The organism is Streptomyces sp. NPDC015032 (genome assembly GCF_043080425.1).
In the GTDB taxonomy this organism is placed as follows: Bacteria; Actinomycetota; Actinomycetes; order Streptomycetales; family Streptomycetaceae; genus Streptomyces.
On sequence record NZ_JBIBVN010000025.1, the window covers coordinates 56,172 to 113,509 of the forward strand.

Sequence of the window (57,338 nt, forward strand, 5' to 3'; positions counted from 1 at the left end):
GTGCGCTGGTCGGAGCGGCGGCCGCCGGGCCGCTGTCCGCACCGCCGGAGGTGCCGGGGCTCGGTGAGGGGCTCGGTTTCGGTGAGCCGCCGTTCGCCTTCGAGGTGTCACCGCCGCCCGAGTCCGCTCCTCCCGTCGAACCGGCGTCAGGAGCCTTGCTCTTGTCGGCCGCGGCGGCGGAGCGGACCGCGTCCGGCGTGATCGCCTCCCGGGCCGCCGACTTCACGGCCGGTCGCAGCAGTGCGTACCAGAGCCCGACCAGCGCGATCAGCAGAACAGCCGCGGTGATGAGTGCCCGGGGAAGCCAGCGCGGCAGGATCGGCTCCTGCTGGTACGAACCGTCCAGGACCACCGGCGCGACCGGAGGCTGACCCTCCGCCACATCCGGTGTGGCGACCACCTGGAAGGGATGGGTGACCGGCGTACCGCGCCACACACGCTTCGCCGGCCGGATCCGCAGCTTCCCGAACTCGGCCCGGCCGGGTTCGATCCGCAATGTGTCCGCCGCGAACGCGACCCGGGCCCGCTCCGTCCCCGACCGGGCCCCCAGTCGCACGGTCGTCGGGCTGTTTCCCCGGTTGTCGACGGCGAGTTGGTGCCTGCCGCGCCAGGCGCCGTGCGAGCTGCGCGGTACCAGCTCGGCGGTCGTCTCGGTGAAGGGGAGTACGGTCACCCGCCCTTCGGGCACCACCGTGCCGCCCTCCTCGCTGGTGGGCACCACCCGTATTCCGAAAGGAGTCTCCCCCGCGAGTACGGTCGAGTCGCGGGGCGGTCGCAGTACCAGGGAGACGGTCCGGGAGTCGCCCGGATACAGGGACAGAGTCGCCGGCTCCACCGCCGACCAGGCGGCACACGCACCGACCACCTCGAAGCGGTACTCCTCGACGGTGCTGCCGGAGTTGAGGATCCGCAGGGGGAGGCTCGTCTCCTCGCCCGGTGCGGCAGTGACGGACGAATCGTCGAGGCTTGCCGTGAGACTCATACGGCGCACCGTAGGGGCGGTGCGCAACGCCGGCATCGGCAGTGAAGGAACACATCCGGGCAGATTCTGTGCCCGGATCGGCTTTTTTGTTTCCCCGTAGGTATACGCGGGAATCGTTTGACCGCCTCAGGACGAAAGAGGCACACGAAAGCAGCCGTGATGGTTGTGTTCAGTGTGATGCCATCGGCTGTTGCCCAGGGGGAGCTTGCCATGGAGCGCACCACTGTCGCATTACGGGCCCAGGATCCGATCTCGCAGGCGGGCGTGGCCAGTCAGCTACGAGCCCGGCCCGAGGTCAGCGTGACGGAGTGGGGGGAGGGCGACGCCTCACCTCAGATCGTGGTCGTCGTCGTGGACGCGGTCGACGAGGAGGTGCTGACGATGCTGCGCCACATTCAACGCACCAGCACCTCACGCACCGTCCTCGTCACCACGGACATCGACGAGCAGAAACTGGTGAGCGCCGCGGAGTGCGGTGTCGCCGGTGTGGTCAGGCGCTCCGAGTCGACCCCGGAACACCTGGTCCAGGTCATCGGGACGGTGGCACGGGGCGAAGGCCATCTCCCGTCCGACCTGCTGGGAAGGCTGCTGGAGGAGGTCGGTCGCCTCCAGGGACAGGTGCTCGGCCCACGCGGACTGCACTTCACCGGTCTCGCGGCGCGCGAGGTGGATGTGCTGCGCCTGGTTGCGGAGGGGTACGACACCGCGGACATCGCGACGAAGCTGGCATATTCCGAGCGCACGATCAAGAACGTGCTGCATTCGGTGATGACCCGGCTGCAGCTGCGGAACCGCTCGCACGCGGTGGCGTACGCGATGCGGCAAGGGCTGATCTGAGCGGTCCGGCACGCGTGCGTCCGGTGGGTGCGGTACCTGCCCGAAAGGGCATTGGCGGCTTCCCGGAGGTGTGACTCCCGCACCGCTGCGGTCCGTTCGTGCGTACGGGACCGTGGGGCCCGGTACGCCGATCGGCCGAGGGTGGGGGAGGACTTCCGTGCGCTGGTTCCAGCCGCTCCAGCGGGCTTCGTGGTCGCGGACGGGCCGGTCGGCCGGGCTGCGGTCGGTCGGGTTGCGGTCGGCCAGGCCCCGGTTGCTCCAGCCCTGGTCGCTTCGGCTTCGGTTGCTCCGGCCCTGGCCGTTCCGGCTCTGGTCGTTCTGGCCCTGGTCGCCCCGGCGGCCCAGGTCGCTCCGGCCCCGGTCCTCGGCCTCGCGCAGGACTTTCGCCGTGCTCCGTGTCCCGGCGTTGGCCCTGCTCCTCGTGGTCACCGGCATCGCGCCAGGCTCGGCCGTGACCTCACGGGCGCCGACGGTGGAAGTACCCGAGCCCTGGGTCACCCCCGCCGAGTTCGCCGACGCGGTCGACCCCGGCGGCTCCACGGGCGTGGCCAAGCAGGTGCGTACACCCGCGATTCCGCCGAAGCCGGATGTGGTGCTGCTGGTGGACGGTACCGCCAGCATGGCCGACCCGATCAAGAGCGTGCAGGACAACCTGCCCAAGATCACCGACAGGATCCTCGCCGAGCAGCCCGACTCCCGGTTCGCCGTGGCCACGTTCGGGGATCAGGAGGGCGACCCCAACGCCGGTTTCAGCGTGCTCCAGGGGCTGACGGACGATCTCGACGCGGTACAGAAAGGCGTCGACAAACTCGACACCGCGCTGGGCGGCAAGAGCCGCGGCCCGTCCGAGGACTGGATCAACGGGCTGTGGCAGATCGCGAACGGGTCCGGTGGCCAGACCGTTTTCCGTGACGGGGCGAGTCCGGTCGTCGTGCTGGTCGGCGATGCCTCCAGCCACGCCCCGAGCAACGGTCACACCATCGACGACACGATCTTCGATCTTCAGGACCGGAGCGTCCGGGTGATCGGTGTCGATGTGGCGAGCACGATCGGCGACGGACTGAACGGCAACGGCGACGCCGGTGATCCCGAATACGTCGAGGATCCGCTCACCACCCCCGGCCAGGCCACCCGCATCATCAACGCCACCAACGGCCGCCTGCTGGAGGGGATCGACGGCGACAAGGTCGCGGAGGCGATCGCCGAAGGCTTCAACAACCTTCCCACCACGGTCGGTTACCGGCTCGACAACTGCGACCCGTCCCTGACGGTTTCCCTGGATCCCCCCACGCGCGGCGTGACCAGCGGAGACACCGCATCGTTCGCGGAGAACATCGATGTCGCCGCGGACGCGCCGCAGGGCACCACTCTGACCTGCACGGTCCAATTTCTGCTGGGCACCCAGGCCCCCGGTGCGGAAACGATCGGGCCGGCCGCGGCCGCCGATCCGGACTTCCAGGAGCAGATCAGCATCGAGGTGAACGACGTCGACGCGCCCGTCGTCACCGTGGACGATCTGACCGTCCGGGCCAAGGACAAGAAGGGCGCGCGCGTGACGTACTCCGCCACCGCCCAAGACACCACCGACGGCACCCTCCCCGTGACCTGCACCCCGCCCTCCGGCTCGCTCTTCCCGCTCGGCAGCACCACGGTGACCTGCTCGGCGACCGACTCGGCGGGCAACACGGGAACGGACACCGCGCAGATCGAGGTCCTGGAGGCCCCGGTGCCGCCCTCGGTGGACGTGTCGATGAAGGTCGATGTCAGCCCGGACCGTACCTACACCGGCCGCCCGGCCCGTGCCCGCTTCACCGTCACCAACGCGGGCCCGGACCCGGCGACGGGCGTGGTCATCGGCTCCACCTGGCCGACACCGTCCCGGGCGAAGGACCGCAGCCTGCCCGCCCTGCCCCGCTGCACCGCGGCGAAACCGTGCACCATCCCGGCCGGTGGCCGTATCGAGGTGACGCAGACCGCGACGTACCGCGCCGCGATCACCGGGGACGTACGGGCGAGTGTGCGCGGCACGCTGCCCGACCGCCGGAAGGCCAACAACCAGGACACCGACCGGCTGCGCGTCCTGAAGCCCTCGCTGACCGTCACCCCGCAGGTCGCCAAACCGGGCCAGCCGGTACTGGCCCGGGGCAAGGACTACCCGCCGGGCGCGATCGTACGTTTCACGTGGAACACCGGGCTCACCCCCGGGGGAGCGGTCGCCACGGTGGGCCGCGACGGCACCTTCGAAGTGCAGGTCCTGGTCCTGCGGAAGGACAAACTCGGCCCGCGCGAGCTGCGGGTGGACTCGCGCGACCTCAGCCGGCTGCAGAAACCGGTCCTGGTGGTCCAGCGGAATCTCCAGCCACCGGACTTCGCGGGCCGCGCGTGAGCGCCGACGACTGTACGGGAGTGATCGGGTGATCCACGAGGTCGACGACGTACTGCGCGCCCTGATCAGGGCGGAGGTGCTCGAAGGCGGTCAGATCGCGGTGGTCTTCGACGCCCCGACCCGGGAGTGGGCGGCGAAGGTCAACGCACCCATGGTCAACCTCTATCTCTACGACATCCGCGAGGACATGCGCAGGCGCGAGCGGGGTCTGCACAACGAGTACGACGGGCGCGGCACGGTCGTCGCGCGCCGCCGCCCGCCCCGGTTCTTCAAGCTGTCGTACCTGATCACGGCATGGACGAAGCGCCCGGAGGACGAGCACCGGCTGCTCTCGTCGCTGCTCGGCTGCCTGCTGCGTTACGAGGCGCTGCCTCCGGAGCGGCTGACGGGCACACTGGCCGAGATCGGGGCGGCCGTACCGATGTCGATCGCGCTGCCGCCGCCGGAGGACCGCTCGTTCGCCGATGTGTGGAGCGCGCTGGGCGGTGAGCTGAAACCCTCGCTGGACCTAGTGATCAGCGTGCCGGTGACGGCATCCCCGAGCTATGTGGTCGGCCCGCCGGTCCGGGACGAGGGCCTGCAGGCCCGCTTCGGGGACGTACCGGAGGAGGCCGAGCCGTTGTCGGAACCGATACCGGGGCGCGGCGGGCTTCCGGTGTACGGAGGCCGGCCGGGCAGGCCCGGCGGTCCTGGCGGGGGCGTCCCCCGTACCCCCGACACGGAACGGCGGCGCGGCCTGTCCCTCCGCATCGCGGAGACCCGGAAGGCCCGTACGGGGACGGGGGAGGCTCGTACGGAGACGGGGAAGGCTCGTACGGAGACGGGGAAGGCTCGTACGGAGACGGGGAAGGCTCGTACGGAGGACAGCGCCGAATGACCACCGCGGGTGAAACGACCACCGTGGACGATCCGAACCTGCGCCATCTCCTCGCCCGCGCGGTGGCGGTGGAGCAGCGCATCCGGCGGGCGGTCGAGGCCCGGCAGCTCACCGATCCGGACCCGGACGACGCCTTCCGCGGCCTCTACCTCACGGACGAGAACATCGCCCGCCTGCTGGACGAGAACGAGGCCCGTGCCTTCCCGTACCCCGTACCGGGCTCCAGTGAGGCGCCGACGGAACGGTCCAGACTGACCTCCCTGGCAGGCGAGTTCGGCCTCACCGACCTCGATGTCGAGGTCCTCCTCATCACGCTCGTACCGGATCTCGACGACCGCTTCGAGGCGTTCTACGGCTACCTGAACGACGACGTCACCCGCCGTCGCCCGTCCATCGGCCTGGCCCTGGGACTCTGCGGCCTGTCCCCCGCCGACGAGGCGGCGCGCGGCCGGCTGTCGGCCCTCGCCCCGCTCCGCGAGAGCCGCCTCCTCCTGGTCGAGGACCTGGACCGCCCGTTCCTGAGCCGTGCGCTCCGCGTCCCCGACCGGGTCACGGCGCACCTCCTGGGCGACGACACCCCCGCCCCGCGTCTGGCGGATCTCCTCGCCCCCTGGCACGCCGTACCGGGCGTCGGCGATCCGGCCCCGCTGGCCGCCGCCCTCGCCCGGGGTGTCCCGCTCGTCTACCTCCGAGAGGACCAGGGCGGCGCGGGCACGGCCCTCGCGGCCTCCGCGCTGACCCACGCGGGCCACCGGGTCCTGGGCCTGGACCTGGCACGACTGGCCGAGGACCCGTCCCCCGCCGAGGCCGTCCGCTCCCTGGTCCGCGAGGCCCGGCTGACCGGCGCCGGTCTGGTCTGCGCCCCGCTCGACGCCGTCTCCCGCGAACAACCGGGACTCCTCCGGCTGCTCGCCGGAACACCGGTCCCCACGATCCTGGTGGGCCGGGCTCCCTGGGACGCAGCCTGGTCCGCCGCCCCGCCCCTGCTCCTGCATGCCCCGCGCGTGGAACCCTCGACCAGGGCGGCCCTCTGGACCGACGCGTACGACGCCCCCGTTCCCGCGACCATCGACGTGGACCGCCTGCTCTCGCCGTTCCTCCTCACCCCGGAACAGATCACCCGGGCCGCCCGGGGCGCCGCCCAGACCACCCACCTGGACGGCGGCGCCCTCACCCCCGACCACGTCCGCCAGGGCGCTCGCGCCCAGAATGCGGCGGGCCTGGATCGCCTCGCCCGCCGCATCGAACCCACCGTCACCTGGAACGATCTGGTCCTCCCCCCGGACACTCACGCCCAGCTCCGCGAACTGACCGCCCGCGCGCGCCATCGCGACCGGGTCCTGGGGGAGTGGGGCATGCGCCCCGGTGGCGGCAGGGGCCGTGGTGTGTCGGCCCTCTTCGCCGGTGACTCCGGCACCGGCAAGACGATGTCCGCCGAGGTCATCGCCGCAGACCTGGGCCTGGACCTCTACACGGTCGATCTGGCGACGGTGATCGACAAGTACGTGGGCGAGACGGAGAAGAACCTGGAACGGATCTTCTCCGAGGCAGCGGGCGTGAACGGCGTCCTCCTCTTCGACGAGGCGGACGCGATCTTCGGCAAGCGCTCGGACGTGAAGGATGCCCACGACCGCTACGCGAACGTCGAGAGCGCGTACCTCCTCCAGCGCATGGAGTCCTTCGACGGCCTGGCCATTCTCGCCACCAACCTCCGGGCCAACCTGGACGACGCCTTCACCCGCCGCCTGGACCTGGTCATCGACTTCCCGGTCCCGGACCCCGAACAGCGCCTCCTGCTGTGGGAACGCTGCCTGGGCCCCGTACTCCCCCGGGGCAAGGACCTGGACATCGCCTTCTGCGCGGAGAACTTCGAGCTGGCGGGCGGCAACATCCGCTCGATCGCGGTGACGGCCGCGTACCTGGCGGCGGACACGGGCGAGCCGGTCACGATGCCGACGCTGATCCACGCGATCCAGCGCGAATACCAGAAACTGGGCCGGCTGACGCTGGCGTCGGAGTTCGGGCCGTATCTGGGACTGCTGGCCTGAGGTGCGACACCTCGCACATCCTGATGCTCAGACCTTGATGATCCGTACCCGGTCCCCGCACAGCAGCCCCAGATCCTCGGGGTCCGCCTGCGCAACGGCGAGGTGGGGCTCGCCACCGCCGTGGACGAACTGCTCTGCCGCCACCCGCCGGTCCTGACCTTCCGCCACACCCTGCCACCCGGCCCACTCCACCTTGCGGCCCCACCGCGCCGGCTGGTGTCGAACTTCATCGACGGCCTGAAGTCACTCCCGGTGCACGTGGTGTCCTACGCCTGACAACCGTCCGAGCGTCAGGTGGCAGATGACAGAACTGACGGGACCCGGGCTGCCGCCAACTCCGGGTCGAACCTCAGGGGGGCGCGACGGTCTCCCCGGTACTCGCCGAAGATTTCCGCACGTGCATTCACCAAGCCCCAGGTGGCTATGACGTATTCGAGGTAGTCGTCGAGGTAGGTCACCCGTGATTCTTCGTACGAAGCCCAGTAATCATTGAGCAACATCATTTTCCAGTACTCGTTGGAGGGCTGAACGACAAAGGCCATGGCATAGAAACCATCGACGAGATCGAAGGGGCGCAGCATTCTCTCGAACTCGATCTCGGGATAATTGTGACCGTCGAAGTCGAACTGCGCCTCGCCCTCGTCCTCTTCCTCGTCGAGTTCGAGGGAAGGCAGAGAATATTCTTCGTCGAAGAGCATGTCCTCAAGTGGGAGGATTTGGATGGATCCCGCCGTAGTGTAGAGGTTGTGGCGGCTGACGGCCTTGGCGAATTCCTCGGCCACTGCGATACGAGTCTGCTCGTCGAGGTCCGGGCGGAAACGCCAACGCAATTTTGCATGTGAAAGTGATCGGTACAGCCGTCGGAGCGAGTCCGGCAAATCGGCTCCCAGTCGTTCCTCGACTTCTGTCAAGGATTCCTCCGGGAGTGGCGAACCGATTTCGAAGCAGGTCAATTCCAGTCGAGGATCTCTGCGGATCCTTTCGGCCAATCCTTGCAGTTCGACGCGAAACTCTGATTTAACGAACATGGTACTTTTCGGCCTCCTGTCGAATTTTGTTCTCCGCGCTGCCGCTCTCGCTCTCCCCATTTTCTACGAACTTACCGTTCTCGAAGATCACCTGATAGTGCCACTCGTACGTCAACGGCACATGATCCTCTGCGTTAAGAATCGCCTTCTTTCGTTCGATATCAGGATCGCCTGCCCGCTCCCATTTGGTGATGATGTCCTGTTTGTTGGGGCGCGTTCCGAACGTGAGTGTGACGGTGTATCTCACCCCTTTATTCTCGTCATTGACCAGCTTCTTCACCTTCTTTTCACTCCCCTTGGCGAACAGTCCGTTTCCGCTGTAGGACTGGGGTGCGAGATTCGACCAGGTGTCCCCCGGGCCGTGTACGAGGTGATTGAGAAGATGCCCCATCACGTAGAAGCGGCGACTGCTGCTCCGCTTTTCATATCGGGTTACCAGGATGTCCCAAGCCGGGCCGCTGAGACTCTCGTGGGGCGGGCTTCCTTCAGGGCCTTTTTCTGTGAGTATTGTTGCAGTCATCGATGTGGCGAATCCGCCAGAATTAAGTGCTCCGTAGATCGGTGGAGCTGATTCCGGGAGTTCCTGGCTGTCTCCTATGATTTTTATTGTTGCTGTGGCGAGCCGGCCCAGAAGTGCAGCTATCTGTGGCTTCTTCTTGGCGTCGCTCATATTGGACGCTTCTATGGTCTCGATCTTTTCCAGTATTCCGGCTGCCGTGGCCTTGGCATCCTTTCGTTCGCTGTCGCTATCGGGAATGTTGATCGTGTCCAGGTATTTCTGATATTCCTTCTCGTTGCTCCGGATCACCAGAATTGCGCTACGTCCCTCGCCTCGGAACGTCAATGTGTGAGACTCGCCGTTCGGTGCCTTCAATCCCTTCTTTAGATGCCACCATTCCGCCTTGCCTTTCGGGTCTTCGTCCTGTTCGGATTTGGGCTGTCCCGGAGTGTTGTTCTTGAGCTTCCCCTTGCCTTTGAGCTCTGCCCAGAGCTTTTTTCCCGCCCTGACTATGAAGGACACGATCTTGTCTATGGCTCGGTTCACAGGGCGGGCCACGGCGTGGAAGACGGACTTCACCTTGTTGGCGAGGGAGCCGATGCCCAGGAGAGAGGCGAGGAAGCCGATCAGGAGGGGGATGCTGGCTGCCAGGGCTGTTTCGACCATTTTTGGGACGCCTGCCGAACCCCCGTTGGCTATGGCGACGACCGCGTCCAGGACCGCGTTGACGAACTCCACTATCTGGGCGCCCTGGTTCACGATGAACGTGACGATGTCGATGATTCCCTTGACCGCGCGGACGAACGCGGAGGCGGGGTTGAGGAGGGAGATGATCCAGGTGATGCCCGCGATGATGACGGTGGGGATCAGGTAACTGGTGAGTTTTTCGAGGATGGTGGCCTTGAGGTCGCCGGCCTCGGATTCGATTTCCTTGACGGCGCCTGCGGGGCCCTCGGTGGCGAGTTTCTTTGCTATGGGGACGGAGGACTCGACCGCGCTCATGGCCTGGTCGGGGATGCCCTTGCGGGTGATGCGGGCGCGGATGTTGGCCCACGTCAGGCCGAGAAGGGAGGCGATGAGCTGGATGATGCCCTTGAGGTCGAACTTTTGCGGTAATTCGAGGCCGGCCTTGACCGCGGTGCCCAGGAGCCAGGAGACGACGCCAGTCTTGAGGTGTTCAGCGACGTTGGTGATGAAGAGGTTGAGGCCCGCGCCGACGGCTCGTACAAGGTTGCCGAGGAAGCCGATGGGGTCCTTGATGATCTTCATGATCGCCGAGGCGGCCTTGGCGAGGATGCCGAGGAGGAGGTTCGTCAGCTCCTTGATCGTCTTGAGGGCGCCGACAATCGCGTCCTTCGCCTTCTGGACCAGGCCCTTGTTGGCCTCCTGGAGCTTCTTGATCTCCTCGTCGACCTTGTTCAGCGCGGCGGTGTATTTGTTGGCGAGGTCCTGGACGAGTTGTTCGGACTTCTCGTTGACACTTGCTTCTAGGTCGTCGAATTTCCCCGCGAAGTCCTTCGCCGCGTCTTCGCCGAACTGGCGGAGGTCGGCGGGGAGTTTGTCGACCTCCGCCTTCAGTTCGGTGCGGCCCTTGGCGATGCGGGCCTTTGCCTTGCCGAGTTCGGTGCCGATGAGGTCGGCGACCGAAGAGATGACGGTCTGCATCTTCGCCACGTAGAGCTTGCGGGCTTCCTGGAAGAGGTCGTTGGCCTCCTTCGGCATGCCCATGATCTTGTCCTTGGCCCATTTCGCCGGGCCGAACATGCCTGAGTAGCGCTTGTCCTTGTAGGCCTTCATCCGGCGTTTGTGGTCGGCGGTGAACGCGTCCCGGGCCGCCTTCTCACCCGTCGTGAACGCGGTGTCGACCTTCTTGTCCAGTCCGGACAGGGTCTCCTCGACGTCCTTCTTCGTGCCGTCGTAGACCTTCTGCAGCTTCGCGGTGACCTCGGCCCGCCGTTTCTCGTCCTTCGACTTCGTCTCGCCCTTGCCGCCGTCGACCTGCTTGCCGGCCGAGGCACGGGTCGCGGTCAGGGCGTTCATGGCCTGGGCACCGGAGGCCGCCGCACCCGCCTTCGCGGTCGAGAGTTGTTGGGCTTCGGCCGTCCTGCCCTTGGCCGGGGCCTTCGCGGAGTCGGCCTCGGCCGTCTTCTTCGTGGACAGGGCCTGGTCGAACTCCGGCTCGTTGCCCTTGGCGAGCTGGTCCTCGGTGACCTCGGCGTCCGCCAGGGCCTTGTCGTTCTCCGCGCGGCACTGGGAGAAGTCGGTGACCGAGGCCGGCTGCTTCGCGGGGATCGCGTCGGTCGCGGACGGGGCGCCGGGGTTGGGCGGGGGCTGGTCGGGGGACAGGGGCGTGACGGGTTTGTCCTTGGCCGCCGAGGTGTCCGGCGGGGCCTTCGTCGCCGTGTCGATGTCCTTGGCGGAGGAGTCCTTGCCGTCCTTGACCTTGCCGTCGACCTCGTCCTTGATCTTGTCGGCCTTGCCGGACGTGGAGAACTTGTCGGCCTGGTCGAGGTTCTTGGGGGCCTGCGCGTCGATCGCCTTGTTCACCGCGTCGATGAACGCCTGCTTGTTGAACTCGCCCGGCTTGGCCGCGTTCATCTTCTCCGCGTTTGCCGCCTTGCCCTGGGCCTCCTTGTCGTCAGGAGGCGCGACCGCCGCGTCCTGCGCCGACTTCGACTCGGAGGCGGCGGGGGAATGGTGGGACAGGCGGATTTTCTTGGCCGCGACGTCCGCCTTGACCTTGCGGAAGCCCGGGGCCTGAGCGGGGGACGGCTTCACCGGGGCCGTGTAGCGCTGGGCGACCAGGCGGGAGACGGCCCTGTTGCCCGCCGCGCGTTGCAGGCGTTGCAGGTTGCGGGGGGTGGGGGCTGGGCGGTCGCCCGGCGGGCGCTCCGGTGCGGTCGTCGTACGGGAGACGTCCGTACGCGGGCCACCTGTACGAGAGGAAGCGTCGCCGGTACGGCCAGAGGCGGGGCCCTTCTCCGGAACCGCCCTCATCCGCCCTCCCGGCCGCAGATGTCCCTGTCGGCGTCCCAGGGTGTGTGCGGGGCCCGCGCGATACGCAGGGCAGGAGCACCGCGATCGGGGCAGCGCCCGGCGGTACGTACAGCGCGAGAGCGTTGCCTGATCGGGCAGCGGCCGGTGCACGGGCGGGCGGCCGAGTGTCCGTTCCCGGTGATCGCCGCTCTCGCAAGAATTGCGGGCGTTCCCCGGCCAAGGAGAGACTCACATGCCGTCGTATCTGTCCCCGGGCGTCTACGTCGAAGAGATCGAGTCCGGATCCCGGCCGATCGAAGGGGTGGGCACCTCGGTCGCCGCCTTCGTCGGCTTCGCGCAGAAGGGCCCGTTCGACGAGCCGACGCTGATCACCAACTGGAGCCAGTTCGCCGGTACGTTCGGTGACTTCGTCGACGGCACGTATCTCGCCTCCGCCGTCTACGGATTCTTCGCCAATGGCGGCGGCGTCTGTTACGTGGTGCGCATTGGTGACGGTACGGAGCCCCCGGCCGAGGACGGGAGCGGCCGGGCCGACGGCGGGCAGCTGCCCGCCGGTTCGGAGACGCAGCTCGGGCCGTATGCCGTGCGGCCGCGCCCCGGCGTGGCCGGTGAGATCGCCGTCGAGGTGTCGGAGGTGGAGGGAGACGATCCGCCCTCCGACGTCTTCCAGCTGATTGTGAGGCGGGACGGGCAGGTCGCGGAGACCTACCCGGGTGTCACGACCAAGCGGAGCAAGGAGAACGTCGCCACCCGGGTCAACGCCACGTCGGAGCTCATCGAGATACGGGAGTCCGGGCGCGGTGCCGCGCCTGCCAGACCGGAGCCGCAGAGCGTCACCCTGGCGCCCGCGGCTCCTGCGTCCCCCGGAGCCGGGGCGCTGAACCCCGAGGTGTACGTCGGCGATCCCGACCGCCGGACCGGGCTCGGCGGACTCGAAGCCGTCGAAGAGGTCACCACGATCGCCGTGCCGGACCTGATGAGTGCGTACGAGCGCGGGCTGCTGGACCTGGAGTCGGTCATCGCCGTGCAGCAGGGGCTGATCAGCCACTGCGAGCTGATGGGCGACCGCGTCGCCATCCTCGATCCGCCGCCCGGGCTCAGCCCGCAGCAGATCCGCGCCTGGCGCACCGGCCGCGCCAACTTCGACTCCAAGTACGCCACGCTCTACTACCCCTGGATCAAGGTCGCCGACCCGTCCTCGGGACGCGCGCAGCTGGTCCCGCCGAGCGGCCACATCGCCGGGGTCTGGGCGCGCAACGACGAGTCGCGCGGCGTGCACAAGGCCCCCGCCAACGAGGTTGTACGAGGGGCGGTCGCCCTCCAGACGCAGCTGACCAAGGGCGAACACGATCTGCTCAACCCGATCGGGCTGAACTGCATCCGGTCCTTCCCCGGACGCGGCATCCGGGTCTGGGGCGCGCGCACCCTGGCCTCGGACCCGGCCTGGCGCTACCTGAACGTCCGGCGCCTCTTCAACTACCTGGAGGAGTCGATTCTCGCCGGGACGCAGTGGGTCGTCTTCGAACCGAACGACGACGCCCTGTGGGCCCGTATCCGGCGCACGGTCTCGGCGTTCCTGGTCAACGAGTGGCGCAAGGGGGCGCTCTTCGGGCTCACCCCGGAAGAGGCGTTCTACGTCAAGTGCGACCGTGAGACCAACCCGCCGGAAAGCATCGACGCGGGTCAGGTCATCTGCGAGATCGGGGTGGCCCCGGTCAGGCCGGCCGAGTTCGTCGTCTTCCGCCTCTCCCAGCTGACCGGGGGCACGGGCGGCGTCGACGAGTAGCGCGCCGGGAGCCGGGCCGAGCAGTACGCGGACGTCCTGAGGTCCTCCAAGCGGCAAAAGCGGCAAAAGCAGTAAAGGAGCCTGTTGTGCCACTTCCCGATCTCGACAGCACCGTCGGGGCCTCCTTCGGCCTCGAATTCGACAGCGTCGTCATCAAGCAGATCACCGAGGTCAGCGGTCTGAAGATGGAGCAGGACGTCATCGAGCTGAAGCAGAACACCGCCGACGGCCGCTACGCCATCAAGAAGCTTCCGGGCCGGCCGAAGGCCGGGGAGGTGACCGTGACCCGGGGCCTCACCGAGGACAACAGTTTCGAACGATGGATCAAGGACTCCCGGTTCGGCCGGATGACCGCGGCCCGCCGCAACGGCGCCGTCATCGTGTACGACCACGAGGGCATCGCCATCAAGCGCTACAAACTCATCAACGCCTGGCCGAAGTCGCTGGAGATCGGCACCCTCAAGGCCGGTGACACCTCGGTCCTGACGGAGAAGCTCGCGATCACCTACGAGAGCATGGAACTCGACTGATGCGACGTACGGCTCCGGCACAGGCCCCTGAACGGCCGGACGCGCATCTCCCGGCGGGCGCGAGCGGGCGGTCCGGCCAACGGGAGCCGCTGCGCACTGAGTTCACCTTCGAGCTGCCCCGCGGGTACGTCGACGATGCGGGTGTCGTGCACCATACGGGCGTCATGCGGCTCGCGACCGCGCGCGACGAACTCGTACCGCTGCGGGACGACCGGGTGCGGGAGAACTCCGCGTACCTCTCGGTCGTGCTCATCGCCCGGGTCGTCACCCGGATCGGCACGATCGATGACATCCACCCCGGCATCATCGAGGACCTCTTCGCCTCCGACCTGGCTTTCCTCCAGGACTTCTACCGGCGGATCAACGCCGAGGGACACACGCGCGCCGCCGTCACCTGTCCGTCCTGCCAGGAGGAGTTCGCGGTGAATCTCGCCGGTGGCCGCCTGGGGGAATCGTGACGTACGCGGCCGACCTGCTCTACGAGGAGGTCGCGTACCTCGCCTATCACTTCCACTGGCCGCTCGATGAGCTGCTGGACCTGGAGCACCCGGAACGACTGAGGTTTGTCGCGCAGATCGCTCGCCTCAACGGGCAGTAGCGAACAGCGCAGGGAGGGCGGGAGAATCCATGGGCCTGATGTCCTGGCTGCGTGGTGGCGGGCGCGCGGAGACGAGTGCGAGTACGGGTGCGGAGGCGGGCAGTGCGGGCGCCGTGCCGCCGGCGCCGCCGCGCGAACGGGTCGATCTGGCCGAACTGCCGCCGATCCAGCGGACCCTGGGCGCTCAGGATCTGGTCATCGACCCCTCCGGATTCCAGGGATCGCTTTCCACCCGTCAGGATGCTTCGCTCGGGACACCCCTCGGGCATCTGGTCAGCCCGGACGCGCCCACCGGGCTGGTGCATGGGGTCACCGCCCCGGCCTCCCCGGCCACCGTGGACCGTCCGCCATCGGTGCAGCGGTCCGTGGAGCGTTCGGTGGAGCTGCCGGTCGGGGCCAGGGCCGGGACCGGGGCCGTTCCCCTGTCCGTTCCCCGGTCCGTCCCTCTGCCCGCGCCCGTGCCCGTGCAGCGCGTTGTTCCGGGTGATGCGCCCGCGATGACGTCGGCCGGGGAATCCGCCGTGGCAGAGTTGCCGGTGCGCCAACTGGTGGGTGAGCAGCCTCTTGTGGCGGCATCCGAATCGGCTGCGCCCGCGACCGCGCACCCGCAGCCACCGCTGTCTCCGTCTCCGTTCCCCTCCCCTTCCCCCTCCCCTTCCCCCTCCCCGGCTCCGACTCCGCCCGTTCAGCGATCGGTGATGACGCCCACCCCCGGCTCGGCCCGGCGCACGCCCGGTCTTGGCGCGCCCATATCCGCACTGCCGCCAACGGCGCAGCGACAGACCGCCGTTGAGGGTCCGGCTGCGGAGCCCGGGGGGACTCCGGCTACCCGGAGCGTGACGGGCGGTGGTGTCGGTGAGGTCTCCGAGGCCGTTCAGGTGGCCGTGGCCCCGGAGGCGGAAGGTGGCCCCGGTGGGCCCACCGCGCCGCTGCTCGGCGACTCTCCCTTGCTCCCCGCCGCGTCGGACCCCACACCGTCGGCTTCCACGTCGGCGGTGCAGCGGACTCCCGCCGTGGAGCCGCAGGCTCCCCTGGCGCCGCCCCCGGCCACCGCTCCGGTCGCGCCGCTGCTCGCCGACCGGCCCGTGACGCTGCAGAACGGGCGCGGTGGCGGGCCGGGGGCCGTACAGCGTTCCACGGTGGAGGAGGTGGCACCGTCCGCGTCGGTCGGTGCGGGGCTGGGGCCGGAGCCCGGGCCGGGGTCCGGGCCGGCGTCCCTGGCCGATGCCGTTCCGGTGCGCTGGACGTCCGGCGGGGCGGGTGCGCCGCCGATTGCGGCGGTGACACCGTCCGTACCGGGGGCGCTGCAACGTACCGTCACGGCGTCGGGGCAGGCGACGGGCGCGCCTTCCCCGCCGCTTCCCGCCCTGCAGCGCCAGGCAGCCGGGGGGCCGCCGGTGCCCCGTTCCCTGCCGGGTTCCGGTGGCCGTGCCGCACCGTCCACCAGCCACACGCCCTCCGTGTCCTCCGCGCCCTCCTTCACCTCGGCCGGTTCGGTCGCCGTGGCCGCCGGGGTGGCGCAGCGGATGGCCGACGGCAGTGTGGTCTTCGGGTCACAGCCCCCGCCGTACGCGCCGCCCGTCGTCCAGCGCGAGACGGAGACCGAGGAGCCACCGCCACCGGATCCGCCCCGGGAGGCAGCGCCCGAACCCGAACCGGAGCCCGAAACGGAGCCCGGAACGGAGCCCCAACCGGACCCCGGAGCCGCGACCGGGGGCCACGGCGCATCCGGCGCTCCCGGCCATGCGGCCGCCCCAGGAGGTGCGCCGGTCGTCACCGACGAACTGGTACGCGCCCTGTACCCACCCCTCAGCAGGCTCTTCAAGGCGGATCTGCGGCTGGAACGCGAACGAGCGGGGTTCCTCATCAACACCCGGCATTCATGAACGGCACCCGGCATTCATGCACGGCACCCGGCACTCATGAACGGCGACGAACAGCAGCGACACCACAGGGAAGCGAGAGGTACGTGCCATGGCCACCGCCCAGGACAACGATCCCGCCGTCAGCGTCTGCTTCGTCGTCACGATCGACGACATCGAACTCGGGTCGTTCAACACATGCGACGGGCTGGGCTGCGAAGTGGTGCTCGAAACACGTGAGGAGGGCGGCAACAACGGGCATCTGTGGCAGCTGCCGACTCGCCTGAAGTACTCCAACGTGAAGCTGTCCAGGCCGCTGACCAAGGAGACCGAGAAGGTGGCCCGCTGGTTCGCCACCATGACGACCGGGTTCAGCCGCAAGACGGCACACATCGAGGCGCGGACCGGGGACGGGCAGAAGGTGGCCCAGTGGGGGCTGCTGGAGGTCGTGCCCGTCCGCTGGACCGGCCCGTCCTTCACCCCCGAATCGCCCAAGGTCGCGATGGAGACGATCGAGATCGCCCATCACGGCTATGTGATGGAGGGCTGAGCGTCGTGAGCGGTGCGGGTCCCATCGCGTTCAGCGCCGCCGGTACGCCGGGCGCGTCGGCGGGGGCGAAGGGCAAGGGAGGTTCGGCCCGGCCCAAGCTGGAGCACGCCTATCTGGAGCTGCGGACCCCGCCGACCGGCGGCGGCCTCACGCCCGGCGGTCCATGCGGACGGATCGACTTCCAGTTCAACCCCAAGGAGCTGAGCCTGACCAAGGCCGCCTCCTGGAAGCGGAGTCCGGCCAAGGGCGCCAAGAGTTCGGGACCGCCGGAGTACCAGGGCTCGCAGCCCAGCAAACTCACCGTGGAGATGTTCTTCGACGCCAGCGACACCCAGGACACCCGTGTCGTGACCTCGGTGGAGCAGCTCTTCGCCTGCTGTGTGCCGACGAGCGAGACCCGGCAGCAGCAGCGGTCGTCGCCGCCGTGGGTGGTCTTCCACTGGGGCGGGCTGACCGGGTTCCCCGGCTACGTGAGCCAAGTGCAGGCGAAGTACACCCTGTTCACCACTTCGGGTGTGCCGATCCGGGCCGTCTGCCAGGTGACGATGGAGGAGATCAGCGGCGACACCCCGGGGCAGAACCCGACGTCCGGGGCGCTCGTGGCCCGTCGGGTCCACCGGCTGGACGCCGGGGACTCGTTGCCGTCGCTCGCCCAGCGCGAGTACGGCGACCCGGCCGCCTGGCGGGTGATCGCGGAGGCGAACGGGATCGACGACCCGATGCGCCTCGCCCCCGGGCGGCAACTGCTGCTCCCCGCGCTCGACGAGCTGGGCCGGCTCGAAGAGACCCGGGACAGGGGGCGGTCCTGATGGCGCAGCCGGGCGTCGCGACGGCGCTGGTGGTGGAGTTCGGCGGCCGGCCGCTGCCGCCCACGTTTGTGAACACGCTGGTCGAGGGGTACGTCGACGACAGCCGGACGCTCCCCGACCTGTTTCTTCTGCGCTTTCGCGACCCGGACCGGGTGCTGCTGGAGCGGACCGGACTGAAGATCGGCAGCGAGGCCCGGCTGCTGGCCCGCGCAGGTGGCGACACGGCACCGAAGCCGCTGCTGAAAGGGGTGGTCACCGCTCTGGAGGTGGAGTTCGACGAGACCGGCACCTTCACAGTCGTACGCGGGCTCGACGAGTCGCACCGGCTGTTCCGGGGCCGGCGGGTGGCCAGCTACCAGAACATGACGCTCGCCGACATCTGCGCCCAGGTGGCGCAGCGCGCCGGACTGAAGCCGGGAAAGGTCGACGTGGCCGGCCCGGTACTCGAACACATTGCCCAGCCCAACGTCACCGACTGGGAGTTCGTGCGCGACCTCGCGGAGGAGGCGGGTGCCCAGGCGTACGTGCTCGACGGGCAACTGCACATCACCCGCCCCGCCGAGGCGAGCGGCGCACCGGACGGTTCGGCGCGGGCCGACCGGAATCCGCTGGTCCTGGAGATGGGCAGCAATCTGCTGCGCTGCCGGGCCGGGGTGTCCTCCGCGGAACAGGTCTCCGAGGTCGAGGTGCGCGGCTGGGACGTCAAGACCAAGCAGCCACTGGTCGGGCGGGCCCCCGCGGGCAAGTCGGCGACGCTGGAGCTGGGGGTGAGCGCGGCCGAGGTGTCCGCTCCGTTCGGCGAGGCACGTTTCGTGGTCACGGACGCGGCGTACGGGGCTCAGGCGCAGGTGGACCAGGCGGCGAAGGCCCTGGCGGAGCGGATCGCCGGATCGTTCGCCGAGCTGGAGGCGGTGATCCGGGGGAACCCGGAGGTGCGGGCGGGCAGTGCGGTGGCGCTCAACGCGGTGGGGGCGCCCTTCGAGGGCCGGTACACGGTCACGTCGTCGCGGCACGTCTTCGATCCGGTGCGCGGGTACGAGACCTGGCTCACCGTCTCCGGGCAGCAGGAGCGCTCGCTGTTCGGGCTGACCGGCGGAGGGCCGGGGTCCGGCGGGTCCGGAGCAGGGGCCGGAGGCGGGTCGCGCTGTGCCGGCCTGGTCAGCGGGACGGTCACGGACACCCAGGATCCGGAGGGTTCGGGCCGGGTCAAGGTGCGGTTTCCCTGGTTGTCGGACGAATACGCGAGCGACTGGGCCCGTACGGCGCAGTCGGGCGGGACGAGCGGCGGGGAGGCGTTCATCCCCGAGGTCGGGGACGAGGTTCTGGTGGGGTTCGAGCATGGGCACCTGGAGCGTCCGTACGTCCTCGCCGGTCTGTACAACGGGAAGGACCGGCCGTCGCAGGGGAGTGGTGGCGGCGGTGGTGGTGCAGGCGGGAGACCGGGCGGCGGTGGGGCGGCGGGGGCGGCTGGTGCGGTGGCCGACGCGGTGACCGGTGCCCCGGCCACATCCGGCTCCGACCCCGGCTCGGCCCCCGGCTCCGCGGGCGGTGCGCCGCTGGTGGACCCGACCAGCGGCGCCGTCAACCGCCGTTCGGTCGCATCCAAGAGCGGGAACCAGCTGGAACTCCTGGACGGCGCGGACGGGCCACAGGGCGTACGCCTGCTCACCGGTGACGGAAAGCTGAAGATCGACCTCGATCGCAGGGGCACCGTGATCGTGATCAACAGCGACGGCAGTGTGAACATCGAAGCCAAGCAGCAGGTGTCCATCAAGGCGGCCCGCGGGGTCGCGCTGGACGGCGGCCAGGGGACCCTCGAACTGAGCGGTGACAGCGTCACGTTGAAGTCCCGCAGCGGAGTGAACGTCGACGGCGGGAACGGCGAGGTCAAGCTCTCCACCGGCGGCACGGTCGATGTCCGGGGCGCCCAGGTCGCGGTCAACGGAACGCAGCGCACGGACATCAAGGGCGGCGGCTCCCTGGCCATCAACGCGCCCCTGGTGAAGATCAATTGACGGCACGGACGCCCCCGGCGACCGAACGCCCCCGGCGACCGAGCGAACTGAGCGAACCGAGCGAGCCGAGTGCCTCACGTGAGTCGAACGAACTGAACGAACCGAACGAACCGAGTGCCCCGCGTGAGTCGAACGAACTGAGCGAACCGAGCACACCGGACGCGCCGAGCGCGCCGAGCGCGCCGAACGAGAGGACCGGACTTCCATGTCAGCAGCCGCGGCGGCAGCCGCACGGGTCGGGGACCCCACCGGACACCCGGGCACGGTCGGGCCGCCCGGTGTCCCGTCCGTGCTCATCGGCGGCCTCCCCGCCGCCACGGTCGGCACCCCGCATCTGTGCGCGTCGCCGCCGCCCGCGGTGCACCCGCCGTCCGTGCTCGCGCCGCCCGGCAGCACCACGGTGCTGATCGGCGGGCAGCCCGCCGCCCGCGTCGGGGACCTCGCCGCCTGCGGCTCGCCCGTCGTGTCCGGTTGTCCGACGGTGCTGATCGGAGGCTGAGCGTCCATGGGCCAGCAGTTCATCGGCGCGGGCTGGGCCTTTCCCCCGCGTACGGACGCCACCGGCTCCATCGCCCTGGTGCGCGGCGAGCACGAACTGGAGGAGTCGATCCGGCTGATCCTCGCAACGTCACCGGGCGAGCGGCCCATGCGGCCGGAATTCGGCTGCGCGATCAACGACTACGTGTTCGCCCCGGCGGACGCGGGCACGGCCGGGCAACTGGCGTACGAGGTCCGCCTGGCGCTGGACCGGTGGGAGCCCCGGATCGAGGTCACGGAGGTCGTCGTCCGCTTCGACGAGGTCGACAACGGGGTCCTGTACATCGACATCGGATACACCGTACGGGGCGCCAACGACCCCCGGAACCTGGTCTTCCCGTTCTATGTGATCCCGCAGCACGAGGAGGTGGACGGCGCGTGACGCTGCCCAGTCCGCATCTGGACGACCGCCACTTCCAGGGCCTGGTCGACGAGGCGAAACGGCTCGTCCAGCAGCGCTGCCCCGAGTGGACCGACCACAACGTGTCCGACCCCGGCGTGACCCTCATCGAGGCCTTCGCGACCATGGTCGACCAGCTCGTCTACCGGGTGAACCGGGTGCCGGAGAAGAGCTATCTGACCTTCCTCGACCTGATCGGGGTCCGGCTCCATCCGCCGACGGCCGCCCACACCGACGTGACGTTCCGGCTCTCCGCGCCGCAGCCCGAACCGGTGCGGGTGCGGGCCGGCACGGAGGTGGCCACCGTCCGTACGGAGACCGAGGAAGCGGTCGTGTTCACGACCGTCCGTGAACTGGCCGTCGTGCCGTGCGAGTTCGCGCACCTCGCCACCTGGCCGACGTCCGGCGACGCCGTCGACCGTACCGAGGAACTCGCCCTCGGCCGGGCCGTCCCCTGCTTCGACACCACGCCCACGCCCGGCGACGCCCTCTACCTGGGCCTGTCGGTCGCCGTTCCGTCGGGCGTCGTCGTACTGCGGCTGGACTGCGCGGTCGAGGGCGTCGGCGTGGACCCGCTGCGGCCGCCGCTGCTCTGGGAGGCCTGGGACGGCAGCGCCTGGACGGTCTGCGAGGTCGAGAAGGACGACACCGGCGGCTTCAACCGGTCCGGGGAGCTGATCCTGCACCTGCCGCAGGGGCACACTCCGGCCGTCGTCGTGCGCCGGACCGGCGGCTGGCTGCGCTGCCGCCTGGTCGAGGCCGAGCCGGGGCAGCCCACTTACATGGCACCCCCGGTGGTGCGCCGGATCACGGCGTTCACGATCGGCGCGACCGTCGGGGCCGTCCACGCCGAGACCGTGACCGACGAGGTGCTCGGCCCGGCCGAGGGCGTACCCGGACAGACCTTCACGGTGAGCCGCCCGCCGGTCGTCCCCGGCGCATTCGTCGTCGAGGTCGCCGACCCGGCCGGAGGCCCACAGGGCACGGAGTGGACCCGCGTCGACGACTTCGCGCACTCCGGACCCGACGACCGGCACATCACGCTCGACCCCAACTCGGGGCGGGTCGAATTCGGTCCGGCGGTACGGGAGCGGGACGGCTCCGTCCGCTACTACGGCGCGGTGCCGCCGAAGGGGGCGACGGTCCGGGTACGTGCGTACCGTACGGGCGGTGGTCTGCGCGGCAATGTCGCCCGTGCCACGCTCCGGGTGCTGCGCAGCGCCATCCCGTACGTGGCCCGGGTGGAGAACCGGCGGCCCGCGCTCGGCGGAGTCGACGGCGAGACGGTGGACAGCGCACGGGTGCGCGGGCCCATGACGCTGCGGACCCTGCACCGGGCCGTCGTACCGCACGACTACGAACTGCTGGCCCGCGAGGTCGCACCCGACGCGTCCCGGGTGCAGTGCATCCCGGCCGGCGGGGACTCGGACGTCGAGGCGGGCGGGGTGCGGCTGCTCGTCGTGCCGGCCGGACGCGGCGACGAGCAGGGCCGGATCCAGTTCAACGAACTCGTCCCGCCACAGCACACCCTCGCCCTGATCGCGGGCCATCTGGACGAACGCCGGCCCATCGGTGCCCGGTTGGTGGTCGAACCGCCCTACTACCAGGGGGTCACCGTGGTCGCCTCGGTCCAGGCCCGCCGGGGCGTCGTGCTGGAACGGGTGCGCGAGGAGGCGCTGGCGGCCCTGTACGGCTATTTCAATCCGCTGAGCGGCGGACCGGGCGGCGACGGCTGGCCGTTCGGCCGGCCCATCCAGTCGGGCGAGGCGTTCGCCGTACTCCAGCAGGTGCCGGGGGTCGATCTGGTGGAGGACGTACGGCTCTTCCCCGCGGACCCCGTGACCGGGCAGCGCGACGAACCCACCACCAAGATCGCGCTGGACCGGCACGCGCTGGTCTTCAGCTACGAGCACCAGCTCCGGGTGAAGGAGGCCTGACCGCCATGCGCACAGCCGTGACCGGCCTGCCGACCCCGCACCCGCTGATCGAACAGCTCCCGGCGGTCTATCTGGAGCAGGATTTCCTGCGACGGTTCCTCGCGGCGCTCGACGACGTACTCGCCCCGCTCCTGCTCTCCATCGACAATCTGCCCGCCCACCTCGATCCGCGCAGCGCGCCCGAGGACTTCCTCTCCTGGCTGGCCCAGTGGGTGGCCGTCGACATCCGCCCGGACCACTCGGCCGAGCGGCGGCGCGCGGCGGTGCGCGGCGCGGTCGAGCGGCACAGCAGGCGCGGCACCCGGCGCGGTCTCGCGGAGGCGGTGTTCCTGGAGACCGGGATCGAGCCGGACATCGTGGAGAGCGGCGGCACGGCGTGGTCGTCGGCGCCGCACACGCAGTTCCCGGGGGGCCCGCGGCCATGGGTGACGGTCCGGGTGCGGGCCTCGCAGCCGTACCAGGTCGACCGGGTGCGGCTGGAGGAGCTGATCCGTACGGAGATTCCCGCGCATGTGGGCTTCGACCTGGAGGTCCTGTGATCTGCGAGGCGTGCGGACAGACCAATGCGCCGGGGACGCAGTTCTGCACGTCGTGCCGGGCGTTCCTGGAGTGGGAGGGCACGCGGGGCGCGGGAGACGGTCCCTCTGCGGCCTCTGCTGCCCCTGCTGCCCCTGCCTCATCCGGGTCTCCTGTTACCCCTGCTGCTCCTGCTGCTCCTGTTCCGCCTATAACGCCTGTTGCCCCTGCTCCGCGTGCTGCGCCGGATACACCTGTCTCCCCACCCCAGCCCGCACCCACGCCCCAGCCCGCACCCACGCCCCAGCCCGCACCCCCGCCCCAGCCCGCACCCCCGCCCCAACCGTCCCCGCAGCCGCAGCCGCAGCCGCAGCCGCAGCCCGAGGCACCCTCCCAACCCGCCCCTCAGCCCCCCGTCTCCGCGGCTGCCCCGCGTCGCCCCGGTGACGAGCCGGACGCGTCGGTGCCGGGACCCGAGGCGCTGCCCGATGTGCCGCCGGGCCCCGCGGACCCACCCCCGGGTCCGCCTCCCGCCGCCCCCGTCCGCTGTCCCAACTGCCGTACGGCGAACGCCCCGGACCGCACCCTGTGCATCCGCTGCGGACTGCTCCTGGACCCGGGGCCGCCGCCCGGGGCCCGGCCTCCGTGGTGGCGCCGGATCCTGCGGAGGCGACCGCGCCAGGCCCCCACCGCGGGTACGCGGCCGCGGCGCCGGCTGTGGCGCCGTCCGGGGCTGGCGCTTCCGGTCGTGCTGATCATGGTGGCGTGCGGAGTCTGGTTCGCCCTTCCGCATCTGTCCGGCTGGTTCGGCTTCGCCAAGGACGAGACCGGGTCGCCGGAGGCGGTACCGCCCACCCGGTTCCGGGCCTCCAGCAGGGCGCCCGGCCACCCGGCGGGCGCGGCGTTCGACGGTTTCAACAACCGTTACTGGGCGCCGTCGGCCGCGGGTCCCGACACCGGGGTGGGCCAGTACCTGGAGTGCGACTTCGAGCAGCCGGTACGGGTGCTGAAGCTGGTGGTCTTCTCCGGTACGTCGGCCAAGATGGACGAGTTCCTCACCCAGGCCCGCCCGGCCAGGATCACCGTCCAGCTCACCTCCGCCGACGGAAGCCGGGTCAGCAAGGAGATCAGGGTCAAGGACCAGCCCGGTCAGCAGACCTTTGATGTGCGCGGCTCGGAGGTCGTCCGGGCCCGCCTCACGACGGACACCACCTATGGAGCGGGCCCCGGCCGTCGCCTGGCCGTCGCCGAGGTCGAGTTCTTCGGCCGACGGCCCTGATCCGTGATCGTGAGCCGTGTCCGCGCGGAGGCGTGCCGGGCGGATGACGTCTCGCCGGGGGCTCAGTCCGCATCAGCATCCGTGTCCGCATCCGTGCCCGTACCCGCACCGGTGTCCGTGCCCGCACCCGCACCCGCACCCGCACCGGTGTCCGTGTCCGGAGCCGTGGCTGTCAGGGCCACCAGAGCGTCCGCCTGTGCCAGGCCGCTCTCCTCGACAATCTCCCGCATGCTCTGCGCCTCGCGTACGAGCGCGAAACGCACCTGCCCGTCCGCACGCGTGCGATAGCCGTACACGGCGGGCCGGGGCAGCGAGTTGTACGAGAAGTGCGACGAGAAGTAGTACGCCCCGGTGTCGTAAAGCGCCACCACGTCGCCGGGCTCGACGACCGGGAGTTCGCGTCCGGTGGCGGTCAGGTCCCCGGCGAAGCAGCACGGTCCCGCGATGTCGACGATCTCGGCTGGGCCCTGCTTGGGCCGGCCCGCGGCGTCGAACACCCCGACGCGCAGCGGCCAGGCACCGGGCATGAACACCGTCCGGGTGGCCACCTGGGCGCCCGCGTGCGTGACCGCGATCCGCCGTCCTCCGGCCGACTTGGTGTACTCGACGACCGTGCCGACCGTTCCGCTCTTGGCCAGCAGGGAGCGGCCGAACTCCGTGATCAGGGTGTAGCGCCCGTCGAACAGACCGGGTACGCCGCGGCGGAGTTCGGCGACGTAGTCGGCGTACGTCGGCCGGTCGTCCTCGCCGTCGAAGTTGACGGGCAGGCCGCCGCCGATGTCGAGCCCGGTGATCCGGTCGTGGCCCAGCCGCGCGTTGATCCGCTCGGCCAGCTCGTACGCGGCGCGGATGCCTTGGGCGATGAGCGGCAGCGGGCAGCCCTGGGAACCGACGTGCGCGTGCAGCCGGTTGAGCCACGGGCGGCGCGCGAAGGCGTCGACCACCGCGTCGACAGCCCCCGGATCGCGCAGCGCGACGCCGAACTTCGAGGTCGCGGTGGCGGTGCTCATCGCGCCGATGGCGCCCGCTCCCACCTGCGGATTGACCCGCAGTCCGATCGGCCCGGCGGCCGGGCGCCCGGCCAGCAGACGGTCGACGCGGGCCAGCTCCTGGAAGTTGTCGACGTTGATCGCGATGCCGTGGGCGAGGGCGAAGTCCAGCTCCTCGACCGTCTTCGCGGGGCTGTCGAAGACCAGCCGGTCGTACGGGAGCCCGGCCGCCAGGGCCTGTTCCAGTTCACCGGGCGAGGCCACCTCGCAGCCCATCCCCGCTTCGGCGAGCAGCCGCAGCACGGGCACCAGGCCGCACGCCTTGGCCGCGAACGTGTGGTGCACCGGGGCGGGCCCCTGGAACGCCTCGTGCAGCGCGTCGACGGCGGCGAGCACACCGTCCACGTCGAGGAGGCCGACCACGGGCGCGTGCGGACCGAGCAGTCCCTCCTCGACGGCGCGCGCCAGCGCCGCCGCCCGCCGGGATCCGCGCCGCCGGGCCGCGGAGTCGGCTGCCGAGCCGGAAGTCATGTGAACCACAACAACACCCCTCCATCTGCCACGTACTGCTGTACGGCGCCGTGGCCGCACGGCATACCGGTATACGGCCGCACCGCCGCGGGGCCGCCGTACGTACAGCTTCGGCGGGGCGGGGAGGGCACGTCTTCGACCGACACGACGACACCCGCCCGATTCCTTTGTGGCACCGGACAGCCGCACGATCAACGGCTGCCCGGCCCACGCGTCGCTCGTTCCGTGAGCCGGAGCCCGATGTCCGCGAGGAGCCGTACGGTCGGGTCGTCCAGATCGACGCCGAACAGTTCCCGGGCCCGGCGCAGCCGGTAGCGCAGGGTGTTGGGGTGCACGTTCAGGCGCCGTGCGGCCGCGCCCGTGTCGCCGAACGCGTCGAGGTAGGCGGCGACCGAATCGCCGTACTCCGAACCGTGCGCGCGGTCGTGCTCCAGCAACGCGTGCACCGGCCCCGACAGGGACGCCCACAACGGCGCGACCCGGTCGAGCACCCGGAGGACCGACGTGTCGGGAACCAGTTCGCCGGACGCCGCGACCGCCGACACCACCTCCGTGACCGGCAGCGTCGCGGACCGCTCCCGCAGCACCCGCACCACCAGTTCCGCGGCCTCCCGCGACGCGGGCAGCCCCGACAGGTCCGCCGCCACCGGCCCGACGCCCGCGAACACGACACTGCGCGGCACCGAGCGGGCCGTCGCCAACAGGGCGCGCGCCGGATCGGCCTCACCGTCCACCGCCGGGACCAGAACGTACGGCCGCCGCCCCGAGCGCGCGGTCACGCACCCCGGCCGGTACGCGGCGGCCTGCAGCGCGAGCACGTCCAGGACCCGCTGTTCGGCGGCGCCCCCCGGGTCCGGACCGGACGCGGTGCCGAGCGCCCGGCTGCCGTACGCCTCCGCGACCATCACCGCGTACGGGCGGTCCGGTGTGATCCCGGCATCGTGCGCGGTCCGGGCGCCACGCGCGGCCTGCACCGGGTCGGTGTTCCACACCGCGTCCGGTTCCGTGTACGTGTCCGGTACCGCGTAGGTGTCCCGCACCGTGTACACGTCCGGTACCGCGTAGGTGTCCCGCATCGTGTACACGTCGCGTACCGCGTAGGCGGACCCGTACAGGAGCGCGTGTACGGCCTCCTCCCGTGCCCGGGCTGCCGCCCGGCCCCACGTCCGGTGGTGGGACAGATGCGGGACGGCGGCCCGGGCGGCCGTGCGCAGCGCCGCCGCCGCACCCTCGGCGAGCGGCTGCCGGTCCGCCGCGGCCCAGATGGATCCGAGTACCTCGGACCCGTGACGAACGGCGATGGCGAGCCGTTCGGCGGACCGGTCGTCGGCGGGCCGGTGCACCACGTCGTCGGTGCTCCACAGCGCTTGGAAGAAGCCGCTCTCGCGGAGTTCGACGACCCGCCAGCGAGGGACCTCCTGCCCGAGGATCGTCAGTCTGCGCAGCGGATCGGGTTCGTGGTGCATCCGTGAGTACGCCAGCACCCGTGACTGCGGGTCCTCGATGGTGATGGCACCGCCGACGAGGTCCGCCACCGTATTGGCCAGCCCCGACAGATCGCCGAGCGGCAGCCCGCCCAGGCCGCCGGTGCCGTCCGGACCGCTCACCCCCGGCGGACCGGCCGGCCCGGTGGCGGAGCAGGCCGGGGCGCTGTGCGCCAGAGCGGTCCGCAGCCGGCCGAGCACCTCGGTCCACCCCTGCCCCGGCCGCCGGGCCAGCAAGGCCGTACGCCCCCGGCGGGCCGCCTCCACCAGCGCCGCCCGGGGCCCGCGACCGCCCCGCCGCAGCACCACGGCCGCGGCCCCGGCCCGGTCGGCGTCGCGCAGCACGTCGACGGCCTCGGACGAGGCGACCTCCACGCCCACCGCGAGCAGGATCAGCCCGGACGCCGATTCCGGCCGGGCTGCGTCGTCGCGCTCCTCACCGGCATCGTGCAGCGCCACATCGGCCACCGGGACACCGGTGCCGCGCGGCGCCACGACGACATCGAGCATCCCGGGGGCGAGGAGCCCGAGGATCTGCTCCAGCGAGGGCCAGGTGTCGCACGGGTCCGGTTCATGCGCAGGCATCCACCCATGATGGTCGTGGTCCCCGACGGGAGCCATGGTCAGGGACCACCCGACCGGGGACCACCCGCCGGCTGCGTCCCCAACGCCCCCGGCCGACGGGCCACCGGCCGAGGGCGTGGCCGGGGCTCGCGCGTGGCCGGGGCTCGCGCGTACCCGGGTCAGAGATTTTTCTCAGGAAGAACGAGGAAAACCCTTGACCCGGGGCAAATAGGGAGGAAAATCGTCAATACACCAGAAAACCAGAGTGAGCCGCACTGTCAGCGGAGACGTTCGCAGATGAGCGTGACCCACTCGTTGGTTCTGGCCAGGCCCCCGGCAGATCCTCTCGATCCCGGAGTTGTCAGCGACGGCTGAAACTCACGGAACCCCGAAGGACTACCGGGGACTGCGTGTCCGCACCCCTCCGCTGCTCCACGGCCGTCCGTGTCCGAGCTGCGGAGGTTCTGTGCTTCTGCGCTTCCGAGGTTCCGCGCTTCCGTGGTTCTGCGCTTCCGCGCTTCCGCGCTTCTGAGTGGTGCTGTGGGGGGGTACTGCGCCGTGGTGCGTCGCGCTGTACGCAACCGCGGGCGTCCTGCGACGGCGCCGGATGGCTGGTTGCAGCGGAGCGGATGGCGGGAGCGTGCCGTTGCGCCGGTCGGCGGTCAGGCCGCGGGCGGCCCCGCCTCGCCGGGCAGTTCCGGGGTGGCGACGGCCCCGTGGGGGCTGGTGGCGTTCGTCAGGGTGAGACGGGCGCCGATGACATGGGCCTGGCCGAGGGCGATGGTGAGGCCCAGGCCGTGTCCGCGGCCGCGTTCGGCGGCTCCGGTGCGGAAGCGCTGGGGTCCCTGGTCCAGGAGTTCCCGGGGAAGGCCCGGCCCGCGGTCGCGTACGACGACGGTCGTGCCGTCGACCGTGACCTCGACCGGTGCCGCGCCGTGGCGGTGGGCGTTGAGGACCAGATTGGTGACGACGCGGTCGAGCCGGCGGGGGTCGGTCCTGGCGACCGGGTGACCGGTCACCGCGATCCGCGTCTCCAGGCCCGTACGCCGCACGGATTCCGCCACCAGGTCGCCGATCGGCACCGGCTGGGCGTCCGCTTCCTCGGCCCCCGCGTCCAGGCGGGAGATCTCCAGGAGGTCGTCCACGAGGCCACGCAGCACCTGGACGCGGTCACGGACCAGGTCGGTGGCCTCGCTCTCCGGGAGGAGGGACGCGGAGGTGACGAGGCCGGTGAGCGGGGTGCGCAGTTCGTGGGCGACATCGGCGGTGAAACGCTGTTCGGTGCGCAGCCGGTCCTGCAGGGCGTCCGCCATGAGGTCGACCGCGGAGGAGATTTCGCTGATCTCGTCGTGGCCGTGGCTTCGGGTCCTGGCGTCCAGGTCGCCGCGTTTGATGCGGCAGGCGGTCCCGACGACCCGGCGCAGACGGCGGAGCACCAGTTCGACGGTGAGGAGGGTGAGGGGGACGACGACGGCGAGCGTGGCGAGGGCCGCGTATCTCATGTGCCGGTCCAGGGCCTGGAGACTGCGCAGCTCGGCGCCCATGTCCACCCAGACGGCCAGCACGGTGCCGTCGACGTGGTCTGCCGCCCACATCCGTGGCCCCTGGGCCGGCCTCCGGGTGTCGTACCAGGTCACCGGCGCGGGCTCGGAGCCGAGCCGGTCCAGCAGTTCATCCGGTACGTCGCCGACCCGGTAGCCGGGAGGCGTCGACGAGGACGGCTGTACCGACTGCGCGCCCCGGAACTCGGCTTCGGCCGACTCCAGCGCGCGGATCGCTTCGCCGCGGCCGACGTTCATGTCGCGCGCCTCGGTGGTCCGGTGAACGAGGATCCCGACGCCCAGCGCCATCGCGCAGCCCACCGCCGCGACCCCGGCAGCGATCTTCCAGCGCAGGGACCGCGGGTCGATGAGGCGCCGCAGCACGTGGCCGGCACCGTCCTCGGGCGCGGTGCGGTCGGCCTGGGCGCCGGAGGCGAGGGCGGGGTTGGTCGTCTGCCGCATCTCAGCGCCGGAACCTGTAGCCGAAACCGCGGACGGTCTCGATGTGACCGGCGCCGATCTTCTTGCGCAGCCGCTGCACGGCCAGGTCCACCACCCGGCTGTCACCGTCCCAGCCGTAGTCCCACACCTTGCGCAGCAGCGTCTGCCGTTGCAGGGCGATGCCCGGCGCGGCCACGAACTCCAGGAACAGGCGCAGTTCGGTCGGGGTGAGCGCGAGCGGACGGTCGTCGACGCGCACCTCCAGACCACGGGTGTCGACGCTGAGGTCACGGAAGGTGAGCAGGCCGTCGTCGACCGGCCGGCCGGCGGCCGTGGAGGGTGCGGTGAAGGTGGCCCGGCGCAGCAGGGTGCGGATCCGCGCCACCAGGACACTGGTGTCGACGGGTTTGACGACGTAGTCGTCGGCACCCGCCTCCAGTCCCGCCACCACGTCCAGCGCGTCGCCGCGCGCGGACATCATCAGGATGGGCGCCTGACTCGTCTCGCGGATTCTGCGGCACAGCCCGATGCCGTCGAGGTGCGGCAGCATGATGTCGAGCAGCAGCAGATCGTGCTGCCCTTCCCGGAACATCTCAAGGCCCGTCAGGCCGTCGGGCGCCGCCGACACCTGATAGCCGTAGCGTTCCAGCGCCATCCCGACCGACCTGCGGATCGCTTCGTCGTCCTCGACCAGCAGTACGTGAACGGAGCCGGAGCCGGAGCCGGAGCCGGGGGCGGCAGCCGGGGCGGACGCCCCGGCAGGGGAGGCAGGGGCGAGGCCGGTGGGGCCGCCGCCGTGCTGCCCTGCCGGGCCGCGGTCGTGCTGTTGCATCACGTCACCTGAAAGTCGATCGGTGCCGAATTGCCCGAGATCATCCCGCTGTGCCGGGAAGTGGTCACCGCCCGCCCCCTCACCGGCGCCCCGCCCCCTCACAGGCGCAGGGCCGCCGCGACCGGCAAGTGGTCGCTCCCGGTGGGCGGCAGGGTCCGGGACGATACCGGGGTGACGCCCTTGACCAGGATCTGGTCGATCCGGGCCACCGGGAATGGCGCGGGCCAGCTGAAGCCGAAGCCGTCACCGGCCTCCTCCTGGGCCGACTGCAGCCCGGAGGTCACCGGCCGCAGCGCGCGGTCGTCGGTCGTGCCGTTGAAGTCGCCCACGACCACGACCCGGGGCAGCGGTTCGGCTCGTACGGCATCGGCCAGCTTCATGGCCGCCTCATTGCGCCTGGCCGTGGTGAAGCCCGTGCTCGGGAGCACCCGTACCGACGCCAGGTGGGCGGCATAGACGGCGACGGACCCCTGCGGGGTGTCGGCCGTGGCCCGCAGGGCACGGGTCCACGGCATGATCGCGACCGGCTCCACATCCCGCAGCGGGTACTTGCTCCACAGCCCGACCGTGCCCTGCACCGAGTGGTACGGATACGTGTCGGCCAGGGCGCGCTCGTACGCGGGTGCCGTACGTGGGCTCAGCTCCTCCAGGGCAATCAACTGGGGTCCGGAGGCGGCCAGTTCACGGGCGGTCCGGGCCGGGTCGGGGTTCTCGTCGTTGACGTTGTGGCTGACCACGGTCAGATCCCCGCCGGCGGCCCCCTTGTCCACGAGCATGCCGCCGAACAGGGAGCACCAGACGACGGCCGGAATCAGCACCGCGACAGCTGCGGTGGCCGACCGTCGCACCGCCGCCGACGCGAGCAGCACGGGCACGCTCACCCCGAGCCAGGGCAGGAACGTTTCGAGGAGACTGCCGAGGCCGCCGAAACCGTTCGGCATCCAGCTGTGCCCGGCCATGACCAGCGCGGACAGTGCGGCGACCGCAGCGATCGACCACCCGCGCCGCCACGTGCCCTTGTGGCCCGCGGCGATCGACCACCCGGGCCGCCACGTGTCCTTGTGGCCCGCGGCGATCAACCATCCGGGCCGCCACGTGCTCCTGTGGCCCGCGGCGGTCGGCCGTCCGGGCCGCCACGTGTCCTTGTGGCCCCCGAGGGTCGGCCACCAGCGCCGCCACGTGTTCTCGTGGCCCCCGGAGGTCGCCGGTCGCTCTTCGGCCTCACGATCCGTCTGCTCGACCGGTGCGGTCATGACCGCACCGCCTGGTCACCGCGACCGGCGAGGGCGTCGGGGAGGCCCTTCTGCACGGCGTCGATCAGACGGCCGCTGCTCTCCAGGGCGGCCTGGAGGCCTTCGGCGGGTGTCGTGCGGGGTGGTGGGCTGCTGTCGGTTTGCTGCGTTGAAGTGGGTTGTGGTGAGCAGGAGTGGGTCCTGTCGGCGGCTTCGTGGGGTGGGAACGGGGGTTCTGGGGTCGAATGGGTGACCTTGGGGGCTGGTGCTCGTTGGGCTGGGGGCGGGTGTCCGGTCTTGTGGGTGGGGGTGTTGTGGTGGGTGGTGTGCGGGAGTTGGCGGCGCCGTTCGTGGTGGCCGGGCCGTGCGGGGTGGCGGTCCGGGACCGTCTCAAGCACCTCACGCCCCGGGACGAGGAGGTTCTGCGTGCGGTCGGTGAGCACCAGGGCCGTCTGGCTTCCCGTGACCTCAGGGCCCGTTGTGCGGGTGGACTGGAGCACAGTGCGCAGACTTGGGCGTCGTGTAAGCGGGATCTGACCGGGGTGTCGTCGTCGCGGATCGCGGGTGCGATCACCAAGGCCACGCATGACCAGTGGGCGCTGGCCCGGCGTTGCCAGGCGGCGTATGTCCAGATGCTGGAGGCCGGGATCAGGGCGCTGCGGCACCGCCTGTCCCTCCCTATCGGCGTGCCGGGAACGAAGCGGGCCCCGGGTGGTTACCGGTCCAGGGGTGAGTGGTTCCACAAGTCCCGCCGTCTCGCGGCGCTGGAGGCCCGGCATGATGCTGCGGTCCGTGACCGGCGGGCCGGACGCGTCCGGGTCGTGCGGGGTGGCAAACGCCTCCTCTACACCCGCCACCACCTCACCGAGGCCCGGCTGACCGAGGAGCAGTGGCGGGAGCGCTGGGAGGCGGAGCGCTGGTTTCTTGCCGCGGACGGTGAGTCGGGGAAGCGGTTCGGGAACGAGACGATCCGCGTTACCCCGGACGGCGAGATCAGCATCAAGCTGCCTGCCCCGCTCTCCCACCTGGCCAACGCCCCTCATGGCCGGTACCTCCTCGCCTCGACCGTAAGGTTTGCGCACCGGGGCGTGGAGTGGGCCGACCGCGTCACCGCGAACCGGGCCGTCGCCTACCGCATCCACCTCGACACCGGCCGTGGCCGCTGGTACCTCACCGCGTCCTGGCAACGCCCCGTCGTCCGGACGATCCCGCTGGCCACCGCCCGCGCCCGGGGCATGGTCGGCGTCGACACCAACGCCGACCACTTCGCCGCCTACCACCTCGACCCACACGGCAACCCCACCGGCGAGCCCCGGCGCTTCTTCTACGACCTGTCCGGCACCACCGCTCACCGCGATGCCCAGATCCGCCACGCCCTGACCCAGCTCCTGCACTGGGCCAAGCAAACCGGTGCGGGTGCGATCGCCATCGAAGATCTCGACTTCACCACCGAGAAGACCCGCGAGAAACACGGCCGCAGGAAACGGTTCAGGCAGCTGATCTCCGGCATCCCCACCGGGAAACTCAGGGCCCGGCTGGTCTCCATGGCCGCGGAGCAGGGCCTGAGCATTGTCGCGGTCGACCCCGCCTACACCAGCGTGTGGGGTGCCCAGCACTGGCAGAAACCACTGGCCACCCCCAAGCGAAAGATGTCCCGTCACGATGCCGCCGGCATCGCGATCGGACGACGCGCCCTCGGACACCCGGTCCGGCGTCGGACGGCACCGCCCCCACACGACCGGAGAGATCGTGCGGGGCATCGGACCGCCCAGGCCAGGCCAGGCAACCGGGGGCGTGAGGGAACCCGCCCACCCGCAACGGACCACGCCCCTGGAGACGTGCTGCCGAACGGGACGAGAAAGCGGCAACCCAGCGCATCCAACACCGTTCGGGACGCGCCCAGCACACATGACTGGGTCCAGGACCCACTCATGCACACTGGTTAGGAACGGTTTCTGCCCCAGCACGACACCGAGCACGAGATGCCGTGCCGTGCCGGATGCCGCTTCGGCCGCCCACATGAGATTGCCGCCGGCAGGCGTGCTCGACCCGGTTTTCAACCCGATCACACCGGGCCTCTCCAGCAGCCGGTTGGTGTTGGTCACGGTGCCGGGCACCCCGGGGACCGTCGTGTCGCGCATCGCCACCACCGCACGCAGCACCGGGTCCTTCATGGCCCGGCGCGCGAGCTTGAGCTGATCGTCGGCGGTGCTCCTGGTGGTGGGCTCAAGACCGCTGGCCCCGGTGTACGTCGTCCGGGTCATGCCCAGTCCGGCGGCGGCGCGGTTCATCTTCCCCACGAACTCGTCCTCCTGACCCGCGTCCCAACGGGCCAGCAGCCGGGCCACGTTGTTGCCGGACGGCAGCAGCAACAGCTCCAGGAGCTTGCGCTGGGTGATCCGTTGTCCCTCGCGGACCGGGGCACTGGACTCGCTGAGCGAGTGGGCCTCCTGCGCGGCGGCCGCGTCGACCGTGATCTCCGGTCCCTTCTCTCCGTCCTTGAGCGGATGCTCCCTGAGGATCACGTACGCGGTCATGACCTTGGCCACGCTCGCGATCGGCACGGGCTCCTGTCCGCCCCTGCTGCCGAGACTGCCGATGCCCTCGACCGCGATGCTCGTCTGGCCCTCCTGCGGCCACGGCAGGTCCATCCGGTCCGCCACCTCCGACGCCCGCACGGCGGCGGGCCCGGATCCGGCTCCTGGCCCCCCGCCGGTGTCGGTGCGGAGTCCTATCCAGCCGCCGACTCCGACCGCGGTGACCGCTACGGCCGAAGCCCACACCGCCCCACGCCGGGCCCGCCCTTCCCTGCCCGCCTCAGCAGCACGTATCCGAAGAGCCGCCACCGACAACCACCTCTCACCGCCCGGCGTACACGAGGACCGCGTACGGCTCCCAGCCTGTGAGGCGACCGCGTCCGGCTGATCAGGGCCGTGCATCCGGCACAGCGCGGATTTGTGTCAGCCGGGTATCAGGCCCGCTCCGGGCAAGAAGGCGAGAAGGCAAGAAGGCAAAAAGGCAAGAAGGCGAGAAGGCGCGAGGGCGCGAGGGCGTGCGAGGGCGAGGAGGCGTGAGAGGGCGAGAGGGCGAGAGGGCGCCTCAAGCGCCCGAGAGCAGCGCCGCGCTCACGGCCGTGAGCGCTGGCAACAGCATGAGGACGGCGCCGCGCACGCATCTGTTCTTGCTGCGGGCGATGCGGCTGGTTCCGGTCAGGGCGCGGAACAGGCGGGGGTGCGGGTCGGAACTGCTCAGGAGAAGTCCGGACGACAGTTCCGCACGCTGCTCCGCCCGGAGCACGTCCTCGTAGTAGGCGAGGATGTGGGAGCTCTCCCTGATTCTCGGCCCGTGGCGGGGAAGCAGTGCAGCCAGGAGAAACAGCAGGGCCGTGGTCGTGGTGACGGTCGCCGTCCACCACAGGGGGAGGCCCAGGGGGGTGCCGGGCGGGCGGTGGACCAGGAGGAGGCCGAGCAGCGATCCCCCGGTGGCGAGCAGGACAGCGGCCTTGCCGTCCGCCCTGCCTATCTCGATGTGGTTCTGGGCGATCAGCTCGCGTGACAGTGCCACCACGTCCTCCGGCCCGGCCCCGTCCGGCGGGCGGCGCCCGAAGGGCGGACGGGGGATCACCGGCTGCCCCCGTGCGGACCGTTCCCGTCCTTCGTCGCATCGGTCCGGCCGATCCGGCGCAGGACCTCGTCGCCCTGCGGGACTCCCACATCGCTCAGGACGCGTGCCAGGTTGACGCCGACGAAGCCCCGGTCCTCCGGCGTCAGCGACTGAAGCGTCGCCGCGAGGGTGCGTTCCCAGCTGTCCGGATCGGACAGGAGATCGCGGTGGGTCACCGTCCAGTCGAGTACGTCCCTCGCCTGTTCCGGCTGCTGCAGGAGCCAGAAGGCCGCCAGGCCGACGGGCCCGCCCGCGACAACCTCCCGGTAGAAGCGGTACGCCTCTCGATGGGCTTCGCCGAAGCCCGCCGGAAGGATGGGGTCCGCACCGGTGCCGGGGGTGGGCAGAAGCGCGGCCGGCGGGTCCAGGAACCAGTACATGAGGCCGGAGCCGTCGATCACCTGTGGCCGGCCGGGCGGTACGACCTCGGTCGTGCCCAGGTGGGGTGGCGGCGTCCGCAGCGGGTCGGCGGCACGGGGAAGAGTGGCGTTCTCGCTGATGTGGGCGCCCACCAGGTGCTGGGCCCGTTCCTCGGTGATCTGGTTCCGTGCCGCGACGACCGGGTTGCTGATCTTCCAGGCGACCCCGTAACGAGCGGGGGACTTCGGCGGCCGGCGCGGGATGTCGACCGAGAACCGCCGTTCCGCGAGCGAGACCCACACGATGTCGAAGAAGTCCCCCTGACGCACCCCGCGTACCGTCGGCCGCGGGTAGCCCCAGTAGTCGCCGCTGCGGGGCGGCTCCATGGCGTCGGCCCCGTCGCGCGCGAGGAACACCAGGGCCCGGTCCTCCGTGGAGCCGAGGCGGAGACGGAACAACTGCCAGGCGGGCGAGGAGTTCAGAGGAGTGATGAGCGGACCGGTCATGAGGCGAGCCCTTCTGCCGGCGCGGCCGTACGGATGCGATGGCGGCGCAGGATGAATCGCAGGACGCCGCGGTGGCTCCGGGCCGTGCCGGAGAGTGCGGCGAGGAAGTGCGGGAAGGCGGTCCGGCGGCGTTCGCCGGGATCGCTCTCGATCAGGGACAGGCAGGACGCCGTCGCCGCGTGCGTGGCGGGGTCGTCGAGGGCCGCGACCACGATGCCGAAGGCCTGCTCGGGGTGGTCGGCGAGCAGGTCGGCCAGACGTACACGCCGTACGCCGGGTGCCCTGGGCCGGGGGAAGGCCGCCTCGCTCATGGATTCGACGACATGAACTGCCAGGGCGTGAGCTGGTGTTCCGGGTACGGCCTCCTGCCACTCCCGCAGACGGCCGAGGACCTGGGGGTGGTTGGCCTCCTCGGAGAGCAGAGTGCTGAGCGCGAAGGACACCGCCGTACGCAGTCTGGGCTCCAGGCCCTTGTCCGGCCCGTCGAGTACGGCGTCGAGGAGTTTCAGGGCGGCGGTGGGGCGGGCCAGGCCGTAGCTTCCGGCGCAGGTCTCGGCGACGGTGCAGCGCAGAGGGACGGGGGCGGCCCCGCTCCACTGCCGCAACTGATCCCGCACCGCGCCGGTGAGGGCCGGATGCTGGACCATCTCCCCGAGCGCGTAGGCGACCAGGCGGCGGTGCCAGCGCTTGTCCGACGCGGCGAAGAATTGCAGTTGGCGCACGGTGTCCGGACCGGTCGCGTGCGCCAGCACCCTGCCGATCGCCCCGCCCGCCGTCAGTTCGATGCCGGGGCGGTGGGGCGTCGCGGCCAAGGCCCTCCACAGCAGGCCCGCCATGCCCTCGTAGTCCAGCCACAGGAACCGGAGCAGCATGTCCGACCGGTGCCGGCCGGAGAAGGCGACCGGCTGGACCGGGTAGCGCCGCGCCCCTCCGAAACGGGGCGGCAGCAACCGCGCGCCGACCGCCGCCAGCCGGTCCTCGAAGGCCGGTCCGAGAACGTCGCGCCAGGCCTGCGGCCCCTCCGTGCCCGCTCCGGGAGCGTCGACGCGCTCCGGCCGTCCGGCCACGACCGGTGCCGGGCCGCGGCGTTCGTCGATGAGGGGGCGCAGCAGCGCGCTGTACCCCTCGACAACCGTACGGTCCTGTTCGGACAGCAGCGCGATCGCGGCCATCAGGGAAAGGCTGCCGGCGTCGTGGCGCGATTCCTCCAGCGCCTCGCGGGCGGCCGCGGGGCTGCCGGTCCGGAGATCGTCGAGCACGGACCCGGCGGGCTTCCCCAGGAGGACGAGATCACGCAGTCCCTCCGCCACCTCGACACCGTCCCGGGGCAGCGGGTGGGCGTGCAGATAGCCGGTGAAGTCGGCGGAGGCGAGGTGTCCGAGCGCTTCTGCCCCTTGCGCGGCGGTGAGTTCACCCGCCTCGGCCATGGCGTCGAGGTGTTTCGCGGCCACGTCGGCCGGTGGCGGCGGGCGGTGAACGACCTGCCAGGGCGCCGTGTCGGCGCGAAGCGCCGTATCCGCGCGGACCGTGATGACCAGGTGGGCACCGGATCGGCGCAGAAGGCCGGCCAGCGCGGTGAGTACGACTTCGCCGAGCGAGGCGGCGGCCGCCGTGGACAGGCCCTGGAGCAGATAGCCGCGCTCCTGCGCCGGGCGCCAGCGCGAGAGGTCGTCCGGTGAGTCGAGGCCGGTGATGCCGTCGGTTCCGTACCGCTCCGCGAGCAGTGCGAACGCGGTGGTGCCGGCGCCTGTGCCGCCGTCGGCCCGCAGCACCAGGATGCGGCCGTCCAGGACCTTCCGGAACCGCGCGTAGGCCGGTGGTTCGACGAATCCGCGCAGGCGGGCGTGGACGTCGTCGGCAGGGTACGGGCCTTCCCGCAGGCGGGGTCTGACGATGTGGTCCGTGACGTCCTCGTCCGGCGGGGTGCCGATCATCACGGTGAGGTCGCCGCCGATTGGGCCCATGACCGCCACGCCCTGGTCCAGCCGCTGCTGGTTCTCGCGGTAGGAGTCTCCCGCCCCTGTCCGGTCACCGGACTCCGGGGCGTCCGGGCCCGCGCCCGTTCCGTCGCTCACCGGTGGTCCCCGGCTCCGGCGACCCGCTTGTCGCCCGCCACGTTGTCGCCGCCGCCCCAGTGCTGGTTGGTGCCGTGGTACGAGGTGGAACCACCGGTGTACGTGAAGTCCCCTCCGACGTTCCCCATCACGGCGGCGCCGTCTCCCACGTGCTGGGTGTTGCCGCTGTACTGCGTTCCGGGCTGCGTCTGCGGAGCCTGTTCCCGATCGGCCGGGGCGTCGGCCGGCGCCGCGGACTCCTCGCGCGGCCGCACACCGGCCTGTACGAGGTTTCCGGACGGCGACGGAACGTACAGCCAGGCCCGCTGCGCGAAGTCCTTCCCTTCCACGGTGGCTGGAACCTCCACGCAGCGGTCGGGATGCAGCCCGGTGTACGCGCCGAGCACGACATCCTCGTAGACGCGCTGGGAGATGACCGCCGCCAGGTGGGTGACCTGCTCGCTCGCCGCGGCCAGGATGGCCTTGACCGGGCGGGAGTCCAGCAGCCGGTGTGTGTCGTTGCGGGCGGTGCCATTGCCGTCGCCGGGCGCGTCCGCGTCCGGCAGCGGTCCGACGTGGACGCTGGCCCGGAGCCGGATGCGGGGCCCCACGCACTGCTGGTTGTACGCGCCGAGGATGTCGTCCAGCACGCCCAGGAACGGCCAGAGGACATGGGGCAGCAGCGCCGGATCGAAACCGAACACCACACCGTCCCCGGTGTTGGCCGGAAACCGCTTGGAGTCCCGCAGCTCGTGGAGACCGGCTCGCTCCAGCGCCTGGTCGACGAGTTCGGGGATCAGCCGGCTCACCGGACCGTGCTGCACCGCGGGAAGGCCGGTGAAGTCCTTCGCGTCGACGGCGAAGAGGGCGCGGTAGGGAGGAAGCGGTCGGCTCTCGGTGTACGGGGCGGGAACGGGCGTGGACATGCGAGATCTCCTCGTGGGCGGCGGGACGGTGGTGAGGCCGGTGGCCGGCTGATTCGAGGTTCCGCCGGTTCTGTCCGTCCGACTGCACAGCACAGGGCACTTCGCGGGTGTCCCACGTCACAGCACGGGGCACTTCGCAGGTGCCCCACGTCGCAGCACGGGCGGGCTCGGGCGGCGGTCTCCTGTTCCTGGCAGGGGAGGGCCCGGACGGCTGGATTCCCGCTCCTGGCAGGGGCGTTCATCCAGGCGGGGCGGTGAGAAGGGTTACGCGGGAGTGGTCCCCGGGGTGGCCGTCGCCCAGTCGCGCAGCACCTTCATGTTCTTGATGACGATCACTCTGCGGCCCGTCTCCACCGCGCCGGACTCGCGCAGTCGTTGCAGTCCGGTGATGACCGCGTTGCGGGTCACCCCGGTCGCCTGGGCGATCTCCTCCTGGCTCAGGCCGGTCAGCCGTACGACGTCCGATTCGGTTCCGGGCGCGGTGAGTTCGGCCAACCGCAGGAGTGCCCGTGCCAGCCGCACGACCAGCGGCAGGGTCAGCAGTTCGGTGCGGTGCGCGTCGGACTCCCGCAGCCGGGAGAGTGCCTGGCGCATCAACTCCATGACGAGCCCGCGCTGTTCGATGAACCGGCGGAACCGCTCCGCCTCCAGCACGACGGCCGTGCAAGGGGTGAGCGCGACCACTTCCGCCGTGCGCGGGGTGCCGTTGAAGACGGACACCTCGCCCAGCAGGTCGCCCGGCCCCCGGAAGGCCAGCCAGGTCACGGCCCCGTTCGGTTCCCGGCACACGACCTTGGCGAGGCCGTCGGTGAGGGCGAGCAGATGTGTTCCCGCGGAGCCCTGTCTCAGCATCACACCGCGTTCGCGGAAGGTGCGGGTCGCTCCCTGGCCCCGTAGCTCGCGCCATGCCTCGTCCGACAGCACTCGTCGCCTTCCCCGTCCGCCTTGTGCGCGGCCCCGCCCTTGCCTCGTGCGACCCCTTCGGCCTCGCCCGCCCTCATGAGTTCTACGCCGGTCCGACCGTTTCCGCCGCCGGTCGGGCGACCTTGTCCGAGAACGGCTGCCGCCCGGACGCCACCACACGGAAACCTGTGCGGGCGAGTGTCGCCGACCGTTTCTGTACTGCCGCTGTCGGTTTCTGCACCGCCGCTGTCGGTCCGGGCACCCCAGTGCGCGTGCGGGCCTCGGAGACACCGACGACCGCGGCGACCTCGGCGTGAGCAGGGCTCCCGGAGCCGTACCGGAGGCGGCCGTCGCCGTCGGCTACGGGCCAGGCGGCGTCGAAGCGTCCGGGCCGACCCGGTTCCGTCCAGGGCGCGACCACGAGCTGTTGAAGCGGACTGGCGTACTACAGGTGAATATGCGGAGTTCGTGGTGTGTCCGGGCCCGGGCACCGGCACTCTGCTGTATGTCGATCCGAGTGGCGCTGCGGCGGAGGGACCCCGGGGGACCGTCCGCGGAGCGGGCCGGTCCGCGGACAGCGGGGGCGAAATCCGCCCCGGCTCCCGCCAGGCTTCCGGCGGATGCGCAACGCGCTCGGCGGAGCCCGGAGGCGGCGGGGCACTGTCCGGGCCCACCGCGGCAGTGCCTGCCGGTCACGGGGCGCCGCGCCCGGTGGGTGGATGCGAGGCGGAGGGGGACTGTGTTGCGGCAGCCGGGGGAGTACGGATGACGGTTGAACGAGCCGACGGAACTCCTGCGTCGTCGGTCCATGCGCCTCCGCATCGCCCCACCCATGAGGACCGCCACAGGAATGTGCCGCGCCATGTCGCATGCGTGATGGACGGAAACGGCCGGTGGGCGGCACGACGGTCCCTGCCGCGTACGTCGGGTCACCGGGCAGCGGAGACGACCGTGATCGACGTCATCGAGGCGGCGCGGGCGTCGGGGGTGGAGTGGCTGAGCCTGTACGCGTTCTCCACCGAGAACTGGCGGCGCCCGAGCAGCGAGGTCGACTTCCTCATGCAACTGGTGCGCCGCGTCGTACGCAAACACGCCCTGTTGCTGCATGCGCGCGGTATCCGCTGCCGGTTCCTCGGAGTGGCGGACCCGAGGATCCCCGGACCGCTGGCCCGGGACTTCGCCGATTTGATGACGCTGACCGGCACGAACCGAGGCATGACGCTGACCGTGGCGTTCGACCACGGCGGACGCCGGGACATCGTCGAGGCGGCACGGTCCCTCATCCGCAGCGGGGTGCCCGCCGACGCCGTCGACGAGCAGCACTTCGCCGCCCACCTGCCCTTTTCCGATACGCCCGATGTGGACCTCGTCATCCGGACCTCCGGCGAGCAGCGGATCTCCAACTTCATGCTCTGGCAGGTGGCCTACGCCGAGTGGATGTTCCCGCCGGTGCTCTGGCCCGACTTCCGTGCGCCGCACTTCCTGGAGTGCCTGCACGTCTACCAGCAACGCAACCGCCGCTTCGGCGGCGTGACGCCGCACGCGAACGGAGAACCCCACCCGTGACGGACACAGACAACAGCCGCCCCAGGCACACGCGTTCCGGAGCCGCCGATCACCACGGCGACCCCGCCCGGCCGACCTCTGAAGCACAGCCCGGATCCCTGTTCGGTCCCGACTCGCAGTTCCACCGGTTCTTCAACGATCCGCGCTGGGCACTGGCCATGATCAGGGCCACGGTGCTGGAGGCCGCCCACCCGCAGATCGGCGCGGCCCTGATCGACAACTCGACGTTCGTGGCACACCCGTGGCGACGGCTGCGCAACACCCTCGTGAGCCTGCAGCGCATGTTCGGCACCGACGATCACCAGCGACAGAGGGAGGCGGCCCGGCTCAACCGCCTGCACGCGCGGCTGAGCGGCGCCGATGCGCAGGACCGGCCCTACGACGCGATGGACCCGCAGGTCCGCGCCTGGGTGGTCGCGACGCTCTTCGAGAGCTCCGTCACCATGTGCCGACTGAGCGGCCAGCCGCTCGACCAGACCTCCATGCAACGGCTCTACGCCGAATACCAGGCATTCCTCGCGGCTCTGGGGGACGGGGCGGGCCATCTGCCGCCCACGTTGCAGGAGTTCTGGCCGTACTACGACCACATGGTCCAGGAGGAGCTGGAGGACACGGAGGCGCTGCGCATCATCCTCTACAAGCTCTTCGACCATCTCCCGGCGCCGCCCCTGCTGGACGGCCTGCCCACCGTATGGGCGGCGGGCCGCGCGCTCGCCGGCCCGGTCATCGGCGCGATCACGGTGGCGTCCCTCCCCGAGCCGTTCCGCCGACGGGCGGGTCTGCCCGAAGTTCCCGGTGCCCAGACGCTGATGCAGAGCGTCTACGTGGCCGCCGGCCTGGCACGCTTCCTGCCCGACGGCTGGCTCCGTACCGAGAGCCTCACCGGCCTGCTCCAGCTGTCCTCGGACAGCGACGCCCCGCACGCTGCGACGCTCACCGGGCTGCGTGACCGGATGCAGCAGGCCGGCGCCCTGTTCCGGCTGGTCACGCCGCTTACCGCACAGCACGGTCCCACCGGGGGAACCGGGGCGCAGCGGAGCGCCGAGGAGTTCTTCACCGCGGTGCTGGACCAGACCGGCGACGGCTACCTGGACTGGCCCGATCTCGCCGCCATGGCCCGGGAGTTGTGCTCCCGCCTCGATCTGGACGAACCGGAGGAGACCAAGCTCTACAAGGCGTATGCCGAGTGGTGGAGGGAGCTCCAGGCGGCCCTCGACATCGACGGCGACGGCCGCATCAGCAAGGAGGAGTACGCCGCGGCCGTCCCCTCACTTGCCGGGCCCGCACTGATCAGGGTCGCCGAAGTGCTCTTCGATGCCACGGACACGGACGGCAACCAGTTCATCGACGCGGACGAGTACCGGACCCTGTTCCGGACCGGATTCCGGCGCACGGTGGCCGACGCCGACGCGAGGTACTCCCGCAGCGCGTTCGTGAAGGACTTCCTCTCCTTCATGTCGGGCCGGCTCTCGACCGCGTACGACCCACTGCTCGCCGACGCGTAGCCCCCCGGACCATCGATGCCCGCGGCCTCACCACTGCGGCTCGGCTGTGGGCTCGGCTGCGGGCTCTGTGGGTGCGCCGATGTTCTGTGCCGTCGGCGACGCGTGCCCGCCGGCCGTCACCCGACGGGCGGCCGGACCGTTGTCAGGCGTGCGTGCCCCCGCGCACGCAGCGATACCTCAGAAGCGGACTGGAGGAGTTTGCGATGTCTTCCGTCACCAACCCGTTCACCGGTTCCTACGCGCCGGTGAGCGAGGAGGTCACCACCTTCGACCTGCCGGTCACGGGCACGATCCCGGCCGAGCTCAACGGCCGGTACCTGCGCAACGGCCCCAATGGACTGAAGGTGGACGACCCCCGGATGCTGCACCTGTTCGGCGGGCACGCCATGGTGCACGGGGTGCGGCTGCGCGAGGGGCAAGCCAAGTGGTACCGCAACCGGATGGTCCGCAGCGCCCCCGTGGCCGAAGCCCTGGGGGAGCGGGCGCGCCACGGCGCCTCGGTGCGGATCGCCGATGTCGCGCCCAACACCCATGTCATCGGACACGCGGACCGTACTTTCGCGCTGGTCGAGGGCGGCTATCGCCCGTACGAACTCTCCTACGAGATCGAGACGGTGGGCGCCAGCGACTTCTGCGGCACGCTGCCCGAGGGGTTCGCCGCCCATCCCAAGCTCGACCCGGTCAGCGGGGAACTGCACGCGATCACCTGGCAGCGTGACGGCGAGAACCTGCGCCACCTGGTCCTCTCCCCGCAGGGCGGCGTCATCCGTGTGGTGGACGTTCCGGCTCCGCACCGGCCGGTGGTGCACGACATGGCCCTGACCCGGAACTACGCCGTCATCCTCGATCTTTCGGCCGGCGTCAGCATGTCCGACAACCAGGCCCGCAAGACATATCCGGCGGTCTGGGACGAGACCCGCGGCGCGCGGATCGGCCTGCTGCCCCGAAACGGCAGCGACGTCAGCTGGTTCGACGTCGAACCCTGCTTCGTCTATCACACGCTCAACGCCTACGAGGACGGCGACCAGGTCGTCATCGACGTCGTCCGCTACCCGAGGATGTTCACCGGCGGCGCGGTGGAGAACCAGAGCAGCCCCACCCTGGACCGCTGGCTCGTCGACACCGTCTCCGGCCGGGTCACCGAGACCCGCCTCGACGACCGACCGCAGGAATTCCCGGCGGTCAGCCCTGCCGTGGTCGGCGGTGCCTACCAGTACGGGTACTCCACCGTCGCCACCGACCTCCTGCGCCACTTCGCCGGGACCGGCACCCTCGACGCCCTGCCCCCGGACGCCGCCGGCGACTCGCTGATCAAGCACGACCTGCGACAACAGACCACCACCATCCGCGACTTCGGCGCGGGCCGCTACACCGGCGAGGTCTCCTTCGTCCCGCGGGAGGGCGCCCGCACCGAGGACGACGGCTACCTCATGGCCTACGTCCACGACCCCGACCGGGGCGCGAGCGACCTGGTCGTCCTCTCCGCCGAGGACTTCACCGGCGCTCCCCTCGCCACCGTCCACCTGCCGGTACGGGTGCCGGCCGGCTTCCACGGCAGCTGGATCCCCGACGCGGCCCGAAGGCACTCATGAACACCCCACCCGCCCCGGCCGAGGCCGTCGCCCGGCTGCGCGTGACGCTCCGCACCGGCCGCACCGGACCGCTCGCCTGACGCACGGAACAGCTCACCGGGCTGCGCGCCCCGCCGACCGGGCACCGCGACGACATCGCCGACGCCTTCGTCCGGCTGTTCGGGGACGGTCGCAGGCATCCCGACCTGCGGCGAAACCAGCGGTTGCAGACTCGCCGGACAGTGGCGTACGCCCGCGAATGAGACCGGAACCGAGACCGGGCGGGTGCTCACTTACCGGCCACCGGGCCGTACCACTGCATGGCTTGGCCGGTGACGGCGGCGATGCACTCGAAGTCGTGGTCGCGGTGCAGGAGGGTCAGGCCCTGGAGCTCTGCGGTGGCGGCAACGACGAGGTCCACAGCTCCCGCACTGCGGTGCTGGCCGCGCTGGGTCAGCAGTTCTTGGACCTGCCAGGCGCGGTCGTACGCGCGGTCGTCGACGGGTACCCAGCCGAAGAGCAGCCGCATGTCGTCGATGCCGCGGTCACGGTCTGCGGCGGAGCGGGCGCTGTAGAAGAACTCCAGCTCGGTGATCGGGCAGGTGGCGATGAGGCCGGCTGTCGCGGCCTGGTCCCATCCGTACTGTTCGGCGTCGCCGTGGAGGAACCGGGCGAGCGCACTGGTGTCGATCAGGAACTGCGCCGCGCTCACCGCCGGTAGTCCCTCTTGTCCTCGAAGAGATTCAGATCGAAGCTGCCTTCGCCTGCTGCAGCCCGCAGCCGCGTGAGAGCGAGAGCTCGTCGGCGGTTCTCGAGCACCTCGCGCAGAGCGGTGTTGACCGTCTCCTTCTTGGTTCCGGTTCCCAGCGCCTGAGCCACGGCGGCCAGTAGTTCGTCGTCGAGGTCGATCACTGTTCGACTCATTGAGGCACCTTCTGAGATATCAACTATAACAGTAAATATATCACACTAGATGTCACGGGTTCTGATGTCACGGTCCTTGGGGCGCATCGGCGCCCCTGAGCCCGGCCGTGGCGGCCTGTTCCCATCCGTACGCACGCGCGGCGGTCATCGCCCCGAGAACCCCGGCTGCCCGGGGGGCCACCCTCCGCTTGAGGGCTACTACCTGGCTCAGCGCGAAGGCGAGTGGATCGTGGGAGTCCACGAGCGCGGCAGACGCGAGGTGCTGGAGACCTTCGCCGACGAAAGCCGGGCCTGTGCATGGCTCTACGAACGCCTCACCGACGAGAGTTCGCCGCCTGCCCGGCCCACAGCGACGGAGACGGACGAGCTGCTGCACGACAGTGAGGGCATCGAACGGCGAGCACAGGAGCAGCCCGAACGGGCGCTCGCGGAGAGTCGGCGCGGAACCCGCGACGGCCCACCGGACGGTGGCCACTGAGCGGTGCCGATCCAAGGGGCGCCCATGTCTCCCCCGGCCCTTCCGGCCGCATCGACAACGACCAGCCCTTCCGGCCGCATCGACATCGACCTCCTTCCCGAACGACAACGTCGGGCTGAACATCAAGCTGAGGCCGCATACGTCGAAGGGCCCCGCAGCAAGCTGCGGGGCCCTTCGACGTATTGCCCGGTGAGAGCAATGGCTCTGTAGTCGGTGCGCCTGCGCAGCGGGCCACGCCCGTCCTCCGCGCGCTTCTTGTCTTCGTCTGCAGCCGCCTTGTTGACCTCAGCGGCGAGTTCGTGAGACGAGCGGACCTGAACGTTGGAGGTGGTGCCCAGCTCGTCCAGGATCTCGGCGATGGCTTTGGTTTCGTCCTCGTTCAACGGCGCCCCTACTGTCGTTGCTGTGTGGCGTGAGCCGTTGGACGCTAGAAGAGTGCGGGGGAGCGCATACAAGTACACGAAGAGGTCCTGGGGATTCACCAGGACGCGATCCAGTACAACCACGACCAGGCGGTGCGCCACATCCTTCGCGGCGCCACGGCCGAGGACCTGCGGGCGGGTCTCGTCGAGCTGCCGGGCCACCTGGACCTCGACCCGTTCACGCGGGAGATGTACGGCAGCGTCGACAACAACGCCGCGGCGCAGATGACCGGCTACCTGGGATGGTTCAGCGGCGACGCCACAGACCTCGCACCGCTGCCGCGCGCCGAACGGGCCAGTCGGACCGTGACGCTGATGGGTGGTCACGACCGGGTCCTCAAGGCCGCACGAGCAGCACTCGACGACGGCGACGGCCAGTGGTGCGCAGAGCTGGCCGGCCTGTGCGTCAGCGTCGACACCGAGGACCACGAGGCCCGCCGGCTCAAGGCCGCAGGTCTGCGCCTCCTCGGCTACGCCGAGCAGAACGCACCGCGCCGCAACTTCTACCTCACCGGCGCGCTGGAGCTCGAAGGCGCCTTCGATCCCGCGGCCGTCGGTGCCCTCGCCCGCAAGACGCTCACCTCGGCTTCGACGCCGCTTCTCGGGCTCCTCGACACCTTCCGCTTCAACGTCGTACCGAGCCGCGCCAGGAGCCGGCGCCTCGTCGTCGACGTCGTGCTCAGCGACAGCGGTGAACGCGCGCGGCTGGAGCTCCGCCACAGTGTGCTCCGGGTCGACAAGACCGCGGATGACCCCGAGGCGGCTCTGAGTCTTCCGAAGGCCCGGTTCCTCGCGCTGGCCTCGGGGAGCACGACCTGGGACACGCTGCAGCAGGACGAGGCGGTCGAGGTCGCGGGTGACTCCGAGGCCCTCGCGAGGTTCCTCGCGTGCTTCGACCTGACCCCGCCACGGGTGCAGCTCCACGTGCGGTGACACTGGTGACCTCAGTGGGTTCGTGGTGGTCGCCGGCCAATTGCCGCAGCCCGGCCCGGTTCACCGTGGGTTTCGGTGCGGGGATGCCCGGGCGTTCGCATGGCACCCAGAGGCACAGCGCGCCCGGCCGGACGGGCGCAGGTCACGGTCACCGCGATCGGCACCAGGAGGAGGAGGAGTTCGAGCGACAGCCAGCGCACGATGCCTCGCCGGGACAGGAAGAAGTGGGCTGCCGCCACGCTCACGCCCGCGGCGCCCAGGCCAACGGCGAACATGGCCAGGCTCTTCAGCTCGGCGAGGACCACCAGGATCACGATGGCCAGGCATGCCGGCACGAAGCTGAGGCGCGCCGGCCACCGCCGGGCGGTCGTGCTCTGCGCGAACCCTGCAGACCCCATGGCCTTGTGAGCCTGCAGGGATGTGTGTGCTGAGGGCCATCGAGTACGTGCTGTCCCAGCGGCCAACTGATTCACGAGCTGAGCTCGCCGATGCCCTCGCCCAGCAGGACGACGCCGATCACCAGCAGAAGCACGGCCATCAGGGTGGCACTGTTCTGCCCCAGCCAGCCACGCAGGCTCTCCAGCGGCTGGGCCATCCGGTCGCGCGCCGCCAGGCAGCCGATCACCGGGAGTGTGACCGTGCTCGCCGCGATCAGCGTGAACACCACCACAACCATCACATCACCGCCGCTGGACAGGTGCGCAGCGCCGATCGTGGTGCCCGCGCTCAGGAGCAGCACCAGGTTCGCCGGGTTGGCCGCGGACACCGCGAGGCCCAGCCCCAGAGCCTTGCCGAAGCCGAACGAGTCGATCGAGCTCATCCACTTCGGCATCACCGCGGTCTGGCCCGGCTTGGGTCGCTCGCGCCACTGCTGGGCCGCCAGCACCAGCATCAGCAGCCCGAAGACCAGCTTGAGCACCGACGACACGGTTGACGGCTCGCCTGCGGAGGTGTCGGGCGCCTGGCCGACCAGCAGCGCCACCACCACGACCACCCCGACGATTCCGGCCACCCAGCCGGTCAGGAGCCCGGTGCTGGTCTTGGCCGCATTCCGCGACAGCAGCGTCGAGTTGACCGCGATGATCGGGAGCGGGCTGATCGCTACGCCCACAGCCAACGGCAGCAGTTCACCGATCACGGCACCCACGGTGCCTCCTCCCTTTACCAAGAACTGGCTCGCGCTGACGCCCGGGTCAGCCTGCGCAGCGCCGAAGGGTCGGATCAGATGGCAACTGCTGCATCCGAAGCCGGATATGCAGGTGGAGGGAACGGATCCTGGCGACCCGCCCCCGTTCGGCATTGTCCGAAGAGGCTACGACCGGGCCCAGGTCGACTCCCGGCTAGCTCAGTTGCGACAAGCGGCTCCATTGAAACCCAGCTCGGACAGTGTCTGAGCTGGGCTTTTTCGTTCACGCGAGAGGCTCTACCCCTTGGAGGGGCAGAGCCTCTTTGCGTCGCAACGGCACGCGCTGGAGTGCCTCGTGCGGTCCTTCGGGCTCGGCTTCGGGCACCGAAGCCGAGCAGGAGAACGTCATGATCATCCGGACGGCGGTAGCGCACCGCGAACGATACGTGTTGGATTCGTGACGTTATGTAGCGTCGTTCTTGTGAAAACAGGAACGGGAAAAGGAGAGGTTATGCGCAAGGCGCCCAAGCTCGCCGCCGTACTGCTCGCCGCCGCGAGCATGATCGGAGCCTCGGCTTCGATGGCCGCAGCGTACGACGGTAACACTACTGTCGTTGGTAGTAGCTGTAAGTTTGCCCAGGGTAACGTCATCATCCTCCATCAGGGCGGCTGCTTGGCCGTCAGCGGCAGTGACTCCCCCGGTGCCGTGATCGTCTCCGACGGCAGCGAGAACAGGGACCTGCAGGCCGATCGTACTAAGCCTGACGGCAATGAAGATGAGGGCTCTTCCGCGGCTGCGGCTGCGGCTGCTGCTGCGGCTGCGTCCTCGTCCTCGGGCAACAGTTCGGCCGCCGCCTCCGCGGCTGCCGCCGCCTCATCGGCCTCCAGCGGCTCCTGACCCGGCGTCGAAGGCCCCGCATCTCGGCGAGGCCGCTGAGTGGAGCGCGAGGGCACGCACCTGTCGACGACAGCGGGTTCGCCTGAGCGGGGAGTCGGCGGCGATCACGGTCGCGCTCCCGGGTCGGCGGTGCGCACCCCGCTGCGCAGGCGGCGGACGGGCGACGCACCGTGGCGGATTCGAATCCCGAAAGCGGCTCCATCAGAACCCCGGCTGGAAACGTTCCTAGCCGGGGTTCTTCGATGAGCAGATCCGGCGCGAGCACAAGTCGACCAAGTCACGCGCGGGGCGGCGCACCATCGGTCTGCCCGACCCGCTGATCAAGATTCTCCGCCGGCACCAGGAGGTACAGGACCGGGAGCGGATCGCGGCTGGTGCGGACTGGGAGGGCAAGGGGTACGTCTTCGCATCGCCGATCGGCGGGCCGCTGAGCCCGGACACCGACTTCCACATCTGGAAGCGGCTTCTCCGGGATGCGGGCGTACGAGATGGTCGCCTCCACGATGCTCGCCACACCGCTGCGACCGTCCTCCTGATCCTCGGAGTCCCGGACGTCGTGATCGACGCGATCATGGGTTGGGAGCCTGGGGGAGCGGCGCGGATGCGCGCCCGGTACATGCATGTGACCGGGACCATGCTCCGCAAGGTCGCCCAGCAAGTCGGAGACGCGCTCTGGGTATTGCCCGGCACCGAAGAAAAATCCGACGGAGACGGAAACTGAGACGGACAACGTCGAAGGGCCCCACTGTGAACAGTGGGGCCCTTCGACATCGTGCCCGGTGAGGCACTGGCGGAGGATACGAGATTCGAACTCGTGAGGGGTTGCCCCCAACACGCTTTCCAACTGTCCGCGTGGCCGTACAGGGGCGTTCACAGGGGTCCGCGCGGCAGGTCAGACGGGGTGCGCGTACGACAGTGAACTGGGGCGGCCGTCAGCGCACTGGACAAAGATCAGGACAACGAGTGGGGCGGGGGAGCCTGGTCCACACGCGGCCTGCAAAGCCCGGTTTCCGCGCTCTGCGGGCCGCGCTGGCGCGGGAACCAGGCAGTACTTGCGGAAAGGAGAGCATGGCAGGCTTGAGGCAACTACGACGGAGAGAGGGAAGACGCGTGTCGCAGCAGGCCAGCCCCCGCGGGACCTTCCTGAAGATCGCTGATGTTGTCAGAGCTCAGATTGAAGCCGACGAAGAGATGACCGAGCTGCCGTCGGCTGCGGAACTGATGCGCGACCACGGTGTGTCCCGCGGCGTCGCGCTCCGGGTTTTCGGCGCTCTCCAGAAGGAGGGGGCCGCAGAACCGGTGCCTGGTGGGCGCTGGCGGGTGGTGCGGCGTGGGGAGTCCATCGACCGCCGGCCACTGGCCGAACGTCTTGCCGACGTGATCACGGATGACAAGCTCTCCGTGGGGGCGACCTTCCCCAGCACGTCGGCCTTGTGTGCGCGCTTCAGCGTCTCGCGGCCGACGGTGAGCAAGGCACTCGAAAAGCTGCAAGCCGCCGGACTGGTATCGGAAGGAAAGCAGGGAAAGCAGCGTACAGTGCTGGCCCTGCCGGGAGAGGAGAGTGTGAAACCTTGAGTTCCACGACGTTGACCGACTGGGCCTACCCCCTCGCCGAATCGCTGCTCTCGGAGACCCTGCCCCGCCGTTGGGCCCATTCACAGGGGGTGGCGGAGCGGGCCCGCACGATCGCCTCGATCCTGGGCTCGGACGCAGACCTCATGGAGGCGGCCGCAGTTCTGCACGACATCGGCTACTCGCCCGACCTCGCCAAGACCGGCTTCCACCCGCTGGACGGGGCGCGATATCTCCGAGACGTCGCCCACGCCGACGAACGCCTGGTGCGCCTTGTCGCGCACCATTCCTGTGCGTGGATGGAGGCAGAGGCGCGCGGCATGCGTGACGAGCTGGAGAGCGAGTTCCCTCGGGAGCGACCTCACCTCGCGGACGCTCTCTGCTACTGCGACATGAACACCACGCCGGACGGCACCCCGACGAACCCTGTGGACCGGGTGAACGAGATCGCAGGCCGCTACGGTCCGGACAGCTTGATCGGGACGTTCATCAGGCGTGCCGAGCCCGAGATCCTTGCCAGCACAGCACGCGTCGTAGAGAAGCTTTCCGCCGCGAAGCGTCAGCCGATGTAGGGCGCGGTGCGTGTCCGGTCCATCGCGTGCTCGATCCTGAGCCGCATGGTGGGGTGAATGTCGAATTCTGTGAGGTCGGCCGGGGAGACCCAGCGGACCTGCGTGGTTTCGTCGCTCGTACGGACCGCACCACCGACCGGGCGGGCCCGGAAGCAGATGCTGAACTGCTGCCGGGCTTCGCCGTCGTCGTACAGCATCACGTGGCCGGGGTCGGTGTAGATCCCCGACATGTCGACGACCTCAGCTTTGATCCCGGTCTCTTCCCAGACCTCGCGCACAACGGTGCCGCTGATGGACTCGCCCACGTCGTGGCCGCCTCCGGGCAACGCCCAGCGTCCGTTGTCCGAGCGTTGGATGAGCAGGACATCCCCGACGTCGTTCTGCACGAAGGCGACGACAGAGGGCACGACCGAGTTGGCCGGCGGGGCGTCGGGGTCGTGCAGATAGTCGATGCGTCCCATGCTCAAGCTCCTGTGATGTCGTGATCAGTGACCGGGCGTGCGCCGCCCCACGCCTGTTCGATGCTATTCGCGTAGGTGTCGAAGAGCCCACCGCCGGGCAGTCGCCGCAGGTGCAGGACAGGCGCCATGTAGGCCCCGATTCCATACACGTGGGTGTTCACGAGTAGCTCGTCGTCGGAGCGAAAGAGCGAGTTGTAGAGGGTTCCGTCGTGCAGACGGAAGCCGATGCCCGGGTGGCTCGTGAAGAGCGGCCGGTAATTCACCAGGGCGTTGCGAATCTTGCCGTCCATGATGCGGTGGCCTTCGTCTATCCCGCGCTGATGCACCGCAGCGCAGTCAGGGTCACCGAGCAGGATTCGTACCTGGGTCGCCCCCACCTTCCTCTTCAGGAGGTCGTGAAAGAGGGGGTCTTCCGACAGCCAAAGTCCGGAGTAGACGAGAACGTCGATGTGCGATTCGGCTCGTTCGTAGAACTCGCGCCACAGGGTGTTGGGCACCATGTGGCGGTGCGGATAGATCGTGACGATCTCCGCCTTGCTCAAGTCGGCCGCCGTATCGACGGCACGCGAGTCGTTCCACAGCGTCGTCACGTCGACGCCGAGCTCGGACGCCGCGGCGTACTGGTGCCTTCGGTATGGAACCTTGCCCTGGGTGATCCAGCGCTCGATGGTCTTCGGGTTGACCTCGATCGCGTCAGCCAGGTCCTGCACGGTCATGCCCTGCGCCAGCAGAGCCGACCGGAGGCGTTCGTTGGACATCTCAACCCCCGGGGACGTCTTGGGACCTCTTGAAGGTATCCAGATGACTTCAAGGTGTCCACGTATGGGGTAACCAACGCCCCTGACCAGCAGCGATGCTGATGGTGCGCCAGGAAATCCCCGGCGCGAACCCAAGAAGTTCCGACGCCTCGCTTGACGGACGCCCGATGTAGGACCTGTAATACAGGTATCGCATCAGCCGTGAGGCGGAAGCGACGAGAGGGCCCTTCTTTGGGCTGCTTCGAACTGCACGAACAGCGGGACCCCGCCGGACTTGCTTACACGCGGTTCGAGCGGCAGGGGAGACGTAAAAGTCCGGCGTCTTCACGGAGTGATCGGTGTCATCGGCTAAGTCGTCGGTCTGGCCCTCGGGAGAGTCCCCGGGGGATCGGATCACGGGGACCCCGGTGGTTGGGCTGCACCCGGTCCATGACACCCGCGAGGGAGGGAGATCCACTCAGCGAGTAGCGACTGAGTGGCCGCAGTAACCACGCGCCGACCAAGCGAAGGAGCGTAAGGCGCGCACGGAACTGCGGCACGACAGTGACGGGCTTCCCGTCACTCGTCATGCGGGCAGGGCATCGGCTGTTGCGTCGGTGGCCTGCCCGCTTGATGAGGCACCACTCAAAGCACTGCTACTGATCCCGAGGAGATCCGCATGTCCCGCTTCAGCCGTGCCCGCCTCAACCGCGAGGCCGACTACTTCACCGCCGAGGCCAAGCGCTCTGACGAAGCCGCCCTCGATGGAGACCGCGCCGCAGTCGACATGACCAACGGCCCCCACGCCCGGTCCGTGGCCGCCAAGTGCGCCCAGATCGCAAGGTCCAACGCTGCCGACTACCGGAACATCGCTGCCGCACTCCGCGACGGCGAGATCCCCGACTGCCTCGACCTCGACTGACGCCCACAGCCCCGGCATTTCGCCGTGAGGGTGCCGGATCGAATCCGGCCCGGGGTACTACGGCCGCCCCTGGTGGCCGGGCCGCTCGCATCGTCGGGCGGAACCACTGAACGGCCCGCGGCCCCGGTGTTCGAGCACCGGGGCCGCCTTTCGGGCCGCCCCACCGCAAGGAGAAAACGACCCATGAAGAACATCGTTGCTGGTCGAGAGCCCGTTACCCCTACTGAGTTCATCGAGCTGGCGCTCGGCATCGACGTCCAGCTGTTCGCCGGTCCGGCCACGGAGTCCGCCACGGAGCGGGCGGCGCGGCTGGACGTGGCGCGCGAGGTGCTCGCGGAGCTCCGTGAGAGTGACCCGGAGGCCGCCGCGTACGCCGAGTCGCTACTGCGGACGCTACCGCTGAAGCGCCGTCCGGACGGACGGCGCCCGCGTGGCGCGGCCCGGCGTCCGGCCGCCGCCGCCTCGACCGGTTCGGCGGTGGCGGCATGAGCGTGTCGACGATGAGCCGTCTGTCCGCTGCGGTCGCGGTCCTGGCGTCGCTGACGGAGAAGTTCCCCGACCTGCCGGCGCTGAGCCCGGCGGTCGCGGCGCACTGCCCCGACCGGCTGACCCTGACTGCCTACGACAGCCTGTCCAAGTTCGAGGAGTGGCGGTCCGCTCTGGGTATCGCCCCCGCTCAGGTGTCCATGGACGCGGAGCGCGGGGCCGGCCCCCTGATGTGGCTGGAGGCCGGGACGGTCGTGGACGGGGTCACCGTCCGGCTGGTCGGCTACGGGCACGTCCTGGTGAACCACTCCGAGGACGTCACGGGGCCGGTCGCGGCGGGGGTGGCCTGATGGGGGGCCTTCTTCGTCTCGTGCCTGACCAGCCGTCCTGGCTGGCGTGGGCAGTTCCTGTGGCTGTGGCCGTGCTGGCGGTCGCGGTGGCGGTGGGCGGTGTGCTGGGGCTGCGGAAGTCCACGTGGTTGTCTGGCATCGGCCCCCAGGCGTTCGTCGCCCTGGGTGGTGTCGCGGTGTCCGTGTACGGGCTGTGGGGGTTCGCCACGCAGACCGTGCACCTGCCCGTGCCGCTCGCGGTCGCGTTCATCGGCGTGTTCGACGCGGCCGAGATGACGCTGCTGGTCATGCTCTACCGCGCCGCCGACCCCGACCTGGGGTGGACGCGGCAGTTGCGGCTGATCCACCGCACGGCGTGGATGCTGGTTGCCTTCTCGGCCGGTATGAACGCCGCGCACGCGCCGAACTGGCTGTCGCGGCCGGTCCTGGCCGCCGTTCCGGCCCTGGCGGCGTGGCTGATCGAGCTGCAGCTGAGGCAGAAGCTCGGCGCGGCGACCCCGGACGACGACCCGGCCACCCGGCCGGGCCCGGGGCGGCTGCTGACGCTGGTCTGGCAGCACGGCTGGTCCTGGCTGTTCGCGGTCCTGGGCTTGGATGCCCGGCATTCCGGTGACGCCATTGCCCGGGCCGCGCTCGCCCAGCGGGCCGCGCGCCGCGTCTACCGGCTGCGTCTGGCGCTCGCCGCGCAGGAGGAGACCGGTGGCGGCTGGCGCAAGTGGCGGGCTCGGGGCCGGGCTGACCGGCGCCGCGGGAAAGCTCAGCGGGTGCTTTCGCGGGCCGAGGTGGCCACCGATCAGGATCAGGCCCTGGCGATGTCCCGGCACCTGGCTTCCCTGACCGGCGTCGACGGCGTCGCCCGCCTCGACTACTCCAACCCGAAGGCCGTTGTGACGATGGTCGAGCAGCTCGCCATCACCCCGGCTGTCGAGCACCTGGAAGCAGGTGGGCGCGCGGCAGAAGCGGAAACCGCGCGGAAGCGCGCGGAAAGCGCGCGGCAGGAGGCTGACGCCGCGCGGCAGCGCGCGGAAGAGGCCCTGGAAGACGCGCGGCAGGCCCTGGCCGACGCCCGTGAAGAAGCCGACCGGGTCAGGGCGGACCGGGACACCGCGCTGGCGACCCGTCAGGAAGCGGACTCCGCTGTGGCCGACGCGCGGCAGCGCGCGGAAGACGCGCGGAAGGAAGCCGACACCGCGCGGCAGCGCGCGGAAGACGCGCAGAGGAAGGCGGAGGATGCGCGGCAGCGCGCGGAGACCGAACTCACCCGCGTGAAGGACGCGGTCGCCGACCAGCGCCGCCTTCTGGACTCCCTCCACGACCAGGAAGACGCCCGCAGGGGCGTGTTGGGCCAGCTCACGGGCCAGATCGAGGAGGCGGAGACGATCCGCGACCGGCTGCGCGGCGACCTCGCCACCCTCAGCCCCGACGCCGACGGCACCGACCCCGTGTGGCGGTCCGAGGCCAAACAGCAGGGCTGGCAGCTCTACCTCAACACCCTCACCGATCCCGGGCAGTGCACCGAGCCGACGGCCGCCGACCTCGCCAACGAGTGCGGCATCCACGTCGGCAACGCCCGCAACTGGCTGAAGGAATTCCGTGCCGCGCGCGCCGCGCAGCTCGCCGCGCGCGAACCGCGCGCAACCACGCACCAGCCGCGCACCACCACCCTTGAGGGAGCCCCCGCGTGATCGCCATTGTCCGCACCCGCACCCTGACCGCCCTGCGCGACAGTCTTTCCGAGGCGGAGACGGCGACCGCCGCCGCCCGCGCCGAGTCCGAGCAGCACCGGAAGGAAAGCGGGACCGCCGCCGTCTCAGTGTTCCGGGCGGGGATCGCTCTGGAGGAACTGCGCGCCGCGCTCGCCCGCACCACCGCGGACGCCGCCCGGCTCGAAGGCGAGCTGGAGACCCTGCGCGCGCAGTCCCTGCTCGACACCGAGGACCGGCAGGCACTGCGGACGCTGCTGCGTGTCGCCCGGAAGCAGAGCGCTCGGGCTGACCGCGTCTACGTCCTCTTCCGCTTCGGGGAGCTGCACAGCGTGCACACCACCTGGGACGCGGCGGAGATCGCGGCCGAGGCCGAGGGCGCCCCCCGCACCGGGTGGACCTCGCTTGCCACCCTCGGTGACGGGACTCCGACCCCGGCATCCGGAGTCCCGTGGCGCATCCGGCAGCTCCCGCTCGGCGGCACCCCGTGAGCACGCTGCCCATCTACCGGTGGCGCCTCGCCCCGGACGGCCTGGCGACCCGTCGTCAGCTCCGCGCGATGGGACTGCGGCCCGGCGGCCAGGATGTCGCCGCCCAGCTCGAACGCCCCCGG

The 57,338-nt window shown here is 70.5% G+C and carries 52 protein-coding genes and 3 pseudogenes (2 of these 55 cut by a window edge); 34 read left to right on the forward strand and 21 right to left on the reverse strand.

Features of this window, described 5'->3' with window-relative positions; all coding sequences use genetic code 11:
- Positions 1–982 carry the 5' portion of a hypothetical protein gene (locus ACF08M_RS28630; protein WP_392188147.1) on the reverse strand. The gene continues 353 nt to the left of window position 1, outside the view, so 982 of the gene's 1,335 nt are visible here — the first part of the coding sequence; the start codon lies at positions 980–982; its stop codon lies beyond the left edge, outside the window.
- A gap of 210 nt (positions 983–1,192) precedes the next feature.
- Here ACF08M_RS28630 and ACF08M_RS28635 point away from each other — a divergent pair, with 210 nt between their 5' ends.
- From ACF08M_RS28635 to ACF08M_RS28655, 5 genes and pseudogenes are all read left to right on the forward strand, one after another.
- Positions 1,193–1,819: a response regulator transcription factor gene (locus ACF08M_RS28635; RefSeq protein ID WP_392188148.1), complete on the forward strand. Its 627-nt coding sequence runs from the start codon at positions 1,193–1,195 to the stop codon at positions 1,817–1,819.
- 388 nt (positions 1,820–2,207) lie between these two features.
- Positions 2,208–4,205, forward strand: coding sequence for an HYR domain-containing protein (locus ACF08M_RS28640; RefSeq protein WP_392188149.1), 1,998 nt, complete (start codon positions 2,208–2,210; stop codon positions 4,203–4,205).
- A gap of 28 nt (positions 4,206–4,233) precedes the next feature.
- Positions 4,234–5,082: a DUF4255 domain-containing protein gene (locus ACF08M_RS28645; RefSeq protein ID WP_392188150.1), complete on the forward strand. Its 849-nt coding sequence runs from the start codon at positions 4,234–4,236 to the stop codon at positions 5,080–5,082.
- On the forward strand, positions 5,079–7,130 hold the full coding sequence (locus tag ACF08M_RS28650) for an ATP-binding protein (protein ID WP_392188151.1): 2,052 nt from the start codon (positions 5,079–5,081) through the stop codon (positions 7,128–7,130). The genes ACF08M_RS28645 and ACF08M_RS28650 overlap by 4 nt, the downstream gene beginning before the upstream one ends.
- A gap of 84 nt (positions 7,131–7,214) precedes the next feature.
- Positions 7,215–7,406 (forward strand): annotated as a pseudogene (locus ACF08M_RS28655) (hypothetical protein); the annotation flags it as partial.
- Between the two features lie 14 nt (positions 7,407–7,420).
- Here ACF08M_RS28655 and ACF08M_RS28660 read toward each other — a convergent pair.
- Together ACF08M_RS28660 and ACF08M_RS28665 are read right to left on the reverse strand one after the other, a co-directional pair.
- Positions 7,421–8,041 carry a hypothetical protein gene (locus ACF08M_RS28660; RefSeq protein WP_392188152.1) on the reverse strand — a complete coding sequence of 207 codons (621 nt, stop codon included), beginning with the start codon at positions 8,039–8,041 and terminating at the stop codon, positions 7,421–7,423.
- A gap of 106 nt (positions 8,042–8,147) precedes the next feature.
- Positions 8,148–11,654, reverse strand: coding sequence for a hypothetical protein (locus ACF08M_RS28665; RefSeq protein WP_392188153.1), 3,507 nt, complete (start codon positions 11,652–11,654; stop codon positions 8,148–8,150).
- 232 nt (positions 11,655–11,886) lie between these two features.
- Between ACF08M_RS28665 and ACF08M_RS28670 the strand changes: the two genes are divergently transcribed.
- The 13 genes from ACF08M_RS28670 to ACF08M_RS28730 all read left to right on the forward strand — a co-directional run bounded on the left by ACF08M_RS28670 (position 11,887) and on the right by ACF08M_RS28730 (position 24,473).
- Entirely contained in the window at positions 11,887–13,440 is a 1,554-nt protein-coding gene (locus tag ACF08M_RS28670; protein WP_392188154.1) for a phage tail sheath family protein, read from the forward strand.
- 86 nt (positions 13,441–13,526) lie between these two features.
- Entirely contained in the window at positions 13,527–13,970 is a 444-nt protein-coding gene (locus tag ACF08M_RS28675) for a phage tail protein (protein ID WP_072488539.1), read from the forward strand.
- Complete coding sequence (locus tag ACF08M_RS28680; RefSeq protein ID WP_392188155.1) at positions 13,970–14,428, forward strand: hypothetical protein; 459 nt, start codon at positions 13,970–13,972, stop codon at positions 14,426–14,428. Before ACF08M_RS28675 ends, ACF08M_RS28680 begins: the two co-directional genes overlap by 1 nt.
- Positions 14,425–14,568 carry a DUF6760 family protein gene (locus tag ACF08M_RS28685; protein ID WP_093896703.1) on the forward strand — a complete coding sequence of 48 codons (144 nt, stop codon included), beginning with the start codon at positions 14,425–14,427 and terminating at the stop codon, positions 14,566–14,568. The genes ACF08M_RS28680 and ACF08M_RS28685 overlap by 4 nt, the downstream gene beginning before the upstream one ends.
- A gap of 836 nt (positions 14,569–15,404) precedes the next feature.
- Positions 15,405–16,454 (forward strand): hypothetical protein, encoded by a 1,050-nt coding sequence (locus tag ACF08M_RS28690; RefSeq protein ID WP_392188156.1) that lies wholly within the window; start codon positions 15,405–15,407, stop codon positions 16,452–16,454.
- A gap of 88 nt (positions 16,455–16,542) precedes the next feature.
- Positions 16,543–16,980, forward strand: a complete 438-nt coding sequence (locus tag ACF08M_RS28695) for a phage tail protein (RefSeq protein ID WP_093549687.1) — start codon at positions 16,543–16,545, stop codon at positions 16,978–16,980.
- Between the two features lie 5 nt (positions 16,981–16,985).
- Entirely contained in the window at positions 16,986–17,789 is an 804-nt protein-coding gene (locus ACF08M_RS28700) for a peptidase M23 (RefSeq protein ID WP_392188157.1), read from the forward strand.
- On the forward strand, positions 17,789–19,804 hold the full coding sequence (locus tag ACF08M_RS28705) for a VgrG-related protein (RefSeq protein ID WP_392188158.1): 2,016 nt from the start codon (positions 17,789–17,791) through the stop codon (positions 19,802–19,804). The genes ACF08M_RS28700 and ACF08M_RS28705 overlap by 1 nt, the downstream gene beginning before the upstream one ends.
- Positions 19,805–20,009: 205 nt before the next feature.
- Positions 20,010–20,303, forward strand: a complete 294-nt coding sequence (locus ACF08M_RS28710) for a PAAR domain-containing protein (protein ID WP_376275832.1) — start codon at positions 20,010–20,012, stop codon at positions 20,301–20,303.
- Positions 20,304–20,309: 6 nt separating this feature from the next.
- Entirely contained in the window at positions 20,310–20,723 is a 414-nt protein-coding gene (locus ACF08M_RS28715) for a GPW/gp25 family protein (RefSeq protein ID WP_362201318.1), read from the forward strand.
- Complete coding sequence (locus ACF08M_RS28720; RefSeq protein WP_392188159.1) at positions 20,720–22,678, forward strand: putative baseplate assembly protein; 1,959 nt, start codon at positions 20,720–20,722, stop codon at positions 22,676–22,678. Before ACF08M_RS28715 ends, ACF08M_RS28720 begins: the two co-directional genes overlap by 4 nt.
- A 5-nt stretch (positions 22,679–22,683) precedes the next feature.
- Positions 22,684–23,217 carry a phage tail protein gene (locus tag ACF08M_RS28725; RefSeq protein ID WP_392188160.1) on the forward strand — a complete coding sequence of 178 codons (534 nt, stop codon included), beginning with the start codon at positions 22,684–22,686 and terminating at the stop codon, positions 23,215–23,217.
- A 440-nt stretch (positions 23,218–23,657) separates the two neighbouring features.
- Positions 23,658–24,473 carry a discoidin domain-containing protein gene (locus ACF08M_RS28730; RefSeq protein ID WP_392188161.1) on the forward strand — a complete coding sequence of 272 codons (816 nt, stop codon included), beginning with the start codon at positions 23,658–23,660 and terminating at the stop codon, positions 24,471–24,473.
- 62 nt (positions 24,474–24,535) lie between these two features.
- Here ACF08M_RS28730 and ACF08M_RS28735 read toward each other — a convergent pair whose 3' ends face one another.
- From ACF08M_RS28735 to ACF08M_RS28755, 5 genes are all read right to left on the reverse strand, one after another.
- Entirely contained in the window at positions 24,536–25,993 is a 1,458-nt protein-coding gene (locus ACF08M_RS28735; RefSeq protein WP_392188162.1) for a diaminopimelate decarboxylase, read from the reverse strand.
- A gap of 191 nt (positions 25,994–26,184) precedes the next feature.
- The gene (locus tag ACF08M_RS28740; protein ID WP_392188163.1) at positions 26,185–28,062 is read right to left on the reverse strand and encodes a PucR family transcriptional regulator; all 1,878 of its coding nucleotides are present in this window, start codon (positions 28,060–28,062) and stop codon (positions 26,185–26,187) included.
- A gap of 641 nt (positions 28,063–28,703) precedes the next feature.
- Positions 28,704–30,044 carry a sensor histidine kinase gene (locus ACF08M_RS28745; protein ID WP_392188164.1) on the reverse strand — a complete coding sequence of 447 codons (1,341 nt, stop codon included), beginning with the start codon at positions 30,042–30,044 and terminating at the stop codon, positions 28,704–28,706.
- A 1-nt stretch (position 30,045) separates the two neighbouring features.
- Complete coding sequence (locus tag ACF08M_RS28750; protein ID WP_392188196.1) at positions 30,046–30,678, reverse strand: response regulator transcription factor; 633 nt, start codon at positions 30,676–30,678, stop codon at positions 30,046–30,048.
- Positions 30,679–30,953: 275 nt separating this feature from the next.
- Entirely contained in the window at positions 30,954–32,108 is a 1,155-nt protein-coding gene (locus tag ACF08M_RS28755) for an endonuclease/exonuclease/phosphatase family protein (protein ID WP_392188165.1), read from the reverse strand.
- A gap of 296 nt (positions 32,109–32,404) precedes the next feature.
- Here ACF08M_RS28755 and ACF08M_RS28760 point away from each other — a divergent pair, with 296 nt between their 5' ends.
- Positions 32,405–34,033 carry an IS200/IS605 family accessory protein TnpB-related protein gene (locus tag ACF08M_RS28760; RefSeq protein WP_392188197.1) on the forward strand — a complete coding sequence of 543 codons (1,629 nt, stop codon included), beginning with the start codon at positions 32,405–32,407 and terminating at the stop codon, positions 34,031–34,033.
- Between the two features lie 99 nt (positions 34,034–34,132).
- Here ACF08M_RS28760 and ACF08M_RS28765 read toward each other — a convergent pair.
- The 6 genes and pseudogenes from ACF08M_RS28765 to ACF08M_RS28790 form a co-directional block, all read right to left on the reverse strand.
- Positions 34,133–35,026 (reverse strand): annotated as a pseudogene (locus ACF08M_RS28765) (D-alanyl-D-alanine carboxypeptidase family protein); the annotation flags it as partial.
- A gap of 160 nt (positions 35,027–35,186) precedes the next feature.
- On the reverse strand, positions 35,187–35,651 hold the full coding sequence (locus ACF08M_RS28770; protein ID WP_392188166.1) for a Pycsar system effector family protein: 465 nt from the start codon (positions 35,649–35,651) through the stop codon (positions 35,187–35,189).
- Positions 35,652–35,707: 56 nt separating this feature from the next.
- Positions 35,708–36,616, reverse strand: a complete 909-nt coding sequence (locus ACF08M_RS28775; protein WP_392188167.1) for a hypothetical protein — start codon at positions 36,614–36,616, stop codon at positions 35,708–35,710.
- Positions 36,613–38,691 (reverse strand): hypothetical protein, encoded by a 2,079-nt coding sequence (locus tag ACF08M_RS28780; RefSeq protein ID WP_392188168.1) that lies wholly within the window; start codon positions 38,689–38,691, stop codon positions 36,613–36,615. The genes ACF08M_RS28775 and ACF08M_RS28780 overlap by 4 nt, the downstream gene beginning before the upstream one ends.
- The gene (locus ACF08M_RS28785; protein WP_392188169.1) at positions 38,688–39,596 is read right to left on the reverse strand and encodes a hypothetical protein; all 909 of its coding nucleotides are present in this window, start codon (positions 39,594–39,596) and stop codon (positions 38,688–38,690) included. Before ACF08M_RS28785 ends, ACF08M_RS28780 begins: the two co-directional genes overlap by 4 nt.
- Positions 39,597–39,860: 264 nt before the next feature.
- Positions 39,861–40,520 carry a Crp/Fnr family transcriptional regulator gene (locus ACF08M_RS28790; RefSeq protein ID WP_392188170.1) on the reverse strand — a complete coding sequence of 220 codons (660 nt, stop codon included), beginning with the start codon at positions 40,518–40,520 and terminating at the stop codon, positions 39,861–39,863.
- 744 nt (positions 40,521–41,264) lie between these two features.
- Here ACF08M_RS28790 and uppS point away from each other — a divergent pair.
- The 3 genes from uppS to ACF08M_RS28805 all read left to right on the forward strand — a co-directional run bounded on the left by uppS (position 41,265) and on the right by ACF08M_RS28805 (position 45,162).
- Entirely contained in the window at positions 41,265–42,065 is an 801-nt protein-coding gene (uppS, locus tag ACF08M_RS28795; protein ID WP_392188171.1) for a polyprenyl diphosphate synthase, read from the forward strand.
- 98 nt (positions 42,066–42,163) lie between these two features.
- Positions 42,164–43,570 (forward strand): oxygenase MpaB family protein, encoded by a 1,407-nt coding sequence (locus tag ACF08M_RS28800; protein WP_392188198.1) that lies wholly within the window; start codon positions 42,164–42,166, stop codon positions 43,568–43,570.
- A gap of 203 nt (positions 43,571–43,773) precedes the next feature.
- The gene (locus tag ACF08M_RS28805; protein WP_392188172.1) at positions 43,774–45,162 is read left to right on the forward strand and encodes a carotenoid oxygenase family protein; all 1,389 of its coding nucleotides are present in this window, start codon (positions 43,774–43,776) and stop codon (positions 45,160–45,162) included.
- 268 nt (positions 45,163–45,430) lie between these two features.
- Here ACF08M_RS28805 and ACF08M_RS28810 read toward each other — a convergent pair whose 3' ends face one another.
- Positions 45,431–45,853: a PIN domain nuclease gene (locus ACF08M_RS28810; RefSeq protein WP_392188173.1), complete on the reverse strand. Its 423-nt coding sequence runs from the start codon at positions 45,851–45,853 to the stop codon at positions 45,431–45,433.
- A complete protein-coding gene (locus tag ACF08M_RS28815; RefSeq protein WP_392188174.1) occupies positions 45,850–46,065 on the reverse strand; it encodes a type II toxin-antitoxin system VapB family antitoxin in 216 nt (71 codons plus the stop codon). Before ACF08M_RS28815 ends, ACF08M_RS28810 begins: the two co-directional genes overlap by 4 nt.
- A 49-nt stretch (positions 46,066–46,114) precedes the next feature.
- On the opposite strand from ACF08M_RS28815, the gene ACF08M_RS28820 reads away from it, so the two are divergent.
- Complete coding sequence (locus tag ACF08M_RS28820) at positions 46,115–46,543, forward strand: hypothetical protein (RefSeq protein ID WP_392188175.1); 429 nt, start codon at positions 46,115–46,117, stop codon at positions 46,541–46,543.
- 122 nt (positions 46,544–46,665) lie between these two features.
- Here ACF08M_RS28820 and ACF08M_RS28825 read toward each other — a convergent pair whose 3' ends face one another.
- Positions 46,666–46,926, reverse strand: a complete 261-nt coding sequence (locus ACF08M_RS28825; protein ID WP_392188176.1) for a hypothetical protein — start codon at positions 46,924–46,926, stop codon at positions 46,666–46,668.
- 132 nt (positions 46,927–47,058) lie between these two features.
- Between ACF08M_RS28825 and ACF08M_RS28830 the strand changes: the two genes are divergently transcribed.
- On the forward strand, positions 47,059–47,898 hold the full coding sequence (locus tag ACF08M_RS28830; RefSeq protein ID WP_392188177.1) for an alkyl sulfatase dimerization domain-containing protein: 840 nt from the start codon (positions 47,059–47,061) through the stop codon (positions 47,896–47,898).
- A gap of 11 nt (positions 47,899–47,909) precedes the next feature.
- On the opposite strand, the gene ACF08M_RS28835 is transcribed toward ACF08M_RS28830, so the two are convergent.
- Positions 47,910–48,296, reverse strand: a complete 387-nt coding sequence (locus ACF08M_RS28835) for a hypothetical protein (RefSeq protein WP_392188178.1) — start codon at positions 48,294–48,296, stop codon at positions 47,910–47,912.
- A 71-nt stretch (positions 48,297–48,367) separates the two neighbouring features.
- On the reverse strand, positions 48,368–49,045 hold the full coding sequence (locus ACF08M_RS28840; protein WP_392188179.1) for a GAP family protein: 678 nt from the start codon (positions 49,043–49,045) through the stop codon (positions 48,368–48,370).
- 490 nt (positions 49,046–49,535) lie between these two features.
- Between ACF08M_RS28840 and ACF08M_RS28845 the strand changes: the two genes are divergently transcribed.
- The 4 genes and pseudogenes from ACF08M_RS28845 (at position 49,536) to ACF08M_RS28860 (ending at position 52,066) form a co-directional block, all read left to right on the forward strand.
- Positions 49,536–49,922, forward strand: a complete 387-nt coding sequence (locus tag ACF08M_RS28845) for a hypothetical protein (RefSeq protein ID WP_392188180.1) — start codon at positions 49,536–49,538, stop codon at positions 49,920–49,922.
- Between the two features lie 247 nt (positions 49,923–50,169).
- A pseudogene (locus tag ACF08M_RS28850) lies at positions 50,170–50,643 on the forward strand (tyrosine-type recombinase/integrase); the annotation flags it as partial.
- A gap of 389 nt (positions 50,644–51,032) precedes the next feature.
- Positions 51,033–51,497 carry a GntR family transcriptional regulator gene (locus ACF08M_RS28855; protein WP_392188181.1) on the forward strand — a complete coding sequence of 155 codons (465 nt, stop codon included), beginning with the start codon at positions 51,033–51,035 and terminating at the stop codon, positions 51,495–51,497.
- Positions 51,494–52,066 carry an HD domain-containing protein gene (locus ACF08M_RS28860; protein WP_392188182.1) on the forward strand — a complete coding sequence of 191 codons (573 nt, stop codon included), beginning with the start codon at positions 51,494–51,496 and terminating at the stop codon, positions 52,064–52,066. The genes ACF08M_RS28855 and ACF08M_RS28860 overlap by 4 nt, the downstream gene beginning before the upstream one ends.
- On the opposite strand, the gene ACF08M_RS28865 is transcribed toward ACF08M_RS28860, so the two are convergent.
- Entirely contained in the window at positions 52,054–52,527 is a 474-nt protein-coding gene (locus ACF08M_RS28865; RefSeq protein ID WP_392188183.1) for an NUDIX domain-containing protein, read from the reverse strand. The genes ACF08M_RS28860 and ACF08M_RS28865 overlap by 13 nt on opposite strands.
- Before the next feature lie 2 nt (positions 52,528–52,529).
- Positions 52,530–53,285, reverse strand: a complete 756-nt coding sequence (locus ACF08M_RS28870; RefSeq protein WP_392188184.1) for a helix-turn-helix domain-containing protein — start codon at positions 53,283–53,285, stop codon at positions 52,530–52,532.
- Positions 53,286–53,943: 658 nt separating this feature from the next.
- Between ACF08M_RS28870 and ACF08M_RS28875 the strand changes: the two genes are divergently transcribed.
- The 6 genes from ACF08M_RS28875 to ACF08M_RS28900 form a co-directional block, all read left to right on the forward strand.
- On the forward strand, positions 53,944–54,186 hold the full coding sequence (locus ACF08M_RS28875) for a hypothetical protein (RefSeq protein ID WP_392188185.1): 243 nt from the start codon (positions 53,944–53,946) through the stop codon (positions 54,184–54,186).
- A gap of 183 nt (positions 54,187–54,369) precedes the next feature.
- The gene (locus ACF08M_RS28880) at positions 54,370–54,675 is read left to right on the forward strand and encodes a hypothetical protein (RefSeq protein WP_392188186.1); all 306 of its coding nucleotides are present in this window, start codon (positions 54,370–54,372) and stop codon (positions 54,673–54,675) included.
- Positions 54,672–55,022, forward strand: a complete 351-nt coding sequence (locus tag ACF08M_RS28885) for a hypothetical protein (RefSeq protein ID WP_392188187.1) — start codon at positions 54,672–54,674, stop codon at positions 55,020–55,022. The genes ACF08M_RS28880 and ACF08M_RS28885 overlap by 4 nt, the downstream gene beginning before the upstream one ends.
- Positions 55,023–55,042: 20 nt before the next feature.
- Positions 55,043–56,707, forward strand: a complete 1,665-nt coding sequence (locus ACF08M_RS28890; RefSeq protein WP_392188188.1) for a hypothetical protein — start codon at positions 55,043–55,045, stop codon at positions 56,705–56,707.
- On the forward strand, positions 56,704–57,216 hold the full coding sequence (locus ACF08M_RS28895; RefSeq protein ID WP_392188189.1) for a hypothetical protein: 513 nt from the start codon (positions 56,704–56,706) through the stop codon (positions 57,214–57,216). The genes ACF08M_RS28890 and ACF08M_RS28895 overlap by 4 nt, the downstream gene beginning before the upstream one ends.
- On the forward strand, positions 57,213–57,338 hold the 5' portion of the coding sequence (locus ACF08M_RS28900; RefSeq protein ID WP_392188190.1) for an RRQRL motif-containing zinc-binding protein. It continues 213 nt past the right edge of the window; only the first 126 of its 339 coding nucleotides appear in the window; the start codon lies at positions 57,213–57,215; its stop codon lies beyond the right edge, outside the window. The genes ACF08M_RS28895 and ACF08M_RS28900 overlap by 4 nt, the downstream gene beginning before the upstream one ends.

Bases quoted from the DNA above. Each gene is read 5' to 3' on its own strand.
- ACF08M_RS28725 (WP_392188160.1), top strand. From the start codon at position 22,684: ATGCGCACAGCCGTGACCGGCCTGCCGACCCCGCACCCGCTGATCGAA.
- ACF08M_RS28705 (WP_392188158.1), top strand. From the start codon at position 17,789: ATGGCGCAGCCGGGCGTCGCGACGGCGCTGGTGGTGGAGTTCGGCGGC.
- ACF08M_RS28885 (WP_392188187.1), top strand. From the start codon at position 54,672: ATGAGCGTGTCGACGATGAGCCGTCTGTCCGCTGCGGTCGCGGTCCTG.
- ACF08M_RS28880 (WP_392188186.1), top strand. From the start codon at position 54,370: ATGAAGAACATCGTTGCTGGTCGAGAGCCCGTTACCCCTACTGAGTTC.
- ACF08M_RS28775 (WP_392188167.1), bottom strand. From the start codon at position 36,616: ATGACCGGTCCGCTCATCACTCCTCTGAACTCCTCGCCCGCCTGGCAG.
- ACF08M_RS28710 (WP_376275832.1), top strand. From the start codon at position 20,010: ATGTCAGCAGCCGCGGCGGCAGCCGCACGGGTCGGGGACCCCACCGGA.
- ACF08M_RS28745 (WP_392188164.1), bottom strand. From the start codon at position 30,044: ATGCGGCAGACGACCAACCCCGCCCTCGCCTCCGGCGCCCAGGCCGAC.
- ACF08M_RS28735 (WP_392188162.1), bottom strand. From the start codon at position 25,993: ATGACTTCCGGCTCGGCAGCCGACTCCGCGGCCCGGCGGCGCGGATCC.
- ACF08M_RS28805 (WP_392188172.1), top strand. From the start codon at position 43,774: ATGTCTTCCGTCACCAACCCGTTCACCGGTTCCTACGCGCCGGTGAGC.
- ACF08M_RS28750 (WP_392188196.1), bottom strand. From the start codon at position 30,678: ATGGCGCTGGAACGCTACGGCTATCAGGTGTCGGCGGCGCCCGACGGC.
- ACF08M_RS28635 (WP_392188148.1), top strand. From the start codon at position 1,193: ATGGAGCGCACCACTGTCGCATTACGGGCCCAGGATCCGATCTCGCAG.
- ACF08M_RS28845 (WP_392188180.1), top strand. From the start codon at position 49,536: ATGCGCAAGGCGCCCAAGCTCGCCGCCGTACTGCTCGCCGCCGCGAGC.
- ACF08M_RS28865 (WP_392188183.1), bottom strand. From the start codon at position 52,527: ATGGGACGCATCGACTATCTGCACGACCCCGACGCCCCGCCGGCCAAC.
- ACF08M_RS28835 (WP_392188178.1), bottom strand. From the start codon at position 48,296: ATGGGGTCTGCAGGGTTCGCGCAGAGCACGACCGCCCGGCGGTGGCCG.
- ACF08M_RS28755 (WP_392188165.1), bottom strand. From the start codon at position 32,108: ATGACCGCACCGGTCGAGCAGACGGATCGTGAGGCCGAAGAGCGACCG.
- ACF08M_RS28815 (WP_392188174.1), bottom strand. From the start codon at position 46,065: ATGAGTCGAACAGTGATCGACCTCGACGACGAACTACTGGCCGCCGTG.
- ACF08M_RS28820 (WP_392188175.1), top strand. From the start codon at position 46,115: ATGTCACGGGTTCTGATGTCACGGTCCTTGGGGCGCATCGGCGCCCCT.
- ACF08M_RS28715 (WP_362201318.1), top strand. From the start codon at position 20,310: ATGGGCCAGCAGTTCATCGGCGCGGGCTGGGCCTTTCCCCCGCGTACG.
- ACF08M_RS28670 (WP_392188154.1), top strand. From the start codon at position 11,887: ATGCCGTCGTATCTGTCCCCGGGCGTCTACGTCGAAGAGATCGAGTCC.
- ACF08M_RS28695 (WP_093549687.1), top strand. From the start codon at position 16,543: ATGGCCACCGCCCAGGACAACGATCCCGCCGTCAGCGTCTGCTTCGTC.
- ACF08M_RS28875 (WP_392188185.1), top strand. From the start codon at position 53,944: ATGTCCCGCTTCAGCCGTGCCCGCCTCAACCGCGAGGCCGACTACTTC.
- ACF08M_RS28870 (WP_392188184.1), bottom strand. From the start codon at position 53,285: ATGTCCAACGAACGCCTCCGGTCGGCTCTGCTGGCGCAGGGCATGACC.
- ACF08M_RS28665 (WP_392188153.1), bottom strand. From the start codon at position 11,654: ATGAGGGCGGTTCCGGAGAAGGGCCCCGCCTCTGGCCGTACCGGCGAC.
- ACF08M_RS28740 (WP_392188163.1), bottom strand. From the start codon at position 28,062: ATGCCTGCGCATGAACCGGACCCGTGCGACACCTGGCCCTCGCTGGAG.
- ACF08M_RS28650 (WP_392188151.1), top strand. From the start codon at position 5,079: ATGACCACCGCGGGTGAAACGACCACCGTGGACGATCCGAACCTGCGC.
- ACF08M_RS28680 (WP_392188155.1), top strand. From the start codon at position 13,970: ATGCGACGTACGGCTCCGGCACAGGCCCCTGAACGGCCGGACGCGCAT.
- uppS (WP_392188171.1), top strand. From the start codon at position 41,265: ATGACGGTTGAACGAGCCGACGGAACTCCTGCGTCGTCGGTCCATGCG.
- ACF08M_RS28785 (WP_392188169.1), bottom strand. From the start codon at position 39,596: ATGTCCACGCCCGTTCCCGCCCCGTACACCGAGAGCCGACCGCTTCCT.